The sequence below is a fragment of the Bradyrhizobium sp. SBR1B genome, from assembly GCF_014198205.1.
In the GTDB taxonomy this organism is placed as follows: domain Bacteria; phylum Pseudomonadota; class Alphaproteobacteria; order Rhizobiales; family Xanthobacteraceae; genus Bradyrhizobium.
Genome location: NZ_JACIHC010000022.1, coordinates 1 through 57,671 on the forward strand (window position 1 = coordinate 1; position 57,671 = coordinate 57,671).

Genomic DNA, 57,671 nt, shown 5'->3' on the forward strand with positions numbered 1-57,671 from the left:
GCAATGCGCGCCGACAAAACCGATCTGAGCTTCGAAGCAATGATCAACCTGACCGCCGCCGTGATAAACTCAAGATGAATCCAAACAGACCCTAGGCGGCATCGCTTCGAAGTTTCTTAAATTTTGCTGGGTACCTCTTCAGGGCACAGTGACCTGGGGAAACAGTATGGGTAAGCGGGCGAAACGTGGAAAGGCAGAGGCCCTCGCAATACCCATGGCCGCGAGAGTTGCAATTGGCGCCGTGGCCGTCGCCGCATTGGGTTACGGTTTGCTGTCAGGCCCGGCGAGCGTGCAGCCGGTACGCAAGCCGTCCCCACAGGAAGCCAAGGCATCGTCAAGTCCGGTTTACGTGGCGCCCCCGGTTCATGCATCCGCGCCGGCGGTAGCTCCGGCTCCGATTCCGGCCCCCGCGCCTTTGGTCGAACCACCAAAAGCCGACGCTGATGGTCCCGGAGCATTGGTCCGGCAGGTGGTTGACTACGCCAGCCGCCAGACGCCGGGCACCGTGATCATCGATACCAAGAACACATTCCTCTATTTGGTTCTGAACGACACCCAGGCGTTGCGCTACGGCATCGGTGTCGGCCGCGAGGGGTTCACATGGTCCGGTGAGCAGACTGTGGCCCGCAAGGCGGAATGGCCGGATTGGCATCCGCCTGCGGAGATGGTCTCGCGTCAGCCTTATCTGCCGCGGTTCATGGCAGGTGGCCCCGGCAATCCGCTGGGCGCGCGGGCGATGTATCTCGGCGAGACGGAATATAGGATTCACGGCACCAACAAGCCCGATACGATCGGCAAGCGGGTGTCGTCCGGCTGTATCCGCCTGACCAATGAGGACGTCATGGACCTCTATGAGCGGGTGAAGGTCGGCGCGAAAGTGATCGTGCTTCCGGCAAGCGTTGCCCGCAGACCATCCCAGGGCACGCCGGCCGACGCCGCGTTCCGGTTGCCGGACCCTGCATCGCCATCGAAGCGGCCCTTGGCAGCCAACGCGCAGATGCTGCCATCCGGAGCGACGATCGCCGAGGCCCGGTAACTCCAAGGATCTAGCTCCAAGGATCTAGCTCCAAAGGTCTGGGCTCCAAGGGTGAGCAGAGCGCCGCGCAGCATCGTCCGGCACGCGCTGCTGGACCCGCGGTGTCAGCTGCCGCCTTCTGCCAGTTGCCCCGCTCCAATGACGTGCTTTCCTGGTTCGCCGGCAACAGCCGCCTCGATGAGCTGCCGGGCCACGTTGGTCACCGGGCTTACACGCGCAACCCGCGGCAACAGGGGGGACGCGAAGTTTAGGACGTTCCGCACTGCTCGCTGTACCGGCCTGCTTTCGGCACGCTCGCCATCCAGGAAGCCTGGCCGCAGGATCGTCAGGGACGGGAAAGCGAGCGCCCCGATCGCCTCTTCCACCTCGCCCTTCGTCCGCGTGTAGAGAAACAGGGATCGTGGGTCGGCGCCCAAGGACGATACCAGCGCGAATCGGCCGACTCCAGCGTCGCGCAGCCGCCGCGCGATCAGCAGCACAAGTTCGTAATCGACCGCTCGAAAAGCTGCTGCCGACCCTGCCGCCGCCCGCGTCGTTCCGAGCGTGCAGATTGCGCCGTCGGCTCGCCATTCCTCACCGCCGGCACCAGCAATCAGATCATCGAGCCGAGGATTCGCGACCCGCTCCTCGGGCCGCAGCGCACGCCGCGTCGGCGCGATGATGCGCGTGATGCGTGGGTCCGCAAGAGCAAGCGTCATCGCGCGGCCGCCAACCAGCCCGGTCGCGCCTACGATGAGCAATGTGGTCATGACTATCCCGTTTCGGCTTTGCAGGCCAAGTGTACAGGAACCGGTCGCCACGGCAAATTCGATGCCTGCGTCGCGACAATCTCCAAGTCCGGCACATATCGAAGTTGTGAGCCACGGGGAATTCCTTGCCGTTTTGTCCCGCCAACCGGACTTACACGTAAATGCTCTCCTGCCGTGTGTCCCCATCGCTAGGGACAGACGCCGGCCGCGGAGTTCGCTAGTCTGGCCTCTAGGATACGACATCCGGAGAGGCCGCTTTGAGCACCGCGCCGCGCATCGACATCGACCCGGCCGCATTCTGGGCCGATCCCTATCCGATGCTCGCGAAGATGCGGAAAGAAGCTCCCATCGCGTTCGTGCCGCAGCTCGGCTCGACGCTGCTGACCAGCCGCGACGACATCTCGATCTCCGAGAAGCAGATCGACGTGTTCTCCTCACACCAGCCCGCGGGCCTGATGAACCGGCTGATGGGCCACAACATGATGCGCAAGGACGGCGAAGCGCATCAGGTCGAGCGCCGCGCGATGTTCCCGACGGTGTCGCCGAAGACGGTGAAGGCGCATTGGACCGCGCTGTTCCAGGCGCATGCCGACCGCATCCTCGATGCGATCGAGCCGGGGCGGATCGACTTCATGCGCGATTTCGCGCTGCCGTTCTCCGGCGAATGCCTGAAGTCGATCACTGGCCTCACCAATATCGGCTTTGGCGACATGGACGCGTGGTCGCAGGGCATGATCGAGGGCATCGCCAACTATGCCGGCGACCCTGAGGTCGAGGCGCGCTGCCACGCGGCGACGTCGGGCATCGATGCCGCGATCGACGACATCCTGCCGGCGATGCGCAAGCATCCCGACCAGAGCATTTTGGGCGTGCTGCTCGCCTCCGGCATGCCGATGGAGAGCGTGCGCGCGAACGTCAAGCTCGCGATCTCGGGCGGCCAGAACGAGCCGCGCAAGGCGATCGCTGGCACGGTGTGGGCGCTGCTGACCCATCCCGAGCAGCTCGATCTGGTGCGCAGGGGCGAGGTGACCTGGCTCGAGGCGTTCGAGGAATATGCCCGCTGGATCTCGCCCATCGGCATGTCGCCGCGCCGCATCGCCAAGCCGTGGAGCATCCGCGACGTCGCCTTCGAGACGGACGAGCGCGTGTTCCTGATGTTCGGCTCCGCCAATCGCGACGAGACGCATTTTGAGCGCGCGGATCAGTTCGACGTGCGGCGCGATACGACCAAGAGCGTCGCCTTCGGCGCCGGCCCGCATTTCTGCGCCGGCGCGTGGGCCTCCCGCGCCATGATCGCCGACGTCGCGCTGCCGACCGTGTTCGCGCGGGCGAGGCAGCTCGAGATCGCCGACGACGAGCCGGTGCGGATCGGCGGCTGGGCGTTTCGCGGGCTGCAGAATTTGCCGGTGCGGTGGCATTAGCTTGCAGCGCGAAGCCTCGCCGCAAGGACGGTGTCATCGCTCGGCCTTGTGCGCAATTGCGCACTGGAGCGGGCGATCCAGTACGCCGCGGCAGTCATGTGAAGTATTGACGTCTCTGGAATACTGGATTCCCCGCCTACGCGGGGAATGACAGCGGAGGTGGTGGCGGGAGCTTCACGCCACGACAGCTCCTACTCCGCGATCATGCCATCATGCTCCTGTTTTGCCCGACGGAGCAATCGGTATCGCCTGCCGCGCAAGTCGCCTGCCACGTAAGTCATTGATCCCGCTATTGCCGGCTACTGTGCATGGGGTTGTTTTCGGACTTTTTGAGTCTCGGGGGTGGCGCGCGCGCTTCTCACATTCGCGTGCAGAAAAAATCCCTCTGCATCATCGCGGCCGCTTGAAAGATTAATCATGCGCGCTGCCGCGCGCGCAGTGCGCGCATCGCTATTTTTCCGGCCGTCTCGACACCTCCGACAACCCGCACCATCATTCCCGAACTGGAATGAATGACGGCCGCGCTCGGCCGGGAGTGTGGAATGCAGCGTCGTGACTTTCTCAAGCTCTCCATCGGAACTGCGGCGGCCGCTGCGTTCGCCTCGCCTGTAATCGCGCAAGGCGCGGTGAAGGAAATTCGTATCGGCTATCAGAAGAACGGCGTGCTGGTCATCGCGCGCCAGCAGGCCGCGCTGGAAAAACATTTCGTGCCCCTGGGCATCGAGGTGAAATGGGTCGAGTTCTCCTCGGGCCCGCCGATGATGGAAGCGATGAATGTCGGCAGTGTCGATTACGGCGCAGTTGGCGATTCCCCGCCGGTGTTCGCGCAGGCAGCTGGTGCCGCGATCGTCTATGCCGCGGGCCAGCCCATCACCAACGGCCAGGGCATTCTGGTGCCGAAGGATTCGCCGATCCGCGCCATCACTGAGCTGAAAGGCAGGCGCATCGGCTTCACCAAGGGCTCCAGCGCGCACAACATCGTGGTGCAGACGCTGGAGAAGGCGGGCCTGACCTATGCCGACATCACACCGGTCTATCTGACGCCGCCGGACGCGGGCCCCGCCTTTGCCAATGGCAGCATCGAGGCCTGGGCGATCTGGGATCCGTATTTCGCGATCGGCGAGACCAGACAGAACGGCCGCATCCTGATCAATGCGCGCGAGGTCACCAAGACCAATTCCTTCTACATCGCCAACCGCGACTTCGCGAAGAACCACGGCGCGATCCTGCAGCAGATCGTCGACGTCACCACCGCGACCGCCAGATGGGCCGAGCAGCATCGCGACGAGGTCGCGAAGTCTCTCGCCGCGGTGACCGGCATTCCGCTGGAGATCCAGACCATCGCGGCGAACCGGTCGTCCTTCGTCGTCGGCCCCGTCACCGACGATATCGTCACGACGCAGCAGGGCGTCGCCGATCGCTTCTACAAGCTCGGCCTGATCCCGAAGCCGATCGCGATCCGCGACATCGTCTGGCGCAATCCGGCAGCCTGATCGTGCCGACCAGCCTTCCCACACACAGGGGTTTGAACATGAGGCGTATCATCCAGCGTCTGATCGCGGCCGTGGTGCTGTCGATCGGTATCGTCGCCGCCGCGGTCGGCACGTCCTATGGTCAGGACAAGGTGGTCCGCATCGGCTACCAGAAATACGGCAAGCTGGTGCTGCTCAAGAGCAGGGGCACGCTGGAGCCGAAGCTCGCCGCCGACGGCTACAAGGTGGTGTGGACCGAATTTCCCTCCGGACCGCCGCTGCTCGAAGCACTCAATGTCGGCGCGATCGATTTCGGCAACACCGGCGAAGCCCCGCCGATCTTTGCGCAGGCCGCCGGCGCGCCGATCCAGTACGTCGCCTATGAGCCGCCGGCGCCGAAGGGCGAGGCGATCCTGGTGCCGAAGGACAGCCCGCTGAAATCGGTCGCTGACCTCAAGGGCAAGAAGGTCGCGCTCAACAAGGGCTCCAACGTCCACTACCTCCTGGTCAAGGCGCTGGAGAAGGCCGGCGTGAAATATTCTGAAGTTGAGCCGGTGTTCCTGGCGCCGGCCGATGCGCGCGCCGCCTTCGAGCGCGGCGCGGTCGATGCCTGGGTGATCTGGGATCCGTTCCAGGCCGCCGCGGAAGCGGCCACAGGCGCGCGCACGCTCGCAGACGGCTCCGGCATCGTCGCCAACTACCAATTCTATTTCTCTTCGAAGAAATTCCTCGATGCCAATCCTGAGATCGTCGACGCCGTGCTCGCCGAGCTCAGCACGGTCGATGATTGGGCCAGGGGCGACATCCATGCGGTGGCGGAGCAGCTTGCTCCGGCAATCGGTCTGTCCGTGCCGGTCGTCGAGGTGGCATTGAAGCGGCAGTCCTACGGCATCAAACCGATCACGGATGCCGTCATCGCCGACCAGCAGCAGGTGGCCGACGCGTTCTTCGCGCTGGGCCTGATCCCCAAATCCATCAAGATTTCTGACGTCGCGCGGAAATCCGGTTCGTGAGCGCAAGTCATGACAAAGCAACCCAACGCCAACATCCTCTGGTTCCTGCCGACCCACGGTGACGGCCGCTATCTCGGCACAGGCATCGGCGGCCGCGAGGTCAATTTCAACTATCTGCGCCAGATCGCGCAGGCCGCCGACCAGCTCGGCTATTTCGGCGTGCTGCTGCCGACCGGGCGCTCTTGCGAGGATTCCTGGATCGTCGCCTCGTCAGTTGCGCCGTTCACCGAACGGCTGCGCTATCTCGTCGCCGTCCGGCCCGGCCTGCAATCGCCTGGTGTCGCCGCGCGCATGACGGCGACGCTCGATCGCGTCACGGGCGGCCGGCTGCTCGTCAACGTCGTCACCGGCGGCGATCCCGTCGAGAACAAGGGCGACGGCATCTTCCTCGGCCATGACGAGCGCTACGAGTTCACCCGCGAGTTCCTCAACGTCTATAGCGATCTGCTCGCCGGCAAGACCGTCAATGTCGAGGGCAAGCACATCCATGTCGAGGGCGGCAAGCTGCTGTTTCCGCCGGTGCAGTCGCCGCGCCCGCCGCTCTATTTCGGCGGCTCGTCCGATGCCGGCATCGACGTCGCCGTCGATACCGTCGACAAATATCTCACCTGGGGCGAGCCGCCGGCGCTGGTGGCCGAGAAGATCGCGAAGGTGCGGGAGGTCGCAAGCGCGCGCGGCCGCAAGCTGTCCTTCGGCATCCGCCTTCATGTCATTGTTCGCGAGACCAACGAGGAAGCCTGGCGTGCCGCGAACGAGCTGATCAAGCATGTCAGCGACGACACCATCGCGCTGGCGCAGAAGAATTTTGCCCGCATGGACTCCGTCGGCCAGCAGCGCATGGCGCAGCTTCACGGCGGCAAGCGCGACAAGCTCGAGATCGCACCGAACCTCTGGGCCGGCGTCGGCCTCGTGCGCGGCGGTGCCGGGACGGCGCTGGTCGGCGATGCCGAGACCGTCGCGGCCCGCATCAGGGAGTATCAGGACATCGGCATCGATACCTTCATCATGTCGGGCTACCCGCATCTGGAGGAGGCCTATCGCTTTGCCGAGCTGGTATTCCCGCTGCTCTCGCTCGAGCAGTCCTCCAACGTGACCAGGCTGCATTTCAACGGCGGTCCGTTCGGCGAGACGGTCGGCAGCGATTTCCGTCCGCAACATCGGGTGTCGCAGTCATGAGCGTGATCGACAGCGTTTCACTCCCGCGCAGCCTTCGTTTGCCGCGGATCGACGGCCTGATCCAGTGGATCGTGCCGCTCGCCATCATCTTGCTCTGGCAGGTCGCCAGCGTCACCGGCTTCGTGCCGACCCGGGTGCTGCCGGCCCCGAGCGACGTCCTGCTCTCCGGCTGGAAGTTGCTGCTCTCCGGCGAGCTCGTTCGCAACATCTGGGTTTCGTTCTGGCGCGCTTCGATCGGCTTTTTGATCGGCGGCAGCATCGGCTTCGCGTTCGGGCTCGCCAACGGCCTGTCGCAGCTCTCGGCAAAGCTCACCGACACCACGTTGCAGATGGTGCGCAACGTGCCGCATCTGGCGCTGATCCCGCTCGTCATCCTCTGGTTCGGCATCGACGAGAGCGCAAAACTGTTCCTGGTGGCGCTGGGCGTGTTCTTCCCGATCTACCTCAACACGCTGCACGGCATCCGCACCGTCGATCCGCAGCTGATCGAGATGGGCCGCATCTACGGCATGACCGACGGCGAACTGTTCCGTCGCGTGATCTTCCCGGGTGCGCTGCCGTCGATCTTCGTCGGCATCCGCTTCGCGCTCGGCATCATGTGGCTGACGCTGATCGTCGCCGAGACCATCGCGGCCTCGTCGGGCCTCGGCTACATGGCGATGCAGGCGCGCGAGTTCATGCTGATCGACGTCGTCGTGCTCTCGATCCTGATCTACGCCCTGCTCGGCAAGCTCGCCGACAGCGCATCCCGCGTGCTGGAGCGTTTGACGCTCTCCTGGCACCCCGCCTTCCAGAAACGTTGAGACATACTGGGAATCACATGCAGACAGCCGTTCGTACGTCCCTTCCCGAAACCGAGCTCGCCAGCCGCGTCAATTTTGCGCCTCACGCCCGCATAGTGCGCGAGGTGCAGAGCAGCGGCCTGCCGCTCAGCATCCGGGGCTTGCGCAAATCCTTCGGCAGCAACGAGGTGCTGCGCGGTATCGATTTGCACATCCCCGCCGGCCAGTTCGTCGCCATCGTGGGAAAAAGCGGTTGCGGCAAGAGCACGCTGCTGCGCTTGATCGCGGGCCTCGACAAGATCGATGCCGGCAGCATCAGCTTCGGCCAGGACACTCAACCAAAAGACATTCAGCCTGAGGACATCCGCGTGATGTTCCAGGAGCCGCGGCTGTTGCCCTGGGCCCGCGTGCTGGGCAATGTCGAGGTCGGTCTCGGCCGCGATCGCACTTCCGCCGATGCGCACGCGCGCGCCGAGAAGGCGCTGGCCGAGGTTGGTCTCGCCGACAAGCGCGACCAGTGGCCCTCGGTGCTGTCGGGCGGACAGAAGCAGCGCGTCGCGCTCGGCCGCGCGCTGGTCTCGAGTCCCCGCGTGCTGGCCTTCGACGAGCCGCTCGGCGCGCTGGATGCTCTGACCCGGATCTCGATGCAGCGCCTTTTGGAGCGCGTCTGGCGCGATCAGGGCTTTACCGCGATTTTGGTGACCCATGACGTCGCCGAAGCCGTGGCGCTGGCGGACCGGGTGCTGGTGATCGAAGAGGGCCGCATCGCTCATGATGTCGTGGTTCACGCGGGCCGGCCGCGCCAGCGCGGCTCGGCCGAGCTTGCGGGTCTGGAAGGCTCGATCCTGAGCCACCTGTTGTCGGCGGACGATCGTACCTAAATACAAGGGAACCCCGCTTTCTGGGGACCATGCCATGAATGTAGTACCCCGCGATCTCATGACTGAAATCCCCGTCTCGTCCGCCGATTTCCGCGGCGCCATGCGCCATCTCACCGGCGGCGTCAGCGTCATCACGGCTGGGCGAGGCAACGACGTCACCGGCATGACGGTGACCTCGGTCACCTCGCTGTCGGTCGAGCCGCCGACGCTGCTGGTCAGCATCAACCGCGATGCCTCCTCCTTCCCCTTGATCCGGCGGCACAGCGCCTTCGGGGTGAATATCCTCAATGCCGACCAGCTCGATGTCGCCGAACGCTTTGCCGGCAAGGGCGGGCTGAAGGGCGCCGATCGTTTCAAGGGTGCCAAATGGGTGACGGCGGTCTCGGGCGCTCCGCTGCTCGTCGGCGCGCTGTCGGCCTTCGATTGCGAGGTTGAGGAGATCGTGGAGCGGCATTCGCACGGCATCGTCATCGGCCGTGTCAGGGACATCAGGAGCTCGGCGCGGACTGCGGCGCTGGCCTATTGGCACGGCCAGTACGTGGCGGTCGACCAGGACGAGGACGCCGCCAGGCTTGCCGAAGTGAGCGTTCCCGCGCACGGCCGGCGCGGCCTTTGATCGCGCGGGCAGGCGGGCCGGAAGGCTGGCCTTTTCCCCCTCATCGCTCTAGAAGCGCCTGAGCCTCCCGCCCGGGACGGCAATGGAGCGGATCGATGAAGCGCGTCGCGACCTGGGCGTTCTATGCCATCGGCGCGCTGGCGATCGCCTATCTCGCGCTCTACGCCTACGCGATGTTCTCGGGCCAGCCCGTGATCATCCCCGGCGATCCCATCCACATCTTCCGCAAGCCGGACGCGCCGAGTTATTCGTAGGCGAACGCGCGCGGTCCCGTAGGGTAGCGTGCCCACGACTTCCATCCAGCGCAGGCAAATCGTGGGCACGGCGCACGTGCGCCTTTGCCCACCCTACGGCACCTGCCTTCACCCCCGCAAAATCGCCAGCGCCAGCGCCTGCGCGCGCGGCACGATGCTGTCGATATCGAGATATTCCTCCGGCGTGTGCGCGAGCCCGCCGACCGGGCCCAGGCCGCAGATCGTCGGCGTACCGACCGCGGCGGTGAAACCGGAATCGGCGCAGCCTCCGGAGAACTCGCCCTGCAGCGTGGTGAGGCCGACCTCTCTTGCTGCGGCCTGATAGTTTTCGAACAGCGCCCTTGAATCCGCGCTCTGCACCACCGGCACGAACTCGCCCTTGATGGTCAGCGTCGCACGCGTGCCCGGCACGTAAGATTTCGCGACGATGGTCTGGATCGCGTCCATCACCCGGGCACGATCGGCCGGATCGACATAGCGCAGGTCGATCTGGCCCTCGGCGTAAGGCGCCGTGGTGTTGACGGATTGCCCGCCCGAGACCAGGCCGACATTGAGCGTGATGCCCTTGTGGAGATCCGTGAGTGCGTGAATCTGCACGATCTTGTGCGCGAGCTCGCCGATCGCGCTGACGCCGGCGGCGAAATTGGCGCCGGAATGCGCGGCTTTGCCGGTGATGCCGAGATGCATGAAGATGCCGCCCTTGCGCCCCGTCACGACGTTGCCGGTGGGGCGGCCCGGCTCGGAATTGAACACGGCACGGGCGGAGCGGCCTTCGCGCTCGATCACGGGCCGGGAGGAGGGCGAGCCGATCTCCTCGTCCGAGGTGATCAGCAGCTTGATCGGATGCGGGTTGCCGCCGAATTTGTGGAAGGCGGTGGCGACGAAGATGTTCATCACGACGCCGGACTTCATGTCGGCGACGCCGGGCCCATAGGCGCGGCCGTCCCTGATCGTGAACGGGCGCCGCTCAGCTTCGCCCTTGCCGAACACGGTGTCGCGATGGCCCATCAACAGCACTGGCTTCTCGTTGCTGCCGGGTTTTGAGACGTCGGCATGGATGGCGTCGCCGAAGCTGGCATTGGCCTCGCGCCGGAACGGAATGCCGTGCTCGGCAAAATGCCGCTCGAACCGCGCACCGACCGCATCGACGCCTTCCTTGTCATAGGACCCGGAATCGATGTTCACGACATCGCGCAGCAGATCGATCATCGCCTGCTTCTGCGATGCCAGCCAGTCCGTGATTTGAGCTTGAGACATGGAGTTCTCCGCGTTGGTTTTCATGCAGCTTATAGGGCGTTGTGCGGACGCGACCTAGTCGGAGAATGCGGTGCCGCCATGTCCACCGCCTTCGTCCCTGCGAACGCAGGGACCCATACCGCGGAATCTATCGGTTGACGGCGGTAGGAGTACCGAACGACGAGTCTTCGCCAAACGCCTTCCTGGGGTTATGGGTCCCTGCGTTCGCAGGGACGACAGCGGGAGCGCGGTGGGTTCGGTGCACAAACAAAATGCCCGGGACCAGCCCGGGCATTCGCGATTATCTCAACCAGAGTGGGCGCCGCCCTACGCCCCTATCATCGGCATCCGCGGATACTCGCCCGGCGTTCCCGCCGGGGTGATCGGGATGCCGCCGTCGGAATATTCGTTGAGCTTGTTGCGCAGCGTGCGGATCGAGATGCCGAGGATGTTGGCGGCATGGGTCCGGTTGCCGAGGCAATGCTTCAGCGTTTCCAGGATCAGGTCGCGCTCGACATCCGCAACCGTGCGGCCGACCAGCGCGCGCGTCACCTGTTCGGCGGCCATCGTGGCGTGCGCCACCGCCGGCGCGGTCTTGGCGAGGTCGAGGCGGTCGCCGTCCGGGGTGATGATGGCGTCGGGGCCGATCTCGTCGCCCTGCGCCATCAGCACCGCGCGGTGCATGGTGTTCTCGAGCTCGCGGACGTTGCCCTGCCAGCGGTTGGCCGAGAGCACGCGGCGCGCCTCCGCCGAAATCGGGCGCATCGGCACGCCGTTGGCCTCGGCATATTTCTTCACGAAATGCTGGGCGAGCTCCAGAATGTCGGCGGGGCGCTCGCGCAGCGGCGGGATCTTCAAGTTTACGACGTTGAGGCGGAACAGGAGGTCCTCGCGGAACGTGCCTTCACGCACCGCTTCCGCGAGGTTGCGGTTCGAGGTCGCGATGATGCGGATGTCGACCGGCACGGGCTTGGTGCCGCCGACGCGGTCGATCACGCGCTCCTGGATGGCGCGCAAGAGCTTGGATTGCAGGCGGACGTCCATCTCGGAGATTTCGTCGAGCAGCAGCGTGCCGCCGGTTGCCTCCTCGAACTTGCCGATGCGGCGCGCGACCGCGCCGGTGAAGGCGCCCTTCTCGTGGCCGAACAGCTCGGATTCCAGCAGATGCTCGGGGATCGCGGCGCAGTTGATCGAGATGAAGGGGCGCTTGGCGCGGGCTGAGCGGGTATGGACGTAGCGGGCCAGCACTTCCTTGCCCGTTCCGGACTCGCCGGTGACCATTACCGAAGCGTCCGAGCCGGCGATCTGCTGTGCCAGCTTGATCACCTTCGCCATCGCCTCGTCGCGATAGACCAGCTCGCGGGAATCGTTGGCGACCGCGGCCAGCACCGCGGCGATCAGCTCCGGCTCCGGCGGCAGCGGGATGTATTCCTTGGCGCCGGCGTGGATCGCGGCGACCGCGGCGCGGGCGTCGTTGGTGATGCCGCAGGCGACGATCGGGGCGTGGATGTGCTCGGCCTCGAGCCGCATCACGAGGTCGCGGATGTCGAGGGCGACGTCGACCAGCAGGAGGTCGGCGCCCTTGCCGCCGCGCAGCACGCGCATGGCCTGCTCGTGGTCCTCGGCATGGGTCACGGTGGCGCCGTTGTCCATCGCGATCTTGGTGGCGGTGGTGAGCTGGCCCTTCAATGTGCCAACGATGAGAAGCCGCATGTCAGTCTCCTGTCCGTCTGGTCGCGCGCGCTATCAGCTGCGTTCGGTCTTGATGATTTCGGTCATGGTCACGCCGAGCTTGTCCTCGACCAGGACGACTTCGCCGCGGGCGACCAGCTTGTTGTTGACGTAGATGTCGATGGCCTCGCCGACGCGGCGGTCGAGCTCGAGCACGGTGCCGGGTCCGAGCTTCAACAGCTCGCTGACGTCCATCTTCGAGCGGCCGAGCACGGCCGAGACCTGCACGGGAACGTCGAACACCGCCTCGAGGTCGGCGGCGGCGCGCGCCGCATATTCGTCCTCGTTGTAGCCGACGTCCGTGCCGGTGGGCGGCATCGGGCCGTTGAGATCGGGCAGCGGGACCTGTCCGTCGGTGTCGCTCATGGCTTAGCTCCCCCTGCGGGACGCGACATAGCGTCCAACCATTTCGTCGATCTTGGCCGCGATGGCGCCGCGCTCCAGCACGACGCCGCCATCGGCCCATTCGATCCGGCAGTCGCCGGTCGCAATCTCCGGCTCGGCCAGGATCACCAGCCGTCCTTCGAAGCCGCTTTGCTTGGCGAGCCGCTCGATCTTATCGCGTGCGCTGTCGTAGAGCGCGTCGTTGATGCGGACCACCAGATGCGGCGTCGCGACCAGATGCGAGAAGCAGTCCTTGACCAGTGCGACGATCTCGCCGAGCGGCTCGGCGGCGACCAGGTCGGCGCACAGCTTGCGCGCGACCGCCACCGCGACGTCGACCGCCTCGGTTTCCATCTTGGATTCGATGTTGCCGATGCCGGATGCGATGCCGCGGATGCCGATATTGATCTCTTCCATGGCAAGCGCGACGCGGCGGTCGCTCTCGGCCTTGGCCTCCTGCTGGCCGGCGGCAAAGCCGTCCTGATAGGCGCGCGCCTCGGCTTCCGCTACCTTCTGGGCGATCTCCGCGGCGGTCGCGGCCTTCTCGCGCGTCGTCCGCTCGGGCGCCGCGAAGTCGGTATCGAACAGGAATTTTGCCGGAGCGGCCATCAATACACCAGCTCGTCGTCGGCGCGGTTCTTGGTCAGCATGATCTCGCCCTTGGCAGCGAGGTCCTTGGCGAGGTTGACCAGCAGCGCCTGGGCCTCGTCGACGTCGCGCAGCCGGACCGGGCCCATTGCCGCCATGTCGTCCTGGAGCATCTTGGCCGCGCGCGATGACATGTTGCCGAAGAAGAAGTTGCGGACGTCCTCGTTGGCGCTCTTGAGTGCGACGCCGAGCTTGTCCTTGTCGACGTTGCGCATCAGCGTCTGGGCCGAACCGGAATCCAGCTTCACGAGGTCGTCGAAGGTGAACATCAGCGCCTTGATGCGCTCGGCCGATTCGCGGTTGTCCTCTTCCAGCGAGGTGATGAAGCGGGTCTCGGTCTGCCGGTCGAAATTGTTGAAGATTTCCGCCATCACCTCGTGGGCGTCGCGGCGGCGGGTCTGCGACAGGTTGGACATGAATTCGGTGCGCAGGGTCTTCTCCACGCTCTCGATCACCTCCTTCTGCACCGCTTCCATCTTCAGCATGCGATTGACGACGTCGAGCGCAAGCTCCTCGGGGAAGATGCCGAGCACGCGGGCGGCGTGCTCCGGCTTCAGCTTCGACAGCACCACCGCGATGGTCTGCGGATATTCGTTCTTGAGATAGTTGGCGAGCACCTCTTCCTGCACGTTGGAGAGCTTCTCCCACATGTTGCGCCCCGCGGGGCCGCGGATCTCGTCCATGATGCCGTTGACGCGCTCCGGCGGCAGGTATTGCTGCAGCAGCCGTTCGGTGGCGTCGAAATTGCCCATCAGCGCGCCCGATGCCGACATGCGCGAGACGAATTCCAGCAACATGTCCTCGACCGTGTCAACCTCGACGGTGCCGAGCGTCGACATCTCCAGCGAAAGCTGGCGCACTTCGTCGTCGTCGAGCATCGACCAGATCTTGCCGCCATACTGCTCGCCCAGCGCGAGCATCAGGATCGCGGCGCGCTTGGGTCCCGTCACCGCCTCGGTCTGGGCGCCGGCGCGGTTGCCGGCACGCTGGCCGAGCGTGGAGATCACGCTGGTGATGTCGTTCGAGTTGGCGTTTTGCAGACTGGCGGCCATGTCAGATCACTTCTTGATTCACTTGCTAGGACTACTTGGCTAGGACTACTTGGCTGGGATTACTTGACTGGGATCACTTGGCTGGTTCGGTCAGCCACTGGCGGATGATGGCGACGGTTTCGTTGGGGTTGCGCTCGGCGAGCTCGCCGACGCGATGAACGGACTGGGCGTGGACCTGGCCCTGGATGGTGGCGACGTCGATCGCGCTGGCGGTACCGCTCGGCAGCAGTGCCTGGCCGGCCGGCGCGCTCTCTTCCGAGGCCGCCGGGCCGGCAAGAACGCCGGAGATGGCGGCGGCGACTTCGTCGGAGGCCAGGATGCGCTTGACCAGCGGGCGGATCACCAGGAACAGCACGATCAGGCCGAGCAGCATCATCACGCCGAGCTCGACGAAGTACATGACGTCGTCCTTGGTGAACTGGAGCATGCCGAGGAAGCCGCCGGGCTCGCCGATCGGGGCAGTGGAGGGCGCATCCGCAAAGCGCAGATTGACGACCTCGACCTGGTCGCCGCGCTTTTGGTCGAAGCCGATCGCCGAGCGCACCAGCGTGGCGATGCGGTCGAGCTGCTCCTTGGTACGGTCCTGGTAAGCCAGCTCGCCCTTGTCGTTCTTGGAATAGATGCCGTCGACCAGCACCGCGACCGAGATGCGGTTGACCCGGCCGGCCTCGGTCACTTCGGTCTTGGTGGTGCGGGAGATCTCGTAATTGTTGGTCTCTTCGGACTTCTTGCTCTGGTCCTTGGCCGCGACGCCGTTGTTCTGCTGGTTGCCGGGCAGCTCGTTGTTGACGGTGACCTGGCCGTTGTTGTCGGCGGTCATGCTCTGCTCTTCGCGGGTCTGGCTCGAGCGCAGCACGCGGCCCTCGGGGTCGAACTTGTCCGAGGTCTGGGTGATCTTGTTGAAGTCGAAATCGGCGGAGAGCTGGACGCGGGCGCGGCCCGAGCCGACCACAGAGGAGACGATGTCCTCGACCTGCTTGCGCATCCGCTTCTCGAAGGAGATGCGGCGCTCGTCGCCGACCGCCTGCTCAGGATCGGTGGCGGCGCCGTCGGCAAGCAGCTGGCCGGCCTCGTCGACGATCGAGACGCGCTGCGGCTTCAGCCCGTTGACGGCGGAAGCGACGAGGTGGCGGATGGCGCGGATCTGCTGGGCTTCCAGCGAGCCGCGGACGCGGACCACGATCGAGGCCGACGGCTCCGGCGCCTCGCGCGCAAACAGCGGGCGCTCGGGTAGCACCAGATGGACGCGGGCGGCCTGGATGCGGTCGATGGCGCGGATGGTGCGGGCGAGCTCGCCTTCCAGCGCGCGGAGGTGATTGATGTTCTGGACGAAGGAGGTGGTGCCGAGCGCGTCCGACTTGTCGAACACCTCGTAGCCGACGCCGCCGCCCTTGGGCAGGCCGCCCTCGGCGAGCTTCATCCGCAGGCGGGTGACCTTGTCCTTGGGCACCATGATGATGCTGCCCTCGTTGCGGATCTCGAACTGGATGCCCTGGCGCTCCAGGTCCTTGATAATGCCGGAGGAATCCTCGACGCTGAGGTCGGTGAACAGCGTCGTCATCTGCGGCGTGGTGACGCGCATGATGACGAACGCGAAAAAGCCGATGAGCGCGGCGGTGACCGCGATCATCGCCCCGAACCGGGCGGCGCCGATACTCTTCAAAAAGTCCGCAAGACCTTGCAAGCAACCGCCCCAACAGATTCGGCCGCTTTCACCGGAAAGGCCGACTGGGCAATTATTGCCTAGGTGATGGTTTCGATATGGTTAACGAAGGTTAAGAGGTCGGACAAAAGTCGCGCAAAGGGCGGATATGAAAAAAATCGGCCTCGCAGGGCGAGGCCGATTTTCGTCAAAAGCCGCAGATTTCCGGATCGCCTACTGGCGATATTGCTGGATGCGGGTGGTGCGAAGACCCGCCAGACCATGCTGGTCGATGGAAAACTGCCAGGAGAGGAATTCGTCGACCGTCAGGGTATAACGGCTACAGGCCTCCTCGAGCGAGAGAAGTCCACCACGGACGGCGGCGACGACTTCGGCCTTGCGGCGGATGACCCAGCGTTTGGTGCCGGGTGCAGGCAGATCCGCGATCGTCAACGGACTGCCGTCCGGCCCGATGACGTATTTTACCCTCGGGCGATGGGGTTCTGTCATGGCGTACTCACAAACTCTCAACCACTGAACTCACGCCCGTAACCCTACGCCCGGCGGCTTAAAAATCCGCTAAGCCTAAGGCTTCAATACAATTCTCGTTGAAAATGGCTGGAACGGCGCCGTGTCGGCCGGCGGAACGGTGGAATCCGGGCCGGTCGAGGGGGTCTTCGTAAATACTTTACTAACGAATGGAGCCGGGGCGCGTCGCCGCAAGGCCCTCAATGTCGTCCCTGCCAAAGCAGGGACCCATACCGCGTGATTCATCGATGAGACGCGGGCAGCAGTACCAAGAATGACTTCCTAACCCCTGGTCTTCGCCAAACTTCTCCCTGGGGCCATGGATCCCCGCGTTCGCGGGGATGACGTTTGGCGCGCGGCGCGCACCTTAATTGCTGCTGGTGGCGATGATGCTCTTCACCTGGCTCAGGGTGTAGCTGGCGCCGTCGATGGTGAGCAGGGGCGGCGACTGGGTCAGGTCGACCGACGACACGACGCCTTGCACCTGGGCGGCGATGCCGACAGTGTTGTTGGCGACGTCCTTGCCCGTCGCCGTGATCGTGTACTTGCCGTCGGGCCATTGCGTGCCGTCATTGCCCATGCCGTTCCAGGTGAAGGGAATGTCGGTGCCGGCGGCGGCGGTATATTTGCCGGTGAACACGGTCTGGCCGCTGGCATTGGCGACGGTGATGTCGACGGTGGAGTCGGTCGGCACGTTGAGATGCCAGGTGGCTGTCGACTTGGTCATGCTCGCGGTCGAGCCGTCGACCAGGGCGGTCTTGCCGACGAAGCCCAGCGCCTGGGTCGCCTGCGTGGTCTGCTGCAGGGTGACGAGCTGCGACAGCGCATCGTTGGTCTTGAGCTGCTGCTCGACGCCGGCGAACTGCACCAGCTGCTGGGTGAACTGGTTGGTGTCGAGCGGATCCAGCGGGTTCTGGTTCTGCAGCTGCGTCGTCAGCAGCGTCAGGAAGGTCTGGAAATTGCCGGCGAGCGTCGATCCCGTGGTCGAGCTCAGCGAGTTCGACGAGGAGGATTTCGGCAGGTCGGTCGTCCCGGAGACGACAGCAGGAGCGGTAGCGCCAGTCGTAGTGGTCATGTCGGATACTCCTTTACACTCTGATGTCGACGCCGCTGCTCGGCCCGTACATGCGGCCATAGCCCCGCCCGACGGGTGCGGCGGCAACAGTGTCGTCCTCGCTGATGATCAGCCGGCGGGCATTGCCGCCATTGTCGTTGTTCTGGCCGGAGTTCTGGCCCGATGAATTCTGGTCGCGCAGGCTGAAGGACAGCCCGTTGCTGCCGGACTTGAGGCCGGCATCGTCGAGCGCGCGCTGCAATTGCGGCGCGTCCTGGCGCAGCATCTGCAGCGTCTCCGGCTTCTCCACCGTGAGATGCGAGGTGACATTGCCGTTGCGGTCGACATTGATGCGGACGTCGATGCGGCCGAGCTCGGCCGGGTCGAGGCTGATGTCGAAGCGGGACTTGCCGGAGCGGATGGCGGCCGCGATCTCGATCGGCACGCCGTTGATCGGCACCGCCGTCGCGCTGGCCGCGGTCGCGGTCAGCGTCGCGGTCGAAGCGGACGCGGTCGAGGTCGTGTTGGTCAGCGGCGCCTGCATCGCGGAGGCGGCCTGCGCGCTGGTGTCGGCGGTGTTGAAGGCGGCGTGCGCATTGGCATGGGCCTGGGCGGCGGGTGCAGCCGGAATCGCGTCGGGCGTCCGGTCCGCTGCGCCGGGCTTCGCTTCGGTCGCTGCGCCATCTGCCTGCGGCTTGGCGCTTTGCGCATGCGCGTCGGCATTGGCGGTCGCGGTGCCCGGCGCTTGCGTCGGGGCGGGGTTCGCCGCGCCGGCGTCCTGGCCGATATTGGAGACGTCGGACTGTCCTTGCGCGGTGGCGACGGCGGCCTGGAACGAGGTCTTCGGCGTGCCCTGGTTGACGGGGATCAGCCCGCCGGTCGCCTTGGCGTCGGTCGTGGCCGCGTCGGTTGCTCCGGTCGCGGCATCGGCCAGCGTCGCGGTGGTGTCGGCATCGACCTTGGCGCCGGCGGTCTTGGCGCTCTTGTCGGCGGGCGTGGCGGTGTCGGTCTTGGCGCCCGCGATCTGCGCCGCGGTCGAAGCGCTGGCGGCGATGCCGGCGGCGGCGATTGTCAGCGGCGAGGCGGTGGCGGCCTGGTTCGCCGCCGCGTTGGGATCGGCCGGGACGACCGGCGCGGCAACCACGATCGCGTTCGGATCGGGCACGGCCTGCGCCGCGTCGGCCGGTGCCGTTGTCGCGGCATCGATTGCGGCGGTGAGCGTGTCGGTGCCCTCGGTCTGGTCGTCCTTGGTTTTCTCGGATGCATCAGCCGATTTGACGTCTGACGCCTCGGACTTGTCCTTGACCGTGCCGGCGTCCTTGGCCGCATCGGTGGTCGTGTCGTTCGCCTTGTCGTTCGTCTTGTCGTTCCTGGTGGGCGCGGAGGTGTCGGTGTCGTCGCTCGCCCTGCTCTGCGAGGATTGATCGGTGGAGGAGGTGTCGCGCGGGCCCTTGTCCGCGGAGGACGAATCGTTCCGCCGCGGCGCGCTATCCTGGGCCTGCGAGGCCGCATTGGTGTTGATCGCCTGGGTGTTGCTGTCGACCAGCGACCCGAAGGAGTCGTTCGCGGACGGCTCCCTGGTGCTCTGCGACCGCGCAGGCTTTTGCTGCGCGCTCGACACTTGCACGCTGGCCACGACATCTGACGTACGACTGACCACAGGCGACCCCTTGGAAACATCTTCGGCGTCAGGGGAGCAAGGAGCGGGCCAGTGCCCTTCCAAGTATATTTATGTAGCAAAATCAATGTCTTGAAGATTTAGGCCCGTCGCCGCAGGGCCCGCTGCGACCCCGCCATTTCTGCCTCCCCGGCAAGAATTGCCCTAAGCTGGCCGCCCCCGTGATTGCTTCACCGGAATGCCGCCTATATTAAAGAGGTTACTCTCAGCCGCTTTCGACCGGGCAGTCGTGCCTTGCGGGAACTATAGTTCCCGGGGATCGCCGACGTCCCGCGAGAAGCATGAAATCGCGGATCGCCGCACGCCGTCACAACCCTTAAGGCCCATGCTCAACAGTCTGGATCTCGAAGGCCGTCCTGAGGACACCAGGGTCGTTGTCGCCATGTCGGGCGGCGTCGATTCCTCGACGACGGCTGCGCTTCTGAAGGCGGAAGGCTACGACGTCGTCGGCATCACGCTGCAGCTCTACGACCATGGCGCGGCGACCCACCGCAAGGGCGCCTGCTGCGCCGGCCAGGATATCCACGACGCCCGCGACGTCGCGGCAAAACTCGGCATTCCCCATTACGTGCTCGACTACGAGGATCGCTTCCGCGAGTCCGTCATCGACAATTTCGCCGACAGCTACGCGCTCGGCGAGACGCCGGTGCCGTGCATCGAGTGCAACCGCAGCGTCAAATTCCGCGACCTCCTGAAGACCGCGCGCGAGCTCGGCGCGCAGGCGCTCGCCACCGGCCATTACGTCGCCTCGCGCCGCCGCGAAGACGGCTCGCGCGCGCTGGTCTGCGCGGCCGACGCCGACCGCGACCAGAGCTATTTCCTGTTTGCGACCACGCAAGAACAGCTCGACTTCCTGCGCTTCCCGCTCGGCGACATGACCAAGCCCGAGACGCGCGAGCTCGCGCGCCGCTTTGGCCTGTCCGTCGCCGACAAGCACGACAGCCAGGACATCTGCTTCGTTCCGACGGGCCGCTACACCGACATCATCACGCGGCTGCGCCCCAACGCGATGGACCCCGGCGATATCGTCGATCTCGATGGACGCGTGCTCGGCCGGCACAACGGCATCGCCAATTTCACCGTCGGCCAGCGCCGCGGCCTCGGCATCGCCGCCCACGCGCCGCTGTTCGTGGTGCGGCTGGAGGCCGCCACCCGCCGCGTCGTCGTCGGCCCGCGCGATGCGCTGAAGATGCACCGCATCGCACTTCGCGACGTCAACTGGATCGGCGGCGGCGACATCGACCGCGCCATCGGCGCCGGCCTCGAATTGTTCGTGCGCGTGCGCTCGACCCGCAGCCCCCAGCCGGCATGGCTGCGCGGCAGCGATGGTCATTACGAGGTCGAGCTCGTCGCCGGCGAGGAGGGCGTCTCGCCCGGCCAGGCCTGCGTGTTCTACGACGCGCCCTCAGGGCAGGCGCGCGTGCTCGGCGGCGGCTTTATTCAGAGCGCCGCCGCGAAGGTCGCAAGCAACGCAGCGAGGCCGCTCGCTGAAGCGGTGCGCGGCTAAAAAAATACCGGGGCAGGGGCATGGCAGCAGACATCTCGCGGGCCGGGGTCGAGAAGGCCTATGGCCGCTGGGCGCCGGTCTATGATCTCGTGTTCGGCAAGGTGTTCGACGCCGGACGGCAGTCGACCATCGCAGAGGCGGACCGCATCGGCGGCCGCATCCTCGACGTCGGCGTCGGCACCGGGCTTTCGCTCTCCGACTATTCGCGCACCACGAAAATCTGCGGCGTCGACATCTCCGAGCCGATGCTGCGCAAGGCGCAGGCGCGCGTGCGTGCGCTTCGGCTCTCCAATGTCGAAGTGCTCTCGGTGATGGATGCGAAAAACCTCGCCTTCCCCGAAAACTTCTTCGACGCGGTGGTGGCGCAATATGTCATCACCGCCGTGCCCGATCCCGAAGGCACGCTCGACGAGTTCGTGCGCGTGCTCAAGCCCGGCGGCGAGCTGATCCTGGTCAACCACATCGGCGCCGAGACCGGCCCGCGCAAGCTGTTCGAGCTCGCCTTCGCCCCCGTCGCCCGCCGCCTCGGCTGGCGCCCGGAATTCCCGTGGGCCCGCCTCGAGGGCTGGGCCGCCAGGCACGGCGGCGTCACGCTGGCCGAGCGGAGGCCGATGCCGCCGATGGGGCACTTTTCGCTGATCCGCTACCACAAAGCCTGATCGCGGTTTGCCCGGCGTCCTGCCAAGCCGGCAGTGCGCTTCCTTCCCCGCAAGCGGGAGAGGTGCACCGAGAACGCGGCGAATAGCCCGATCACATCGCATTCCCACCGGGAACAGGCCGCGCTTCCTGCGCGTTTCCCTCCCATGCGCACGACATCAAACATCATCCTGGCCAGCCTGCTGATCGCCGCCTCCGGCAGCGCGATCGCGCAGGCGCCGCCCGCCCCGGCGACGCCGCCGCAAGCGACCGCGCCGCCATCCCCGCAACATGCGGCCAATTGCGCCCCGCAGGACCGCCCGAACCGCCAGGCCGATGGCACCACCACCGGCCAGTCCCGGGAACCGCTCGGCGACAGATTGGCAAAGTCCGACGGCGTGCTGTGCCCGCCCGCGGGCGTCGACCCCGAGATGCACGCCCCGGCCCCCGAAACCGGCGGCAACACCCCGGTGATCCCGCCCCCGGGCAGCCCCGGCGGCGACCCCAACGTGCGGCCGAAATAAGCGATTTCACGCCTTCGCGCCCTTCACCTCTCCCCGCCTGCGGGGAGAGGCCGGAGCGCGTCGGAGATGCGATCCGGGTGAGGGGGATTTTCCACGAGTCCGGTCTTCAAATGGGCAAATCCGGCGCCCAAATCGGCCGTTTCTCGCCATCTTGTCCCGCCGAAGCCTTGGCGAAGGCAGAAGCTTTTAGCGAAGGCGGATTGACTTACGCCCGCCCCCTTCTTTATATGCCGCGCGTTCGCGAGATCGGCCATAGCAGCCGTTCGCGGGCCCTGTGGCGGGGTAGCTCAGCTGGTTAGAGCACGGGAATCATAATCCTGGGGTCGGGGGTTCGAGTCCCTCTCCCGCTACCACCTTTCCCCACACTCCTCTAACTTGGTTGGGAAAGGCATTTTCGAGTACGGCGTTTAGCCGGCCTGCTATCTCGACGGCTACCCCACCCGGGCGTTCCGGATCACGGAACACAGTGACGGTCTCGACTAAGTCTCTGATGGCTTCTGCAGCCTCTCCATCCCCCGCATTAATACTTTTACCTAGTCCTTCTTCAAGCCGACCTAGTTGCTCCTCATAGCGTTTGAGGATGGCCGGATGCAGCGCAATTTCGTTCGGGGCAGGCGGCTCTCTTTGCAACTCCTCAGATATCCTCTTTCGTTCGGCATCTAAGGCAGTCGATCGCGGCCCTAGAACGGATGGATCGCCATGTCCCTTCGCAATCGCATCCACAAGTCGTTCAATTTCCCGAATTATTTGCCCTAGCTGCTGCTCTAGTCGGTGCCGCTTTGCCTGTGATTTAGCTAGGAGGCGCTTCCGCTCCTCAAGATAAGTTCGTACGTATTCCGAAAAGACCTTTGGCGCACGCAGTTCGGCCCTGAGCCCGCTGAGGACTGCACTTTCGACCGCGCCTAAATAAAAAGTCTTGGCGTCAGAACATGTCCCGCTCTCCTTCGCCGCGGAGCAGCGAATACGAACGCGCCCCGACTTGTCGCGTCCATTGGTTGCCATACCCGAACCGCATGAGCCGCAACGGAGCAGTCCGGACAGCATCCGACGAGGCCGACGCTGGTGGCTGGGATGGATGTGGCGGCGCTCTTCCTTGCGTTGCTGAGCGGCCGTGAATAGCTCTGGACTCACAATTGCAAGATGCGGCACTTCGGTCATCTGCCAGTCACTTTTCGGGTTAGGACGTGACAGGCGCTTTCCTGAGTCTGGGTCCTTCACCATCCTGACCTTGTTCCAGACAAGGCGCCCCATATAAAGTTCGTTCAGCAGAATGCCGGCGCTCCTCTCATGATTGCCATTGATTGTCGAGGCATTCCAAGCTCGACCCCGCGGGGGTGATATCCTCTCTTTGTTGAGATCATGCGCGATTTCCCGAGGCGTACAGCCGTCCACGTACTCCTGAAAAATGCGCCGGATCACTTGTGCCTCGGTCTCGACAACTGCTCGCTCGCCGCTTCTTCCAGGGATCGGAGCGTACCCGTATGTCAGACCCCCGCCCGCCAAACCTTGCTTGACCCGCCCTGCTTGGCCGCGACGCACTTTGTGCGCATTGTCCTCACGATAGAGTTGTCCGACCAAGCCGCGAAGGCCAACCAGCACGGTGTTAACGACCCCCTCGTGGACAGCCCGGATTTCGATCCCGAGAAACGACAGCCGTTTATGAATGCCCGCGAGGTCTTCCATGTCGCGCGAGAGGCGATCGAGCGCCTCGACTATCACCACGTCGAAGGACCTCTCCCGCGCCTGCTCCAACATTCGCAGGAGGCCTTCGCGGCCCATAACAGACCCGCCTGAACGAGCCCGATCTTCGTGGGTACTGACAACGGTTAAGCCTTCCCGCTCGGCATAGCCTTGACAAAGCGAAAGCTGATCCTCAATCGATCGCTCGTTCTGGAGATCGGTGGAGAATCGAGCATAGATCGTCGCTCTTTTCCCTATCGTTTCGATCGAAGAACTGTCTTTCATGATCTTCCCTCGCGGCCAAACGGGCAAGTACTCGCGCGAGGCGTAAGATCGCCTTGTCTGGATTCGCCTGCAAGGGAAATTTGCAGTCAGCTTCCCGCACGATCGAACCCCTAGGCCATCGCACCGCTCAACGACCTGCAAGCACCTGAGAATGCGCCACTCGACAGGAGGTGGGAGAGATTAATCATTTCGACCATCCTGCTCGGATGATCACCGAGTGCAACGGCGGCTATGAGCTGGCCGCAGAATCGGATGCTTAAGCGAAGAAAAGGAAAGACGAGAGCGGCTTTGCTTTCGCCGAATTAATGCTGCTGAAAAGGCCACGTCGCTATCTTGCGAATTCCAGCTGGTCTAGGCTCAGTCACGTGGCATTGTTCCAGCTATCGATGTCGCCGCCAGTTCGCTCGGATTGGAGCCTGTCATTGACGCAGGCGAAGAGGTGGCTGATGGCTCAATGTACGTAGGCGGGCCCAATCCAGGCGCTTGGAAATGCTCCTGGCGCCGCCTTGGATCGACGGCCGACTGCGGCTAAACCCTGAGCATGGATTTTGTGTGAAAACCCGGGACCGGGAGGATAGTTCAGTCTTGGACATAGAAGCCGTGGTGCTTCTCTTTGAAGACCCTCGAGGACTCCCGCGTGCATGGCATCCGACGCTTCTTGCCTTGCCTGACCCAATCTCGCCGTAGCTGAGAGCCGAACTCTAGTGAGGACTATGTTGTTCCCTGCAGTACAGCTCCCAAACGGCATCTTGGCTTAGGGGCCGCCGGCACACGGCAGACCACGCGCTCATCAAGACGTTGGGAGCTAACCTTCAGGTTGACATGAGCGACCGCGGAACTCGTTGGCGGTCGCATGATAGAGAGCCTACCGATCCTATCTGGTAGGTGCCTTGCAGGGCTTTTCTATTCTACATCGGATGCCCGTTATTCCTGCGCCGCCGCTTAGTGGCTGGCACCAATAGGTATGCATACAGCTTTCGGGTTCGACAGGACAAGGGATGATACCTGGCATAGATGTGGTGAAAGCGAGCTTTGGTGAATTTAGAAAGGCTTGGTTCGATTACGACAATAATCGAGCTGTCATTCTCTTCCCAATTCCCTCCGGTATAGAACAGACATTCAGACATACCCTCATAGGCACTTGGCGCAACCGCAACAAGCATCTTGCTCGCTACGATTTTTTGCCGAATTTTGTCTCAGATGAAGGACGCAGATACTACAGCGAATTCTGCGAGACGCCTTCGGGTTCTGACATTTTGGTATTCCTGAGGGACGGCCGGTGGTTACATGTACGCTCCATTGATCCGGAAGTCGCCAATCAGATCCGTGCCTACTGTGAACAAGCCAGAAGCTCATCATTATCCCGTCACGATAAGGGGTAAAGTTTGGTGCGGGGGCAGTAGTCGTCGCCACAACCAATCGTCTCACCTCAATTCTCCGTCAACCAGTTCAACCGACCAAATCTGGCAGGTGCGTTGCGGGATTTCTCGAGGATAAAAGGCAGAGCGCCCCGGGCAGTCGCCCAAGGGTGCGGGGAGGCAGCGTTGCAGTACCGCGACGCTGGCGGAGCGAAGTTGGTGGCGCACGTGATAGGGACAGCGCTTTCCAAGGGCCTCTTCGACGAGCGCCGAGTCACCTGGTCATTGACTTCGCTGGCAGCGCGGAGCCGGTCAATGCAGAGTCGCTTTGAACAGCGGGTCGCCGGCCCGCGCTACCTCCCTCTAATTTTTGACCCTACGGACATCGCGATCTGAAGAATAACGACACATTCCTTGGCCGGCATCTCATGCGCTGCGGCGTTGCCCAGCGACACGGAAAGCGGCTGAGATCGCCTCTTTCAGCAGTATCTCGAGCAGCAACTCGACTTGCTCCCTCTTAGATCCGATAGGTCACAGCTTCCATGACATCAACTAAGCTGCAGAGGAAGCAGACTTATTGCTGATGCCGTCAACGCCTGCCGATTACGTCCCTTTGGGGTCCAGGACGTGGGCGGATCTTTACTGCAAATCAGAGATCGCAGATGAGTCGAGATTTTTGGCGAGAGCGAAGAGGTAAACGCGTAAAGCCACTAGCCCACCGAAGCATTGTGCGTACGCAAGGTTCCGTCCGATTGACGTGGTCACAGAAATCTTGGCGAGCGGTGATGTCGACGAAGGCAGCCCGCTTCTCTTTCCGGCCAATTTTCGCAGCCGAGCGGATAACCTCAAGAATTGATCTCCTCACAGCATCACATGCGAAGTCTCCAAACCCACAGCGAGAGATCCTGCGAGAATTCGGGGCGGTCGCAAAATATGCGCCAAAGGCCGCTTGCATCGCCCCAGCTGTCATCGCAGCGCTTACGTAACTTCATTTTTGGGAACGCAAGCTGTTTGGCCGACCGCAGAAATCGCGACTACCGTAGCGTGCTGCCGCTATGCGAGGTCAGAAGCTCACGATCGACGAAAAAGGCCTCGTTTCGCGGGCGCTCGGCGCTCAGACGATGGTTTATGAACCGACCGCGCAGCCCCTGGGCGCAGAGACCTAGAGGCCTCTGAAAACTTTGATTGCGTTCGTCGGTAGGCCGCCCCTTCGGAGCGAAGTCACTACCGAATTCGCGTTATAACGCAATCTCCGCTCCCCTGAAAACAAGTTCGCAGGTTTCTCCCATGGCTGAGGGCCGAATCATCGTTTTCCGGGAAGACCGCAACAATCGGAGCCGGCACTTCGGCTATATCATCGACGCTGTGCTTGGCAGGAGTTGCGACCGTGAGCTAACCGTCTACTTTGATGAGCGCGATCTCGTCGGCTGCGGCACGAGCGAGATAGACGCGCCGCATACGAGGGTTAGCTTTGATTATGGCATACGACGTATGGGGCGAAACCCTCGCGCCCGGAATGTCCAGCTGCTGCAAACGCCTGAAACGCTTGGCCGGCATCAAGCCGAACGATCGCGGCTACTACGGCTTTCTGCATGCGGATGGCGAGGCACAGGATCATTATTTCACAGACCGAACTGTGATCAATTGCGACGTTCCGCTTTTAGTCGGCGCGCGAGTGAGGTTCTGGTATGACGACAACGGCGCTAATGGGCGTGCATACCGCGTTGAACCGGTAGAAGAAGAATAAAAATACTGGCCGAACATCCTGATCGCTACTGCTGAGCACCCCGATCCCCAATCCCTTGACGTCGGGCGGCGCTCCTATGAAATTCTTCCTTTCATTTATTCGATGCCGCGCGCCTGCATAAGCGCCTTGGGATCGAAGCGCTGGTTGCAATTCTAAATGCCGAGGTCTCAAATCGGCAATCGTTTAAACTAGAGCCAATCGGTCGGGGACCCGCGCCATTGGTGCCCATCAAGTACGTTGACGATATTCCGTAGCGTTTCACGGACAAACGACGCGCGAACTGGTCATCGCATGTGCGCGGCGAGGGATCCAGGGAGCGCAAGATCGCTGGCATGGTGAACGCTAGGCGATCGATGCAATCAACAACTGAGCGACGAGCGCCTGGAGTCTTCGTTGGTATCCGAACTTGGTCGGCTTCACGATGGCAGGACATTCCCAGGTCGTTCCAGCCATTATGACGAAATGCGGCGGCTGCGTGTTACCTTAGGTTGTGCTCGCTCCTTCTTAGGGCAGCTGAAGACATCATGTGATCGTTCTGGAGGTTAAGCGGCGCTAACTCGCTCGGTCGTCAAGTCTGGTCACAATTTATTCGTTTAGTGTGTAAGACCACCAATGCTGGTAGGTCACCCAAGGCCCCTCTCACGCTAAAGTCTCACGGTACCCTGAGGCGACGAGCCTCACGGGAAAGCGGGGTGGGCTAGTCTTATGATCCCCCGAGGCTACCTACAGATCTAGTGGAACGTGATAGTACCTTCCTTTTCTAATTGGGGTGCCTAGTCATGTCGCCCCTAGCTGTCCTGCGAAGCGGATGCGGCAGAGTTGGCGCGTTTATCCATCCTCCCCCGGTGCAATAGACGCCGAGTCGCATCCGCGCAGCCTCTCCAAGCGTCGATTGTGTCAAGCGTTAGCGCCTGCAGGCTGATGGCCGTGATGGAGCCTGACAACTTCATTTTGAGGGATCGGAGCCATGCATCGATTTGAGAAACCATCGTGGAAGGTGGCCCGGCAAGCGGCGCGAGGCATTTGCGCTTGAAACCAACTGATGCGCAATCCGATTGGGCAATCCTGCTCCGTCGAAGAACCGCACCTGAAGTCATGACGCCATTAATCTCAAATTAGCAGTGGACTGGGCGAACGCCAAACCGGCGCGTAGGCCCCCTGCCGCTGTCGTCAAGCACGCCGAATCTATTGTTTGAGGCGTAAGCGAAGCGGCCGAGGTGGGCCACATTTCGTTTGTGAAGTTGAAGTCCAAGTCTGTCAGCTTTCGGTAAGCCAGCTTCGATAAAGAGCGGACGGGTTTAACGAGGGCGTGGCAGGGACGGCACATGAGCTGAAGGACCACCATGTGCCGAGTTACGCTTCCGGTAAGCTCATTGCAGTGCGGATGCGGCAGGGACAGTGCCTCAAGATGCCCCCAGGCCTCAGGCGCCGAGCCGCGTTCGCACTGCTCCAAACTCAAGGATTGGGTCTCGTTCCGCCAATTTCGCTCGTTTATTAAGCCATGCGCACTCCATCTGTTTCTTGCCCCTGCGTGAGGCAGAGTCTGGAGGTTAGCTGAGTGGCAGGGACAAAGCGCTTCCCCGCGTGGAGGAAAGCCTCCGAATCAGCTTCTCATAAATTCAGCTGGCAGTGCGGGCGGGGTAGGGACAGCGTCTGCTCCAGAGCAACCAAGCGGCGCCGAGTCGCGCCCGCACTGCCTCCGATCAATCATCACCATCTCTCTGGAAGAGAACGATAATGCCTGACTAGATTCTGTTGCTGTTATCCTGGTGCAATTATGTCCGCCAATTGGGGAACGATGACCGATAGCGACGCCAGTTCTTCAACGTGGTAGCTCCTGTCGCGGCTTTCGAGCTCTCGGATAATCTTACTAACGCACTTCTTCTATCGCGCTGCGTCTGGATACTCCGCCAACATTTCGCGTCGGTCGTGAGCGTTGGCCTTTTATTCTCTTTTGCCGCGCACGCGTCTGCACGTGCTGTGTCTCCAAGTTGTTCAAGGCAGAGACCCACCCTAGGAAGCCGCTGACGAGGATGAAACCAACCGATTTTGGTAGGTGCCCTTCGGTACTTCTCCAAGGTACTACTTTGTAGCCCTGAGAATTTGAGCCTCATGGGAGCAAAGGTGGCCAGCCCGTTCTTCCTGAATGGGTTGGCCACCAGCCCTTGCGACATCAGCCCGCAGGGCAGCTATAGGCCAAGAAATGCATATGTTGGAGCGGCATATCGCCTCCCTGCGGGCGCAAGCGCTTGCGGTCCTTGCAGCCAATCAGGCCCGGGCCGCCGATCAGTCTCTGGGAATATCAGACCGCAAGGTCGCCACACTTAACATCGACGAAGTTCAGGCGATGCTCGCGATACTCGATTGCATGAAGTCGAACTTGCGGCCGAAGGAAGCACGACAGATTGCCGCCCGTATACGCACGATTCTAGAAGGGGCGCACGGAAAAGCGCCGGTTCGGGTAGCATGTCTGTGACACCAGGTGTGGGCTTTCAACAACTCGTGCCTGCAAACACAAGAAAGACTTCTGGTCTTGATGGCGCAACCAAAAGGATTTTCATCCTTCTGCGGGCCCTTTCCGAGGCTCGATTTCTTTTGCTCCTGCTGAGGTTGACAATTTTCTCTCACAGTCCTTAGGAAGGTACGCGGTGCGGGAGGCTCAACGATCTTCAAATGAGAAGACAGTTCGTTGCGAGCCATGAGAGGAAGGCAACTTTCATTGTCGCGGCTCGATCAACCTCGATCCACATCCCAATTTCAGCGGCCTATTTCACTAGGGAGATTCGTTAAGGTCCGGAATAAGAGCTCCGGGGGAGCGGATATTCGCCGATGTCACTCCCCCCACGCAGCTCTCAACGGCACCGATGCGCTGATCCGTTAAGCCAGCGACCAACTCATTGCGTGCTGTTTGTCCTTGGACGAACACCAGATAGTTGAGTTGGGGCCGAAGAGACTAACCTCCGTTTGCAGCAACCAGACTGCTGATGGTCTGACATACTCGAAGAGTACGAACGCTGTGGATCCCCATTGTGACGTCGAACGCCCTCGCGCATGATCATGTCCTCTTCACCAGCCCGGACGAGACAATCGCAATGCGGCCCGGCATACGCCTCAAAGGGCTCTTCCTGGACCCGCGCAGACTTTGAACTAATTGACGAGTCAATTCGAGGCTTTGCAGCCTCGCACCGCAAAACAGACTGAGGTCCAAATGAATCACGTTTCAGAGCAGCCGATCGACCGAATTACAATTCCATTTCTGCAGCGGTGGAAACAAGACGGCCGGCGTATCGTCATGACAACTGCCTACGATGCGGTTGGGGCGCGTATCGCGGACCGTTCTGTAGATATCATTCTTGTCGGCGACAGTGTCGGTAATGTTTGCCTTGGCTTCGAAAACACGCTCCCAGTGAGCGTTGCGATGATGAACCATCATCTCGAAGCCGTAGTACGCAGTAAGCCTCGTGCTCTGCTAGTCGCCGATATGCCTTTTCTCAGCTTCCACGTCAGCGTCGAGGAAACCATACGCAACGCTGGCGGATTTCTGCAGCGAGGCGCCGCTGCGGTGAAACTCGAGGGCGGTGGCAAGAGAATCGACATGGTTCGTGCCCTTGTAGATTGCGAGATTCCTGTGATGGGTCACCTTGGTCTTATGCCCCAGAGCGTCAATGTCATGGGCGGCTTCAAAGTGCAGGGTCGGAAAGCGGACGAAGCGCTGCGGCTGCTCGACGATGCTCACTGTCTTCAGGAAGCCGGCTGTTTCGCTTTGGTGTTGGAGGGCATCCCGGCTGAGCTTGCCGCTCGAGCGACGGATTCCTTGACAATACCAACGATCGGAATCGGTGCTGGTCCTTACTGTTCCGGGCAGGTGCTCGTGTTTCACGACGTGCTGGGCCTGACTGAAGGTCATCGTCCGAAATTCGTCCGCGCCTATGTGGAAGGCTTTCAGGAGTTGCAAGATGCGCTTTCTCGCTGGGCCGCGGATGTCCGCGGTGGTGCATTCCCCGGACCGCAAGAGTCCTATCGAGTTCCGGAAGGGATTGGCGAGGCCATTGCCAACTGGGTGCCGTCCAATTCAATTTAATGTAGAGCTCGAAATGCACACAATCACCACGGTCGCTGAACTTCGCCGTACTCTTGAAAAATCTCGCAGTGCCGATCAACGGGTCGGCTTCGTGCCGACGATGGGCTATTTGCACGATGGTCACTTGGCGCTCATCGCGGCGAGCCAGGCACAATGCGATGTGACCGTCGTAAGCATCTTCGTCAACCCGACTCAGTTCGGACCAAATGAAGATCTCAGCAGCTATCCGCGCGACTTCTTGCGTGATGAAGAACTGTGCCGCGGTCGGTGTGTCGCGATCCTCTTCGCGCCCGGCGCGCATGAAGTTTATCCGATCGATTTCCAAACCTTCGTTGAGCCGGGCGATCTCGCGAAACCACTGTGTGGATCCTTCAGGCCTGGACACTTTCGCGGCGTCGCGACTGTCGTATCCAAGTTGTTCAACATGGTGCAGCCGGATGTTGCGTTTTTTGGGCAGAAGGATTTTCAGCAATGCGCCGTCGTGCGTCGTATGGCAATTGATCTCAATCTCCCGATCAAAATTGTCACCGTACCGACCGTTCGCGAGCAGGATGGCCTCGCGATGAGCAGCCGCAACCGCTATCTCAGCGAAGAAGAGCGTCAGCGGGCCCTTGCGATCAGTCGTGGACTATCCGCAGCGCTGGACGAATTTTGCTCGGGAGAGCGCCACGTTGAAAAGCTGATTGCAGTCGCGAAGAAGCATTTAGAGGCAGTCGACAGGCTACAGTATCTTGAACTTATTGATGGTGACACTCTCAAAGCTGCGGACAGTCCACTGCACCGTTCCGCGGCGCTTTGTGCGGCCGCTTACGTCGGCTCAACACGGCTGATCGACAACGTAATATTGGCGTTGCCAGCTCAGTAGCGCAATGCGTAGCCACACTGCTTCCTGGATATTGAGCTGAGATAAAAGCTCGTCTGTTCGGAGAGGCATCGGGCAGGCACCAATGGGAGAGCTACGAGCCGGCTCTGTTCGGCGGGCTAGCGAAGCGGTAGCGCGTGCGCAGAATCAGCGGCCCTTCGACAAACCTTTGTATAGTGCTTCACAGCCGTTGCTATATCACCTACTTACCTTTGTAGAGTTGAGCATCGGTTAGATCGTTGTACTTTCGATGTCGAATCTAGATCAGCCGATCTGATGGGCGGAGCGAAGTCTGAGCTGGTGCCTTGTAAAGAAGTCGGCGCGTTTCAATCAGCTGTTGAGACGAACATCTGAGTCGGCCCCGTTTGGCCGATAGCAACAAAAAGGGCAGGAGCTTCATAGTTGTCGAGATCGCGATCCTGCCAGATCAGCGGAACAGCATTCAATTCAGCGACGAAAATGTGTTGCGAAATGAGACGTCTTCGCTCGCGTGCGTCTGAGCTGTTTATAGCAGCCAGTAACGTGTCGCTCGTGCTGGCCCCTCTGGTTCAGTCGCCGTCTCGATGATCATCGTCGTGGTGAAATTTGCGGGCGAATTTGCATTACAGGGTTAAAGGACAAGTTTCATGGCGTTTACCGAGCTTTTCATCAAGCGCCCGGTACTGTCTATCGTCATCAGTCTCTTGATCTTGCTGACCGGCCTGCGTGCTGCCACCCTACTGCCGATCCGGCAATATCCCAAGCTATCCAATACGGTCATCAGTATCACGACTTCCTATCCTGGTGCCTCCGCGGATATGATCCAGGGGTTCATCACCACACCCCTCGAGCAAGCAGTCGCGTCCGCTGAGGGCGTTGACTACATCACGTCGTCATCGGTGCTTGGTACCTCGACCATTCAAGTGCACGTCAAGCTTAATTTTGACTCCAATGAAGCGCTCACGGAGGTGCTCTCCAAGGTTAACTCAGTCAAATACCTGATCCCGAAGGAATCCAACGATCCGGTTGTCACGAGGTCGACCGGTCAGATCACGCCTGTCATGTTTATCGCATTCTCCAGCGAGGAACTTGCCGCGAGCGCGATCTCCGACTACCTCTCGCGCGTGGTGCAACCGGTTATCTCAACCGTCGACGGCGTGGCAGCAGCAGAGATGCTAGGTGGCCAGAGTTTTGCGATGCGAGTGTGGCTCGATCCTGCGCGAATGGCCGGGCACGACGTGTCACCGGCTGAGGTTTCAGCTGCAATCGCCGCTAACAACTTCCAGGCTGCGGCCGGCCAGATCAAAGGCTTTTTCACTATCTCCGATGTTACGGCCAATACTGATTTGCGGAGTGTCGATGAGTTTAAGCGGATGATCGTCAAAGCAAAAGACGGTGGACTTGTGCGCATCGAGGACATTGCGTCAGTCGAACTTGCCGCGCAGACGACAGACACTAGCGTCACGATGAACGGCGAGCACGCAGTCTTTATAGGTGTTCAGGCAAGCCCGCAGGGCAATCCGCTAAACATAGTGAAGGGCGTTCGAGCATTGCTTCCGGAACTCGAGCGCAGCCTTCCGCCATCTGTGAGGATGAAAGTGGCCTACGACTCTACCGCATTTATTCAATCGTCTATCGACGAGGTGGGGAAGACACTCATCGAGGCAGCCGTCGTCGTGTTGATTGTGATCTTTCTCTTCCTGGCATCGGTGAGGTCGGTCATCATTCCGCTGGTCACTATTCCGTTGTCGCTCATTGGCGTTTGCACCATGATGTTAGCATTGGGGTTTTCATTTAATCTGCTGACTCTCCTTGCGATGGTTCTCGCGATCGGTCTTGTTGTGGACGACGCGATCGTGGTGGTCGAGAACATTCATCGTCATTTGGAAGAAGGTGCGACGCCCCTAGCGGCGGCGACAAGCGGCGCGCGCGAGATTGTCCGTCCCGTTATCTCCATGACGATTACCTTGGCTGCGGTATTTGCCCCAATTGGCTTTCTCGGCGGCCTGACAGGCGCGCTATTTCGGGAGTTCGCGTTTACGCTGGCGGGAGCGGTTATTGTGTCTGGTGTAATCGCTTTGACGCTATCGCCCATGATGTGCTCGCTATTCCTAAAGCGCGCCGATGGGGGACGATTTGCGATGCTTGTGAACCGCGGCTTCGGTGCCGTAACACGATGGTATGGCCGCAAGCTCGACCGCTCGCTTGACTATCGCCCAGTTGCTGGTCTGTTTGCGCTGACCATGTTGGGCCTTGTTGGCTTTCTCTATATGAATATTTCCAAGGAACTCGCGCCGGAGGAGGATGAAGGCATCGTATTCGCGCTGATGAAAGCGCCGAAATACGCCAATATCGACTACCTCGACTATTACGGCACCAAGCTTGGAAATATGTTCAAGAAGTTTCCAGAGACCGACCTCAGCTTCGTACTCAATGGTACTAGCGGAACGCAGAGCGGCATGGCCGGCATGTTGCTTAAGCCGTGGGATGAACGCAATCGATCATCGAGTGTACTAAAGTCACTTGTCCAGACAGAACTATCCAAGATCGAGGGCGTTAACGCTTTTGCCTTTAGCTTGCCCCCCCTTCCTGGTGGTTCAGATGGCTTACCAGTGCAGATGGTCCTAAATTCGACGCTGGGCTTTCAATCCATTTACGAGCAGATGGCGAAGCTAAAGGATGCCGCGCAGAAGAGCGGTCTTTTCGTGGTGAGCGACTCCGATCTCGAGTTCAACCAGCCGGTGGTACGAATCAAGGTTGATCGATCCAAAGCTAATGAGCTTGGCATTACCATGCAGACGATCGGTAACGCGCTCGCCACCCTACTTGGGGGAAACTACATCAACCGCTTCAACTTGCAGGGCCGATCCTACCAGGTGATCCCGCTGGTGCCGCGGGAGGAGCGCTTAGCTCCGCAAGCAATCGGTAGCTATTATGTGAAGACTGCGACCGGATCGATGCTTCCGCTGTCCACCGTAGTTTCGACGGAGACCGCGACCGATCCTAGCGCGCTCACCCACTATAACCAGCTCAATAGCGCGACGTTTCAGGCCGTGCCAATGCCCGGCGTGACGATGGAGAAGGCTGTGGATTTCCTAGAAGCGGAGGCGAAGAAACTTCCCGCGGGATTCAGTCACGACTATCTGGCCGACGCCCGCCAGTATGTGCACGAGGGCAACCAAATCGCGATTACGTTTGCATTTGCACTGATCATCATATTTTTGGTGCTTTCAGCACAGTTCGAAAGTCTGCGCGATCCGCTCGTCATTTTGATCAGCGTGCCAATGGCAATCGTCGGCGCCTTGCTTCCGCTATTCTTCGGCTGGGCGACTATGAACATCTACACGCAGGTTGGACTGTTGACACTGGTCGGGCTGATTTCCAAGCACGGCATTCTGATGGTTGAGTTCGCCAATGAGCTTCAACTCAGGGAGAGGCTTGACCGTCGCTCGGCCATCGAGATGGCGGCGCGCGTCCGATTGCGGCCGATCTTGATGACCACCGCGGCAATGGTGGCTGGATTCATACCCTTGTTGACGGCAACGGGAGCTGGAGCGGCGAGCCGCTTCTCGATCGGGCTCGTCCTCGCCGCTGGCATGTCTGTTGGCACGCTGATTACGCTGTTCGTGCTCCCAGCGCTCTACGTCGCGATCGCTTCCAACCATCGTGGCGCTGCGAGCTCAAATCGTGCGAACCTTGCCGAGCTCGACTTTACAAGCACTTCAGATGCGGAGATGGCCAAGCAATGACCATCACAGCGTTTCTCTGCGAGGTGCAATAGGATCACTTCACGTTTCAAACGTATTGAGATCTTCGCGTAATTGCGTAAAGGATATAATATCCCTTGCTGGGCACTCGACGTGGTGATCCGCGGCCGGCCGCTAGTTTGGAGGTGGGTCGGAGAGTCTCTGCTGCTGAACCTCGAAAGCCAGTTTCGCTGGGGCAAAAGAAAACCAAGGCTCGCTTGTTAGAAGAGGGGGACTATCAATTCGAGCAAAGCGCATCCCGAGATAACAGGTTACTTTGCTATGATCTAATTCGGGTTGCAGACTGCTTTATCGAGATCAAGCCGATCACTCTGCTGCCGTCGATCGCTCTCAGTTCGAAAAGCTTGGTATGCTAGCTCAATTCCGTCCTTGAGGGAGGTGGTGGCACGCCAGCCGAGCCTCGACAGCCGACCAACATCGAGCAGCTTGCGCGGCATTCCGTCGGGGCGCGACGTATCGAAGCTGATCTCACCGCGAAAGCCGACGGCGGCCGCAATCATGAGTGCCAGCTCGGCGATGCTGCTGTCGTTGCCGGTGCCGATATTGACTGGTTCCGACGAGGAGTAGGTCTTCATCAAATAAACGCAGGCGTCGGCGAGATCGTCGACGTAAAGAAATTCGCGGCGTGGCGTGCCGGTTCCCCACACGACGACATTGTTGGCGCCCGATATCTTGGCCTCGTGGAACCGGCGGATCAGACCGGCAAAGACGTGGCTATATTCAGGGTGATAATTATCACCGGGGCCGTACAGATTGGTCGGCATCACGCTGATAAAATCGGCGCCATATTGGCTGCGATAAGCCTCGGCCATCTTGATGCCAGCGATCTTGGCGATGGCATAGGGCTCGTTGGTCGGCTCCAACGGGCCGGTCAACAGGTAACTTTCCCGCAGGGGCTGCGGCGCCAGCCGCGGATAGATGCAGGAGGAGCCGAAGAACATCAGCTTCTGGGATCTGTTGGCATGAGCCGCCTGGATCACGTTGCTCGATATTGCCAGATTGTCGCGGAGGAACTCGGCGCGAAAGGTGTTGTTCGCGACGATGCCGCCAACTTTGGCGGCCGCCAGGAACACGACCTGCGGCCGCTTCGCAGCGAACCAAAGATTCACTGCGGATTGGTCGCGCAGATCAACCTGGCTGCGCGACACCGTCAATAAATCGACCTGCTCGCATGCAAGTCGGCGCATCAGCGCTGCGCCGACCATGCCGCGATGGCCAGCGACGAACACCGTCTTGCCTTTCAGCTCAAACACCGCGCTGTCCCATTTACTGCGTCCTTTCTGGCTTGGATGAGATCGCTAACGACCATTTCCTTTACCAATTGTGAGAACGGCGTCTTCGGTGCCCAGCCGAGTTTCGCGCTCGCCTTGCTGGGGTCACCGATCAGCAGATCGACTTCGGTCGGACGGAAATAGGTCGGATCGACCTGCACCAGGGTCTTGCCTGTCGCTTTGTCGACTCCGATTTCCTCGATGCCCTTGCCGCGCCATTCGATGCAGCGACCGACCTCAGCAAACGCCAACTCGACAAACTCTCGGACCGATCGGGTCTGGCCGGTCGCGAGCACGAAGTCATCGGGCTCGTCGACCTGCAGGATCCTATGCATGCCCTCGACATAGTCGCGGGCATGACCCCAGTCGCGCTTAGCGTCGAGATTTCCGAGATAGAGCTTGGTCTCGATGCCGACCTCGATGCGGGCGACCCCTCGCGTGATCTTGCGTGTCACGAACGTCTCGCCGCGGATTGGACTCTCATGGTTGAATAGGATGCCGTTGGAGGCGAACATGCCATAGGCTTCACGGTAGTTTACCGTAATCCAATAGCCATAGAGTTTGGAGACGGCATAGGGAGAGCGCGGATAGAATGGCGTGGTTTCCTTCTGTGGCACCTCTTGCACAAGGCCGTAAAGCTCTGAGGTTGAAGCTTGATAGAAGCGCGTCTCCTTTTCCATGCCGAGGATACGGATGGCTTCCAAGAGGCGCAGCACACCAACTGCGTCCGCATTGGCGGTGTATTCCGGGCTCTCAAAACTGACCTGGACGTGGCTTTGGGCGGCCAGGTTATAGATCTCCGTCGGCCTGATCTGCTGGATGAGCCGGATCAGATTGGACGAATCCGTCATGTCCCCATAGTGCATTAGGAACGGCACGTCGTCGGCATGCGGATCTGTGTAGAGATGATCGACGCGCGCCGTGTTGAAGGAGGACGACCGGCGCTTGACCCCATGCACCGTGTAGCCGAGACAGAGCAAATGCTCGGCGAGATATGCGCCATCCTGCCCTGTAACGCCTGTGACCAACGCAACGCGCCGCTTTGAATTGTGAGCCGTCATGGTCTCCCTTAGTTTTGGGAGGAAAGAGTCTCGCGCTGAAAATCATTGCGAAGCCGCTTCCTGGAAGATCTAGATCCACACGCGGCCCCTCGATTGAAGCGCGATCGTAAGCCCGAGTCATACACACCATGCGGTAATCCACACCATATACATTGATTTATAGGCCAACCTGCTTACTTGGCAGGGTGGCTGGCAAAGAGGATAGGCCTATTACCCTCGTTGACTGTCGCATCGCTGTTTATGGCGTTAGCCATGCTGGCCTTTGCCAAGGCCTTGGTCATGGAGACGGAAGTCAAGGGAACGCGTCGACGATGATCCTGAGCAGGCGAGATGAAGTGTAAGCGCCATCACGTCCGACCTAGCGCGCTTGCCTCACTGCGATTTCCCACGAGACAGGTGTCATCCATCTCTGACCCTGATCTATCTTTGCGTGCATGTGAGCATTCGCGTGGTCTTATCAGGGCTTAGAGGAGTCACGAGGTGAGGCTTCCGATAGCAGACCCTTCTCGCGCCTCCCCTAATCGCTAAATTGTGCTGCGAGCAATGGACAGCGACGCAAGACAAATTCGAAGACGGGCAAACGTTGGTATAGACCTTTGAACATTTCGATATATCGAAAGGTTACGTTAGTACAATTGAGCTTCGACGCCAATTCTATAACCATGACCAAGACAGGTGCCTTGAAACTCAACGACTGAGCTGTCGCCCGATCGATTACGCGAGGCAGCCGAGTATCGTAGCTCACGTCGATTGGAAACTTAAAATGCGGGGTGAAAGAGAGCATCAGCCTAAGTGGATCAGTCAAGTAGATCTGTCGTGCCGGAAGATGATTGGCGTTGCGAACGGTTCGAATGTCCTCATTTCCTGGAGCAAGACTATTTGCACGAGGTCTTCCGGCGACTTTTTGCGACTACCCGTGCCTCCGAGTAAAGGCTGTTTGTGCGGTGCCGCAGGCGCACCTGCACCATCCTTCCGCCGAGCCGGTGCGCTTTCGACGTTAGATTCCTTAACTTGGGACTCCATAGATTGATATGTGTGGAATTGTTGGCATTTTGGGGCGTGGTCCAGTCGTTGGAAATCTGGTCGCCTCGCTCAAGCGACTGGAATATCGTGGGTACGACTCAGCGGGTATTGCAACTCTCGAAGCTCTGCGTATTGAGCGCCGCCGCGCTCAAGGTAAGCTGAGAAACCTCGAAGATCGGCTCCGCGATCGTCCGCCGGCAGGTCAAAGCGGCATTGGTCACACCCGCTGGGCGACTCATGGAAAGCCGACGGAGAACAACGCTCACCCGCATGCGACTGAAAATGTCGCGGTCGTCCACAACGGCATCATCGAGAATTTCCGAGAGCTGCGCGCTGAGTTGGAGCGGAATGGCGCCGACTTTGATTCAGAGACGGACACCGAGGTGGTGCCGCACCTCGTTGAGTCTTATCTAAAGAACGGCTACTCGCCGCAAGATGCTGTGCAGGCATCGCTGCCGCGGCTACGCGGTGCCTTCGCATTGGCGTTCCTTTTCAAGGGGCACGACGATCTTTTGATCGGTGCGTGCAAAGGCTCGCCCCTTGCGATTGGACATGGAAACGGCGAAGTGTATCTAGGATCGGACGCGATCGCGCTTGCGCCTTTGACCGACACCATTACTTATCTTGAAGATGGTGACTGTGCCAAGCTTACGCGCACGACGTGCGTGATCTACGGCGCAGGCCGCTCTATCGTCCAGCGGGCAACATCGAAATCTGTCGTATCGTCTCTCCTTTCGGACAAGGCGAATTATAGCCACTTCATGGCCAAGGAGATTCACGAGCAGCCGGCAGTAGTCGGCAAGACATTGAACCATTATCTGGACATAGCAGCCACGCGCGTCGCCATGCCGCTGACGATGCCGTTCGACTTCAGTTCCATTCAACGGATTTCAATTATTGCGTGCGGTACGGCAAGTTACGCCGGCCACATCGCCAAATATTGGTTCGAGCGGCTGGGGCGTTTAGCTGTCGAGATCGATGTCGCGTCCGAGTTCCGCTACCGGGAAGCGCCTCTGCGCCGAGGTGATCTCGCGATCGTCATCTCCCAGTCGGGCGAGACCGCCGACACACTGGCTGCGTTGCGATACGCTAAGGAACACGGCTTACACACGATATCTGTAGTTAATGTCGCGACGTCGACGATTGCGCGCGAGAGCGAGACCGTTCTGCCGACATTGGCAGGACCAGAAATCGGCGTCGCGTCTACCAAGGCATTCATATGTCAGCTGATGGTATTGGCGGTGCTCGCCATCAAAGCAGGTATAGAGCGCGGCAAGCTGTCTGAAATCGAAGAATCGAACCTCGTGCGAGAGCTCATTGAAGTGCCGCGTTTGATTGCCGCGGCCCTGTTGGTCGAGCCACAGATTGAGAAGCTCGCTCATCATATGGCCGGGGCGAGGGCTGCGATCTATATAGGTCGGGGCACATCGGCCCCTCTGGCGTTTGAGGGCGCGCTTAAGCTGAAGGAAATTTCCTATATCCATTCAGAAGGCTATGCTGCTGGGGAGCTCAAGCACGGACCGATCGCGCTGATCGATGAGGCTGTTCCTGTAGTCGTAATCGCGCCTTACGACCGCGTCTTCGACAAGACGGTTTCGAATATGCAGGAAGTGGCGGCCCGGGGAGGAAACATTATCCTGGTCACCGATGCGAAGGGGGCTTCCGAAGCGACGGTGGACACGCTCGCGACGATTGTGCTGCCACCAATGGTCGCAAACTTTACGCCGATGGTGTATGCTATTCCGGTCCAGCTCTTGGCTTATCATGCCGCGGTTGCAAGGGGCGCGGACGTCGATCAGCCGCGAAATCTCGCGAAATCGGTCACTGTGGAGTGAGGCTGCAGAGCTTTTTGTTCAGGCGATGAGGTCTCGGCTGCGACCCGTTCAGCTTGCGTTTCGTTGCTTCCGTTTGTGGGAATGCAACCAGTTTTCAAATCTAGAAATCCCTCGTACCTGCCGTGTGGCCGCCCACATCGACCGGTGCGACTATTAGCCCGAAGGGATATGACAGGATCAAGTGTCACGTTAGGCGCGGGGCACTTTTTCGTTGCTGTCGCGCTCGACAGGTATCCCGGTGCTGAGGTCTAGTTGCATCAAAGTCAAATTCCGGGTCGGGTGCAGCGCTTTCGTTACGCGTCGACCTAGAACAAGTCAGGTCTCCACGCACCCCGTGTCCTCGTTGCTGCCAGCCGATATAAATTTAGAGCAAGTTGCGGTTCCGATTGCGAGACAATGCTTGTCCGTGGGATCTTCATTCTGGCGCGTTAGATCGGACTTGAACTAAACGAGCGGGTTGCAATCAGATACCGCCTCGAGCGCCATATGCCTTCAGTGCGGTGTTGAGACATTTGAGTAACTCTTGTCCGGCAAATGGTTTGGCGAGAAATCCAATCGCTCCGGCGTCCAGAGCTGAGGCACGCACGCGCTCGTCGGGGAAAGCTGTAATGAAGATGAACGGTGCGTCGTACCCACGCGTCCGGACCTCTGCCAGCAGTTCCAACCCGCTCATCGTCGACATCTGCACATCGGTAATGATACAGGACGTCTCGATCAACTGCGGCGATCGCAGGAAGGCCTCGGCCGACGCAAATATCTCCACGACATAGCCACGCGATTTCAAAAGGTTTTCTGTCGCCGCGCGGACTGAGGCGTCGTCGTCAACGACGGAAATCAATGGCGTGGACAAGATGAGCCCTCCCAACGCAGTACAGCGGCTGTCAAAGCGTCAGCCACTTTCGAAGCAAAGTGGGCTCAAGTGATGAAATTGTAAAATCATACTTGGGTTTGTTCAGGACGATTGGCGCCAATTCCCAGAGTCTCGCTCATCCTGATCAAGTCAGCTAGCGAGCGGGCACGCATCTTTTTCATTACGTGTCCTCGGTAGATCTTGACGGTGATCTCGGCGAGCCCAAGTTCGGCGGCTACCTGTTTGTTCATCAGGCCGGCTGCGACGAGTTTCATCACTGCCTGCTCTCGTGGGCTGAGGGTCTCAAATAATGACTGCAGATTCGCGACGGTTCGCTGCGCTTCCCGCCTCTTGTGGTCGCGCTCGGTCGCCGCGACCACCGCATCAAGCAGCTCCTGGTCGCGGAAGGGCTTGCTGAGAAAATCGATCGCACCTCCCTTCATGGCTCTGACCGTCATGGGAATGTCGCCATGGCCGGTAATGAAAATGATTGGGATGTGTATGTTTAATCTGGCCAGCTCCGTCTGGTAGTCAAGGCCGCTCAAGCCTGGCAGCCGGACATCAAGAACTAGACAGCTTGTGACGTCTGGAATTGTGCTTTGTAGCATTTCGCGCGCCGATCCGAATGCCACGACGTCCAACCCAACCGATTGAAAAAGGTTCGTCAGCGAACGACGCATGGAGATGTCATCCTCGACGACAAAGACGATCGCCTTTGTCGAAGCCTCGGCATTGCCGACTTCTCCTGGCGAGTTAAACCGTCCTGTCACGATATGGCCTCCTTATGCTGCGGCAGGGCAAACTGGAAAGTCGCGCCCGGTCCATTTTTCTGAACAACTGAAATCCGCCCTCCGTGAGCTTCCACGATCGACCGGCAAATGGAAAGGCCCATTCCTAAGCCGCTCGGCTTAGTGGTGAAGAAGGGATCCAGGACGCGGTCGGCGTCGTTCTCAGCGATTCCGACGCCGCAATCGCTTACCGCAAGCTGCACGTAACCCAGATCGTCCGTAGATGACTGAATAAGAAGCTCTCGCGGCCGGTCCGTAACTGCTTCCATGGCCTCGATTCCGTTCATCACGAGATTGATAACCACCTGTTGGAGCTGAACTCTATCACCGAGGACCGTGGGCAGCGCGGACATCAACTCGCTTCGCAGCGTCACTCGGTGGCTCGTCAGCTCTCGTGCTACCAGTGCAACGACATCCCTCACCACCTGATTGATGTCGAGCGGCACCATCTCGATTTCGCCCTTCTTCGCGAGCGCACGTATGCTACGGATCACCTCGCTTGCCCGAATTGCATCTTCGATGATCCACTCAACTGAAGAGCGTGCGGCCGCAAGATTGGGAGCTTCGCGAGCCATCCAGCTGAGGCAGGCATCGGCGTTGCTGAGAATAGCGGCGAGTGGCTGGTTTATCTCGTGGGCGATAGAAGTTGTCAGTTCTCCCAAAGTCGTTATACGCGTCACATGTGTAAGCTCCGCCTGTGCCTTGCGCAGCTCTTGTTCGGCCTGGCCGGCGCGAATAATAGCGGTGATGTCAGTGCTCACCCCGCGGTATCCGAGAAAATTACCGTTTCCGTCGAAGAATGGCTTGCCACTCGTGCGGACGTAGATAGGAGATCCAGTTCGATTCACGGTGCGATAGACGAGATCCCGAAAGGGCAGATACGCCTGCAACGTCTCCCGATGCTGACGCCACTTCTCGGATTCCTCTTCGGTGTCGCACGCAATGTCCCAGCGAAGCAGGCCAATCAATCCTGTCGAAAGAATCCCCGCATCGCTGGTGTGCTCGGACAAGCGAGTGACACGATGATCTGGCCCGGTTTCCCAGAGCCAATCGGAAGCTGTCTCGGCGTAGTCGCGAAAACGCTGTTCGCTTTCGCGTAGCGCGACAAGCGCGTTTTCCAGGCGTTCCCTTGCTGCGTGCTGCTCGGTGACATCCATATGTGTTCCGATCAGCTCGCTTATATTGCTATCGCTGCCGAGGACAACGTGTGCAACGGAATGTATACGCCTTATCCGGCCATCTGGCAGAACAACACGAAAATCGTATTCGAACCGTTCTTGCTCGTGTTCAATCGCCTGGCGCTGCACCTCCTGTAGCCGCGGCAAGTCTTCCGGATGGATGCGCGACCGAATAGTCTCTATCGAAACCGGCTCTTGCGGCTCAAAGCCAAACAGGCGATCGACCTCAGCGGAACGATAAATAAAATCGAGAGATTGGACGTCCCAGGACCAGCTGCCTGTGTGCGTGAGATGCTGGGCCTCGGCCAGATAGGCCTCGCTCCGGCGCAACTGCTGTTCTGCTGTCCTCGCCGCCGTAACATCGGTGGCTGCGCCAACAAACTCAATCTCACCAGAGGCAGTTCGCGTGGCTCGTGCCTGCGCATGAATGTGCTTTACCGAGCCGTCCGGTAGCAGAAGCCGGTATTCGTGCTCGAAATCGCTCGGGTCTCGCATTGCGCGATCGATAGTTTCTTTAACCGAAGCCCTATCATCTGGATGAGTTCGCTCAACGACGAACTGAGGCCCAGGTGGCACTGTCTGAGGATCTGATTGGAAAATCCGAAATGTTTCCTTTGACCAGAAGGCATCGCCCGTAGCGGGGTTCCAGCTGAAGCTGCCTGTGTGACTCAACTCCTGCGCCTGGGCCAAATGTGCTTCGCTCCGCTGCAGGGCAAGTTCGGTCCGCCTTCGCTCCGTGATATCTTCACAGGCGATAAGGACAACGGGCTGCTCAGCCGCCCAAAGCATGGCTTTGGCGTTTTCACGTACCCATAACACCGAGCGGTCGTTCCTGACTTTCTGGACGTCCCACGTGTGCGTTTGTCCCACATCCTCAAGGCATGTCCGAATGCACTCGCGAAAGAATTCGTGATCCTCCTCGAGAAATACGTCCAGCACAGATCGACCGATCAGCTCAGCACGAGCATAGCCTAGTTGTGTCGCGCCGAACGTATTGACGTTGAGGACAGTGCCGGCTTCATCGACCATGAAGTACATGGCCGGATTGTGCTCGAAGATGGCGCGCCACCGTTTTTCTCGATCCTCCAAATCTGTGGCACTCCGGTGAAGCTTGGCAGCAGTCATACGTGCAGCCTCTCTTTCCTGGCGGAGTTTTACGATCAGGTACGTTCCCACAATTGAAACAATAAAGAATGCCATAACCACAGCAACATCGCGGGGCTCATCGATTCTCAGGCTGAGCGCCGGCGGGGTAAAGTAGTAAGCGAGAGCAGCGATCGCGACGATGCAAAGCGCCGATGACGCGGTGAAGCTGCCCATCAACGAAAATAGTAAGATTACCAACAAATAGGCGAACGCCGTGGCAGCGAAATGCGCATGGAAGTACAAGCAAGTCAGTGTAACCGCGGCTAGCGTTATGCTGCCCAAAGTCAACTGAGGGGCTGAACTTTTGAAACTGCTGATCCTATGCATTTTGAGACCGTCCGGCCTATCATCCGGCGGGAAAGCTATAGCATTTTTGTTAAAAATGGGGCAATCGCCGAACATCGCGCCGGCAAGAGAGCGCGTTCGGCTTTGATCACCTCTTGCGGAGCTCAGCACGCGCTGCGAAAAAACGCATTATAAACATACGTATATTTGTCTTAAACCTTTCGATAGGTGCCGTTGAGGCGGTCGCAGCCGACGCTCAAATGTCTGCTTTGCGCGGTTGTCCAAAGCTTGAGGCCAGTTGCTCAATGGTATGGCGATGCTCCAGCTTTCGGCCCGGAGCACTACCGAATCGGTCTTTTCACTGGCACGGCGCATTCTGCGAAGAAGCGCAAGCCGGGGTTGCGCGAGTCCTGCCTATCCGATCCGGCCATCACTCGATGCAAAAGTCTCGTCTCCAACTGGTGTCGCTCGAACCGAGCGCCGACTCTGTCGCCGAACCAAGTCGCCTTGTATGACTTGCTCCGAGTACCATCTTCAAGCTGACCACCGCCCATGATTTGGTGGCGGAGCGCAAGTAACGACGGATGATAGGTTGCAGGATCCCTGCGACGTCCTTAGAAGCACAAGACAAGACCACGCGTATGAGTATTGGTACGCGGATCAATACCGAGTCCGTCACGCCGGCCACGTTGTTCTGCTGCCGGTCCTGAGCTCGGCGAACCCTGTGCAAGCGTTACACCGCCGGTGGCCGTGGCCCGGGAACAGAAGCTCAGAAAAGAGCCCGTACCTCTTTGCTCGCCTGCCTCCCAGGAGCAACTGCCTGTTGCGAAGCTAAGCAAGGGCTGTACGCCGGGAGTGTACGAGACAGAAGTCGTGCCCGGCGGCGCGTTTAAGATCCGGATCTAGCTCATTGTGCTCGTGGTGGGCTCGTTGTGGAAGGGAGAGGCTGGTTGAGCCTAGCCTGCAACATCACTTGATCGAGCTCGCCTTCCCACCAGGATACGAAAACGCATGCGATGCCGTTGCCGATGATGTTGGTAAGCGCGCGCACCTCGCTCATGAACTTGTCGATCGAAAACACGATTGCCATGCCCGGTACGAGAGCTGGGTTGACCGCCGATAATGTCGCAGCGAGAGTGATGAAGCCAGCGCCGGTGACGCCGCTGGCTCCCTTGGACGTTAGCATTGCCACGAGTAGGATCGTAAGCTGCTGGCCAAAGCTGAGATCGACGCCGAGTGCCTGGGCAATGAACAATGTTGCAAGTGTCATATAGATGTTAGTGCCGTCAAGGTTAAAGGAGTAGCCAGTGGGCACCACTAGCCCGACCACCGGCTTGGAGCAGCCCAGCTGCTCGAGCTTCTCCATCAATTGCGGCAGCGCGCTCTCGGAGGACGAAGTGCCGAGCACGATCAGGATCTCATCTTTTAAGTAGACAACGAACTTGAATATCGAAAAGCCGACGAGGCGGGCGATGAGACCAAGCACCACGACCACAAATAGCGCGGCCGTCACGTAAAACAGCGCGATCAGACCAATCAGATTGCCGAGTGCTGCGGGCCCGAACTTGCCGACCGTAAAAGCCATCGCGCCGAAAGCTCCGATTGGGGCCGCTTTCATTATGATGGCGATCACTCCGAATGCCGCATGCGCGACGTCGTCAATCATGCCGCGCAGACGCTCACCCCGCTTTCCCAGCGACATCAGCGAGAAGCCGAAAAGGACCGCGAAAAGGAGAACTTGCAGGATATCGCCGCGAGCGAAGGCGCCGACCACGCTATCGGGAATGATGTTGAGAATAAAGTCGACGGTCTTCGAGGCTTCCGCCTGCTTGACGTAATTGGCAACCGCCGCAGCATCCGGCTTGACCGCAAGGGCATGTCCGATCCGAACCAGATTGCCCATAACGAGGCCCAACAATAAGGCAAAGCTGGAGACGATCTCGAAATAGAACAAGGCCTTGATCCCAACCGACCCGACTTTCTTTGCATCCTGAATATGCGCAATACCAGATGCGACGGTGCAGAATACAATCGGCGCGATCACCATTTTGATGAGCTTGATGAATCCGTCACCGAGCGCCTTAACCCAGTCGTTGGTGGCGACAGACGGCCATAGGCAGCCGAGCATGGCGCCGACTAAAATAGCGATTAGGACTTGGACGTAGAGTATTTTGTACCAAACGCGCGAGGCGCGTACAGGCGCCGCTGCTGCCATGGTAGTCATGACGCTTCCTTCCCATACTCGAATGTCAGCCGCCGCCATTGAGGGGCGACAGCGTCATCGAGACTCATCTTTTGGCCATGTCCGATTGAAGACGTTCCGGGAGCCGGCGCGTCCTTCTAAAGGCAGGCGTTTAGTTTCGTTCCATTCTCGGTAAGCAAGATATGCACCAGATGTCCGAAAAGCCGCAGATTAATCAGCCTGGGAAAACTCTTCCGCACTCTGCAGCATTGGTTGATTGCTAAGAGCGCCAAGGTCGCCGCGGAATTGCAGGGTAGCGCGCCTCAACCGGAGTTGCTTGTGGGCTGGTGGGCGCGGAGTGCTGAGATCGATGCATCAATACGTGGCATCGGTAAAATTGATAATTTGGATTGCATGCATTTGCCGTATGCAAGGCCGGCTTAGGAACTAGTTTGTGCGAAAGAATCTTGGGCGGAGCTGCGTTGTCGCTACCGGCAAAGCCCGTTCGTGCGAGAGAGCAAGCTTAGCGCCGACGATTCCGCGTCGGCCTGGTCTCTTAGAAGCGGCATTCGTCGCGCCGCCCCGCGCCGTTTGCCACCTCGCAGAAGCAGCTCTATGGCAATTACTTAGCTGCGCCCTTTGTTTTGCTGCCTAAGGGCCGGCACCCATCTTAGTGACATTCTTCCCGCGGCAAACTCTAAAGCTTAGTTACGGGGCTGACGCTGTCTTCTCAGGAACAAAAGATGACAGAACCCTGACAGAGCGTTAGGTCCGCTCCAAAGTGACGTTGGCGCCAGCTCGAATTTCTCTTCGATCGAGGATCGTGCGCCTTGGCTCGCAAGCGGCACATGAATTGCTGATCACAAAGAAGAAGCGATCGCTGTAAAATAGATCGACGCGGATCTGCCAGCGAGGTTGCTGGGTGAAGTTCGCGATGCTGCTTTTTGACCGAACATTCGACGTGCGCGGGTTTGCCGGCCGCGATTACCTGCGGCGCAGCCAAATCGCAGCAGGTTGGAGCCTCGAAGGCGCAGCTTGATATCTTTCAAACGCTTCATCTTTTTGTTGGCCGACTTTTTGCTTAATGTCAGAAATCGTTAAGACCGACGACTGCTCAGTTGAGTTGTTTCATGGGTGATACAACGGAAACGTTCTACAGCGTGATCAGAGGTCAGGGGGTCTCGCGTCGCAGTTTCCACAAACTCTGTTGTTTGACGGCAGCGAGCTTTGGACTTAGTCCGCTCACCGCAAACAGTATTGCCCACGCTCTGGAGACCAAACCACGTGTGCCCGTTATCTGGTTGCACGGGCTCGAATGTACCTGTTGCTCGGAAAGTTTCATCCGCTCAGCGCATCCCCTGATCAAAGACGCGCTGCTGTCGATGATTTCGCTCGACTACGACGACACGATCATGACGGCGGCGGGACACCAGGCAGAGGCCATCCTGAACGAAACCCGCACAAAGTACAAAGGCAAGTATGTGCTCGCCATTGAAGGCAATCCGCCGTTGAAGGAAGGCGGCATGTTCTGCATTGACGGCGGCAGGCCGTTCGTTGAAAAGCTGAGGTCGATGGCGGAAGAGGCCATGGCGATTATTGCTTGGGGCACGTGTGCATCCTGGGGATGTGTGCAAGCGGCCAAGCCTAATCCGACTGGCGCGACCCCAATTGATAAGGTGATCACCAACAAGCCCATTATAAAGGTGCCCGGGTGCCCTCCTATCGCAGAGGTCATGAGTGGCCTCGTGACCTTCATGATCACTTTCGGAAAGCTTCCGGAGCTCGATCGCCAAGGGCGTCCGGTCATGTTTTACTCCGAGCGCATCCACGACAAGTGCTATCGGCGGTCCCATTTCGACGCTGGCCAATTCGTCGAAGAGTGGGATGATACGTACGCCCGAAAGGGCTATTGCCTATACAAGATGGGCTGTAAAGGGCCGACCACGTATAATGCCTGTTCAGCCATTCGGTGGAACGGTGGCGTTTCATTTTCCATTCAGTCCGGCCACGGTTGCCTCGGCTGCTCCGAAGACGGCTTCTGGGATAGAGGATCTTTTTACGACCGACTCACAACCATTAAGCAGTTCGGCATCGAAGAGAACGCCGATCAGATCGGCATGGCCGCTGCAGGGGTGGTTGGGTTAGGCGTCGCTGCCCATGCTGCCCTCACCGCAGTAAAGAAGTTGACTGATAAATCGGATCGCTCGTCAGATAAGATCAGGCCGACTTGAGGGGACGAGCGTGGCTGTGCAGACGCCGAATGGGTTTGATCTCGATCGTTCTGGCAGGCGAATTGTCATCGACCCGCTAACGCGGATCGAAGGCCACCTGCGCGTCGAAGCTAATCTCGATTCCGACAATGTGATTCGCAATGCGGTTTCAAGCGGGACGATGTGGCGTGGAATTGAAGTCATACTGCGCGGACGCGATCCGCGCGACGCCTGGGCGTTCACCGAGCGGATTTGTGGGGTCTGCACCGGCACCCATGCGCTCGCATCCGTGCGTGCGGTTGAAAATGCACTTGGAATTACAATTCCCGAGAATGCCAATTCAATTCGCAATATCATGCAGCTGTGCCTGCTGGTGCATGATCATCTCGTACACTTCTATCACTTGCATGCGTTGGATTGGGTCGACGTGGTCTCCGCGCTCAAAGCTGATCCCAAATCGACCTCCGAACTGGCGCAGTCTATCTCGCCCTGGCCGCTGTCATCCCCGGGCTATTTCCAGGATCTACAGACCCGGCTCAATAAATTCTTCGGATCAGGGCAACTCGGGCCGTTCAAGAATGGCTATTGGGGGCATTCGGCCTACAAGCTACCACCGGAAGCCAACCTGATGACGGTAGCTCATTATATGGAAGCGCTCGACTTCCAGAAGGAGATCGTCAAAATCCAGGCCGTTTACGGCGGCAAAAACCCCCATCCGAACTGGTTGGTTGGCGGCGTGCCCTGCGCGATCAACATCGACGCAATCGGTGCGGTGGGGGCGATCAATATGGAGCGACTGAACGTCGTCTCCTCGATCATCGACCGCTCGATCGAGTTTGTCGAGCAGGTCTACCTGCCAGACATTGCCTCTATCTGCTCATACTACAAGGACTGGCTCCACGGCGGCGGTCTTTCGAGTAAAAGCGTGATGTCCTATGGCGACATCCCCGAAAAGGCCAATGATTGTTCCGCCGAGAGTCTTAAGCTGCCGCGCGGAGTCATTGTTGATGGCAATCTCGAGGAGATATTGCCGATCGACCATGGTGATCCCGAACAGATCCAGGAATTCGTCGCGCATTCGTGGTATAAGTACCCCGACGATTGCGGTGGACTGCATCCCTGGGATGGTATCACCGAGCCGAACTTTGAGCTTGGGCCAAAACTCAAAGGTAGCAAGACAGACATTCAGGAGCTCGACGAAGGCGGCAAGTATTCCTGGATCAAGGCCCCACGCTGGCGCGGCCGCGCCGTGGAGGTCGGCCCGTTGGCGCGATACATCGTTGGTTATGCGCAGGGCAGGGCCGAATTTAAGGAGCCCGCTGAGAGACTGCTCAAAGGGCTCAATCTTCCCGTGACGGCGCTGTTCTCGACGCTTGGCCGTACTGCTTTGCGGGCACTTGAATGCCAGTGGGCGGCACATCAGATGCGCTATTTCCAGGATAAGCTCGTAAGCCACATCAAGGCAGGCAACACGGCAACCGCCAATGTCAGCAGATGGAGCCCCGACAGCTGGCCTAAGGAGGTGAAGGGCTACGGGTTCACTGAGGCGCCTCGTGGTGCACTTGGCCACTGGATCAAGATAAAAAATGCCAAGATCGACAACTATCAATGCGTCGTTCCGACCACGTGGAACGGATCTCCTCGCGATCCCAAGGGCAATATTGGCGCCTTTGAAGCTTCCCTGATTGGTACCCCGATCGCCGATCCGCACCAGCCCCTGGAGATCTTGCGCACCATCCATTCCTTTGATCCGTGCTTGGCTTGCTCGACCCACGTGATGAGTCCTGAAGGTCAAGAAATGGTTTCAGTCAAAGTGCGTTAGACCATGATGGACAGGGCTCGGAGGCTCCTCGCCGGAATCGATAAGGCACGGACTGATCACTGCATCGGCGGCGTCTCCTATGATTATGCGGCAGTGCGAGTATGGCATTGGGTTAATGCGGCAGCCGTTCTGGTGCTGAGTTTATCCGGCTACCTTATTGGAATTGGCACACCAGTGATGCCGGAGGAGGCAAGCAGCCTGTTCGGCAATATCCGCTTTTCCCATTTCTCGGCTGCGTATCTCCTCAGCGTCGGCTTTCTTTGGCGTGTCTACTGGGCGTTGAAGGGAAATGTGCATGCCATTCAGATCTTTTACGTGCCGCTCTGGCGTAGGTGCTTTTGGCGGGAAGTGTACCACGAGGTTCGCTGGTACGCATTCCTTACCGGGCCGCCTGAGAGGGCCGTTGGGCACAATCGCCTTGCCCAGCTCGCAATGTTCTTGATGTTTACGCCGACGACTACGTTTCTGATCGTCTCTGGCTTTGCACTGTATGGGCAAGGTGCCGGTACAGACAGTTGGCAGTTTAAGGTGTTCGGCTGGGTATTTTCAATCTGGCCGAACAGCCAGGACGTCCACACCTGGCATCATCTCGGCCTCTGGGTCATTGTCGTGTTCGCGCTAGTCCACGTCTATGCCGTGATCCGGGACGATATCATATCGCGCCGCAGCTTCTCTTCTATGGTTTCGTCTGAGCGCGAGGTTCGCCATTGACTGGAAGGCGGATGCATAATCGGAAAGACAAACAGCGGATCCTGGTGCTCGGCATCGGCAATATCTTGTGGGGCGATGAGGGCTTCGGCGTACGGGTTGTCGAGGAATTTCATCGCCGATACGCAGTAGATGAAAATGTCACCGTCCTGGATGGCGGCACCCAGGGGCTCTACCTCGTCGGCTTTCTTGAGCATACCGATTGCCTGATCGTGTTCGATGCCATCGACTACGGATTACCACCCGGGCAATTGGAGCTTTTACAGGATGACGAGGTGCCAAGATTTACTGGCGCCAAGAAAATAAGCCTGCATCAGACCGGCTTTCAGGAGGTCTTGAGCGCGGCCGATTTGCTTGGACACCGGCCGCGTGAGCTTGCTCTCATTGGTTGTCAGCCGTTGGATTTGGAGAATTGGGGCGGTCCGCTGACCCAGCCCGTGCGCGCTCAGATTGCGCCCGCGATTGAAATGGCTTGTAAGCTGCTAGCGCAGTGGGACTCGCCGGCAAAGCCCCGGAGCGAGCCCCTGCCTGCATCAAAACGGCTGTTGGGGAACAATATTGACCATGCGAACTATGAAATCAGAGACGCAGCCGATTTAGAGCCCTGCGACTGAGCATGTGCCTTGGCTTGCCAATGACGATTGTCGAGACCGACGGTCTCACGGCGCTGTGCGAGTATGGCAATGAACTGCGGCACGTCTCGGTCATGCTGCTTACCAATGTAACACTTGGCGCCAAAGTCCTCGTCCATATCGATAGCGCGGTCCGGCTCTTGGACGACAAAGAAGCCAGTCTAATCTCTGAAGCTCTTAACGGGCTTGATGCCAGCCTCAACGGTCAGGACTACGATCGCTTCTTTACGGACTTAATTGATCGCGAGCCTGAATTGCCGGAGCACCTGCGCTAGCAAGTTTTCTCGCCTGAGTTCTCGCAAGCTCAGTCCAATTCATATGAACGTTGGCCTGGGCAATGTCAGCTTGCACGCAGCTCGTTCAAGCGCGAATCGACGACGGAAGTAATTGGCATGCGCCTTGCTGGCGCTTGCCCGCAGACCAATACATCAGAAGGCGCGTAATGAAGTTGCAGCCGGCGCAGCATGGACCAGCGCGACCCGCTCTGTCCGAGGTGGAGGGCGTCCCCGGCGGTGCGCGCCCGGTCGCGCTCGCTCCAGAAAGAGTAAGCGTCATGCCGTGGTCGGCGGCCGATATGCGCGAAATTATCCCACTCACATTTTTGTTTCCTGAGGTTTATCGTCCAGGCACACAAGGCGCAGCGCCGTCGCGACGCGCTAGTTGCACGCTAGGCGGCCGGCGCAGCGCGCGTCGATTGTCGACGCCGAGCGTATGCCGAAGGCACGACAAACTCTGTCTGACCAGCCAGAGACAGGACTATTTGTTCATGATCGACCGCATCGTCGTACCAGTCATTCGGGTACACGCCGGCAGCGATGACAATGCACCTCGAAACAGGCACATCGCGTCGTGAAAACAGCAGTTTCCGTTGCATCCGGCAGCGCCGACCTGGCAGCGCGCCACCTTGTCAGTGATTGTCAAGGAATCGATGTAGTCCATGGCGGCTCGACCAGGGCGCTCGCCAAGCCAACCTGGTGCGATAGTAACGAGCATGTCAGGAACTATTCGAATGCCGCTTTGCTGTTGTCAAACGTCGCGGCTGCAGCTGGCGATCAGAGAAACGGCGCTCGGACACAATTGTACGGGCTCGCAAATCTCAGCGGTGCCGAGCGCAAGCTGATCGGCGAGCTGCTGGGAAAAGGTGAGGTGACCGGCGTTGTCGGGCTGCCAGATGGCTCTTTGGCGGAGATTCGTGAATCCGTGCTGGCGGGAATTTGGCGCGTGCGCATTGGGACCGAACCATCCCACGAATATGTTGAGGTCGGCGCGATCCCGCGGCTTGTCCGGCGTGCCGCAGCTGACCTAACGTCCCCCAATCTTGTGATTGGGACGCCGCCGGATGGAGCGATGAACGTTCAACCGGTGCTAGCCGAAATACGGGAGCGGGCTAGCGTTTGGCGATTCGGCATGTATGCGCACGTCATCAATCTGACATTGATGCCAATGAGCAGGATCGACTTGGCATTCCTGCAGCAAAGATTGGGCGAGGGACCGGTTCAACTCGTGTTTCATGGCTATGGCACCTGCCGAGTGCGGGCAACCGGGATTAGAAATGTGTGGTCCGTGCAGTTCTTCAATTCTACCGGCAACATCATCCTTGACACGCTGGAGATCGGCGGTGTGCCGATTGTTGCGTTGGCCGCCGAGGACGACTTCCAGGACTCTGCTGAACGCATGCAAGAGATCATAAAGGCATACCTCACATGAAGAGCTTTGGTCTCGTGCATCAGGTCGGGTTCCGCAGCCAGCGCGTGCGCATGAACTATAGCTTGCGCGCTATGATGGGGCAGCGTTGCGCATGAGCCTCGTCGATCGTAACAAGATCCATATCCGCGTATTCCTGACTGCGAACGTCATCGCTTCGATTCAGATCCTACCGCGGGTCCGGCCGCCGCTGGCGCGGGTCTTCGCCGGAAGGGAGCCGTCGGCAGTAATCGACGTACTGCCGCGGCTTTTCGCGTTGTGTGTCGCCGCGCAGCAAACCGCGCTTGTGTCCGCGATCGAGACGGCGCGGGATGAAGTGACCCCCCTCGCAATACAGCAGCACCGTATTACGCTGCTTGTTATCGAGCGCCTCGTGGATTTGGTACGGGGCCTCTTTGTCGGACATCTTACGCTAAACGTCGCTGTTGCGACGGCGATCCGCTCTCTGATATCCGATCTATCGGCGCTTGGCGGCTCTACACAGCCAGCCTGCGGCTGCTCTCAACGCGAAGCAACGGCGCGGGTTGTCACTGCGTTAGCGACACTTGGCGTACGGGAGGGGGGCGCGCTCCGGCCCGGTAGCCCGCTAGCGCTCAGCTTTGCGACGCTTAATGAAGAGGGCCTGAAAACAACTCCGACGGGATACGCGTTCCTTTCTGTCGTTGACGACCCCAAGATCACGAACCGGATGCTCGAGGACGATCCGACGTTTTGCTGCTGTCCCGATCTAGAAGGAGAGGTACCCGAGACAGGGCCATGGGCGCGCCAAATGACTCGAGATCGGCTCCCGATGAACCCTTTCGGTGCGGCCGAGCGGCTGTCGGCCAGAATTGTTGAAATCGTCCGACTATGTGGGTGGCTTGAGGCGGGCTCTCGGGATGACGCCGCGGTGAATGGGATCATCGGAAGATATAAACTAGGGCCCGGCCGTGCAGCGGCCGCAGTCGAGTGCGCCAGGGGCCGTCTCTATCATGCGGTCGAGCTTGACGCTCACGGCAGGATATCTCGTTTCGAATTCCTTGCGCCGACAGAGTGGAATTTCCATCGGCGTGGACCACTTGTACGGAACCTGCAGGGCGCGGTGCTGACGGCGCAGCGACGCCGTAATGCGGTCCATGCGGTGATCGCATCGCTGGACCCCTGCGTCGGATTCACGCTCGATTTTCGCGATGCATGAAATGGCGATTTGTCTTGGGATCATTCAGATCGTCGAGGAGACGGTGCGCGAGCGATCATCTCCTCGGGTGCGGAGCGTCTGTTTGGAGATGGGCGCGCTGAGTGACGCCGCGCCTGAGGCGATCAGGTTCTGCTTTGCTGCCACTGCAAGGCGGACGGTTGCCGAGGGCGCGGCTCTTAATATCGTCGAGCGACCAGGCGTTGCCTGGTGCATGAGTTGTTCGAAGAGCGTCGAAATCGCGCGGCGAGGTGAGTGCTGTCCTTGCTGTGGCAGCTATCAGTTGCAGGTAATCGCAGGCGAACAGATGCGCGTGAAAGAGCTGGAGATCGAATGATGTGTACCGTTTGCGGTTGCGCGGAAGAGACGCCTTTAACAAAACGCTCCGCGGTGAATGATGCGGAAAGCTATGAACGACACGATGAGCATGCTGAGGACGATTGTGATAGCCGTTCTGCCCTTCCGATGGGCGACCAACGAGAGGCTCGTTTAAACCATGCTAGCGATGGATATAGCCGATATCATCGCTCAATCTATCATCGGGCACACGGCACAAAGTCGCTTCTGAGCGGCGGAGCCCGCTCGGCTGGTTCGGGCAGAAAGCGGCTTATTGAGGTGGAGCGCGATGTTCTGGGCAAGAATGATGAGCTTGCGGCGGTCAACCGTGCGCTCTTCGTGGCCAAAGATCTTCTGGTATTTAATGTGTTGTCGAGCCCTGGGGCAGGTAAGACGACGCTGCTCGTGCGCGCCGTGTCCGAGCTCAAGCGAGGCCGGCCCATCGCAGTCATTGAAGGCGACCAGCAGACCTCACACGATGCCGAACGTATTCAAGCCGCCGGCGTGCCGGCAGTTCAAATCAATATCGGTAAGAATTGTCATCTTGATGCTGCAATGATTAGGAAAGCTTATCGTCGCTTACCACCGTTGTCAGGCGGTATCCTCTTCATCGAGAACGTCGGCAATCTGATCTGTCCCGCTGCCTTCGATCTTGGCGAGGCCTGCAAGATCGTAGTTTTTTCGATCACGGAAGGTGAGGACAAGCCGCTCAAATATCCTGATATGTTCGCCGCTTCCTCGCTTATGGTCATTAACAAGATTGATCTGGCACCGCTGCTTGATTTCGATTTGGATAGGACCATCGAATATGCCAGACGCGTCAATCGAAGTATCGATGTGCTAGTTGTTTCGGCGAAGACTGGCGAGGGCTTTGGCGCGTTCTACGCCTGGCTTGATAGGCAGGCCGTACGTCTGAGGCGCGCCGTAGAGGACTCAAGGCGATGAGCTCCGCTGCCTGCTCTGGAGCTCGGCTGCGCGTTCGCGTGAATGGCGCAGTGCAAGGGGTTGGCTTTCGTCCTTACGTCTACGGCTTGGCGAAGCGGTACGGACTAGCGGGTTTTGTCATCAATGGCCCCGACGGCGTTATCATCGAGGTCGAGGGGCAGCGTGTGTCGGAGTTTGTGGCCACCTTGCCGCTTGAGGCGCCTCCATTGGCGCGTATAGACGACATCTGCGTTCGGGAGACTGCGCCGCTCGCGGCCAAGGAGTTCTCCATCGGTAAGAGCGAAGTTGGCAGATTATCAACGCAGATCGGCGCCGACGCCGCGGTCTGCCAGCAGTGCCTCAAGGAGCTCTTCGATCCAGAAAATCGGCATTACCTTTATCCCTTCATCAGTTGTTGCCATTGCGGTCCACGCTACACGATCGCCGAGCGTCTTCCGTACGATCGTCGCAATACTGTGATGGGGGCTTTTAGGTTATGCGCGGCGTGTGCGGCCGACTATGCCGATCCGGCGAGCCGCAGGTTTCATGTGGAGGCGATCGCGTGCCCGGCTTGCGGCCCGCGGCTCAGCCATGGGATCGATGCCATTGTCGCGGCAATCGCGAGTGGGCAGATCGTGGCGATCAAGGGGGTGGGGGGATACCAGCTTCTTTGTGATGCATATAATCAGGAATCTGTGGAGCGCTTGCGCAGGAGAAAGCACCGCCTTCAGAAGCCGTTTGCAGTTATGGTCGGTTCCATACA

Annotated in this window: 45 protein-coding genes and 1 tRNA gene (1 of these 46 running past the window's edge); 29 read left to right on the plus strand and 17 right to left on the minus strand. The window is 60.0% G+C overall.

The features are described from left to right. Nucleotides 1–166 precede the first annotated feature (166 nt). Nucleotides 167–1,036 carry a L,D-transpeptidase gene (locus GGD61_RS34665; RefSeq protein WP_092260446.1) on the plus strand — a complete coding sequence of 290 codons (870 nt, stop codon included), beginning with the start codon at nucleotides 167–169 and terminating at the stop codon, nucleotides 1,034–1,036. Between the two features lie 104 nt (nucleotides 1,037–1,140). On the opposite strand, the gene GGD61_RS34670 is transcribed toward GGD61_RS34665, so the two are convergent. Continuing rightward, nucleotides 1,141–1,785, minus strand: a complete 645-nt coding sequence (locus GGD61_RS34670) for an NAD-dependent dehydratase (RefSeq protein ID WP_210311303.1) — start codon at nucleotides 1,783–1,785, stop codon at nucleotides 1,141–1,143. Nucleotides 1,786–2,042: 257 nt separating this feature from the next. Between GGD61_RS34670 and GGD61_RS34675 the strand changes: the two genes are divergently transcribed. The 8 genes from GGD61_RS34675 to GGD61_RS34710 all read left to right on the plus strand — a co-directional run bounded on the left by GGD61_RS34675 (nucleotide 2,043) and on the right by GGD61_RS34710 (nucleotide 9,400). After that, entirely contained in the window at nucleotides 2,043–3,206 is a 1,164-nt protein-coding gene (locus GGD61_RS34675; RefSeq protein ID WP_183231969.1) for a cytochrome P450, read from the plus strand. A gap of 542 nt (nucleotides 3,207–3,748) precedes the next feature. Beyond that, a complete protein-coding gene (locus tag GGD61_RS34680; RefSeq protein ID WP_183231970.1) occupies nucleotides 3,749–4,699 on the plus strand; it encodes a sulfonate ABC transporter substrate-binding protein in 951 nt (316 codons plus the stop codon). Nucleotides 4,700–4,737: 38 nt separating this feature from the next. Next, entirely contained in the window at nucleotides 4,738–5,691 is a 954-nt protein-coding gene (locus GGD61_RS34685) for a sulfonate ABC transporter substrate-binding protein (protein ID WP_092260452.1), read from the plus strand. 9 nt (nucleotides 5,692–5,700) lie between these two features. Further along, entirely contained in the window at nucleotides 5,701–6,867 is a 1,167-nt protein-coding gene (gene ssuD / locus GGD61_RS34690; protein WP_183231971.1) for an FMNH2-dependent alkanesulfonate monooxygenase, read from the plus strand. Further along, complete coding sequence (locus GGD61_RS34695) at nucleotides 6,864–7,670, plus strand: ABC transporter permease subunit (protein ID WP_183231972.1); 807 nt, start codon at nucleotides 6,864–6,866, stop codon at nucleotides 7,668–7,670. Before ssuD ends, GGD61_RS34695 begins: the two co-directional genes overlap by 4 nt. Nucleotides 7,671–7,687: 17 nt before the next feature. Then, nucleotides 7,688–8,530, plus strand: a complete 843-nt coding sequence (locus GGD61_RS34700; RefSeq protein WP_183231973.1) for an ATP-binding cassette domain-containing protein — start codon at nucleotides 7,688–7,690, stop codon at nucleotides 8,528–8,530. A 34-nt stretch (nucleotides 8,531–8,564) separates the two neighbouring features. Further along, nucleotides 8,565–9,146: a flavin reductase family protein gene (locus GGD61_RS34705; RefSeq protein ID WP_183231974.1), complete on the plus strand. Its 582-nt coding sequence runs from the start codon at nucleotides 8,565–8,567 to the stop codon at nucleotides 9,144–9,146. Nucleotides 9,147–9,241: 95 nt separating this feature from the next. Beyond that, complete coding sequence (locus GGD61_RS34710) at nucleotides 9,242–9,400, plus strand: hypothetical protein (protein WP_018318398.1); 159 nt, start codon at nucleotides 9,242–9,244, stop codon at nucleotides 9,398–9,400. Nucleotides 9,401–9,508: 108 nt separating this feature from the next. Here the strand turns inward: GGD61_RS34710 and GGD61_RS34715 are convergent, their stop codons facing one another. The 9 genes from GGD61_RS34715 to GGD61_RS34755 form a co-directional block, all read right to left on the minus strand. Beyond that, complete coding sequence (locus GGD61_RS34715) at nucleotides 9,509–10,657, minus strand: M20 family metallopeptidase (RefSeq protein WP_183231975.1); 1,149 nt, start codon at nucleotides 10,655–10,657, stop codon at nucleotides 9,509–9,511. 306 nt (nucleotides 10,658–10,963) lie between these two features. Then, on the minus strand, nucleotides 10,964–12,349 hold the full coding sequence (locus GGD61_RS34720) for a sigma-54-dependent Fis family transcriptional regulator (protein WP_018318400.1): 1,386 nt from the start codon (nucleotides 12,347–12,349) through the stop codon (nucleotides 10,964–10,966). 33 nt (nucleotides 12,350–12,382) lie between these two features. Further along, a complete protein-coding gene (fliN, locus tag GGD61_RS34725; RefSeq protein ID WP_018318401.1) occupies nucleotides 12,383–12,733 on the minus strand; it encodes a flagellar motor switch protein FliN in 351 nt (116 codons plus the stop codon). Between the two features lie 3 nt (nucleotides 12,734–12,736). Further along, nucleotides 12,737–13,360 carry a FliH/SctL family protein gene (locus GGD61_RS34730; protein WP_092260462.1) on the minus strand — a complete coding sequence of 208 codons (624 nt, stop codon included), beginning with the start codon at nucleotides 13,358–13,360 and terminating at the stop codon, nucleotides 12,737–12,739. Beyond that, a complete protein-coding gene (fliG, locus tag GGD61_RS34735) occupies nucleotides 13,360–14,451 on the minus strand; it encodes a flagellar motor switch protein FliG (protein ID WP_018318403.1) in 1,092 nt (363 codons plus the stop codon). The genes GGD61_RS34730 and fliG overlap by 1 nt, the downstream gene beginning before the upstream one ends. A 73-nt stretch (nucleotides 14,452–14,524) precedes the next feature. After that, the gene (gene fliF / locus GGD61_RS34740; RefSeq protein ID WP_092260464.1) at nucleotides 14,525–16,135 is read right to left on the minus strand and encodes a flagellar basal-body MS-ring/collar protein FliF; all 1,611 of its coding nucleotides are present in this window, start codon (nucleotides 16,133–16,135) and stop codon (nucleotides 14,525–14,527) included. A gap of 192 nt (nucleotides 16,136–16,327) precedes the next feature. Continuing rightward, entirely contained in the window at nucleotides 16,328–16,603 is a 276-nt protein-coding gene (locus tag GGD61_RS34745; protein WP_002714638.1) for a DUF1153 domain-containing protein, read from the minus strand. A gap of 385 nt (nucleotides 16,604–16,988) precedes the next feature. Then, nucleotides 16,989–17,696 (minus strand): flagellar hook assembly protein FlgD, encoded by a 708-nt coding sequence (locus tag GGD61_RS34750; protein ID WP_092260466.1) that lies wholly within the window; start codon nucleotides 17,694–17,696, stop codon nucleotides 16,989–16,991. Nucleotides 17,697–17,709: 13 nt separating this feature from the next. After that, nucleotides 17,710–19,335 (minus strand): flagellar hook-length control protein FliK, encoded by a 1,626-nt coding sequence (locus GGD61_RS34755; RefSeq protein ID WP_183231976.1) that lies wholly within the window; start codon nucleotides 19,333–19,335, stop codon nucleotides 17,710–17,712. Between the two features lie 343 nt (nucleotides 19,336–19,678). Here GGD61_RS34755 and mnmA point away from each other — a divergent pair, with 343 nt between their 5' ends. The 4 genes from mnmA to GGD61_RS34775 all read left to right on the plus strand — a co-directional run bounded on the left by mnmA (nucleotide 19,679) and on the right by GGD61_RS34775 (nucleotide 22,373). Continuing rightward, complete coding sequence (gene mnmA, locus GGD61_RS34760; protein ID WP_092260470.1) at nucleotides 19,679–20,860, plus strand: tRNA 2-thiouridine(34) synthase MnmA; 1,182 nt, start codon at nucleotides 19,679–19,681, stop codon at nucleotides 20,858–20,860. A 20-nt stretch (nucleotides 20,861–20,880) separates the two neighbouring features. After that, nucleotides 20,881–21,519, plus strand: a complete 639-nt coding sequence (locus tag GGD61_RS34765; RefSeq protein WP_018318408.1) for a class I SAM-dependent methyltransferase — start codon at nucleotides 20,881–20,883, stop codon at nucleotides 21,517–21,519. Between the two features lie 144 nt (nucleotides 21,520–21,663). Continuing rightward, nucleotides 21,664–22,020, plus strand: a complete 357-nt coding sequence (locus GGD61_RS34770) for a hypothetical protein (protein WP_092260472.1) — start codon at nucleotides 21,664–21,666, stop codon at nucleotides 22,018–22,020. 276 nt (nucleotides 22,021–22,296) lie between these two features. Then, nucleotides 22,297–22,373, plus strand: a tRNA-Met gene (locus tag GGD61_RS34775). Here the strand turns inward: GGD61_RS34775 and GGD61_RS34780 are convergent. After that, a complete protein-coding gene (locus GGD61_RS34780) occupies nucleotides 22,330–23,985 on the minus strand; it encodes a recombinase family protein (RefSeq protein ID WP_183232044.1) in 1,656 nt (551 codons plus the stop codon). The genes GGD61_RS34775 and GGD61_RS34780 overlap by 44 nt on opposite strands. Before the next feature lie 2,835 nt (nucleotides 23,986–26,820). Between GGD61_RS34780 and GGD61_RS34785 the strand changes: the two genes are divergently transcribed. From GGD61_RS34785 to GGD61_RS34805, 5 genes are all read left to right on the plus strand, one after another. Further along, nucleotides 26,821–27,090: a hypothetical protein gene (locus GGD61_RS34785; protein ID WP_183231977.1), complete on the plus strand. Its 270-nt coding sequence runs from the start codon at nucleotides 26,821–26,823 to the stop codon at nucleotides 27,088–27,090. 2,209 nt (nucleotides 27,091–29,299) lie between these two features. Then, nucleotides 29,300–29,566, plus strand: coding sequence for a hypothetical protein (locus GGD61_RS34790; protein ID WP_246786120.1), 267 nt, complete (start codon nucleotides 29,300–29,302; stop codon nucleotides 29,564–29,566). Between the two features lie 732 nt (nucleotides 29,567–30,298). Continuing rightward, nucleotides 30,299–31,171 carry a 3-methyl-2-oxobutanoate hydroxymethyltransferase gene (panB, locus tag GGD61_RS34795; protein WP_183231979.1) on the plus strand — a complete coding sequence of 291 codons (873 nt, stop codon included), beginning with the start codon at nucleotides 30,299–30,301 and terminating at the stop codon, nucleotides 31,169–31,171. Between the two features lie 13 nt (nucleotides 31,172–31,184). Further along, nucleotides 31,185–32,036, plus strand: a complete 852-nt coding sequence (panC, locus tag GGD61_RS34800; protein WP_183231980.1) for a pantoate--beta-alanine ligase — start codon at nucleotides 31,185–31,187, stop codon at nucleotides 32,034–32,036. A gap of 623 nt (nucleotides 32,037–32,659) precedes the next feature. Then, nucleotides 32,660–35,761, plus strand: coding sequence for an efflux RND transporter permease subunit (locus GGD61_RS34805; protein WP_183231981.1), 3,102 nt, complete (start codon nucleotides 32,660–32,662; stop codon nucleotides 35,759–35,761). Between the two features lie 284 nt (nucleotides 35,762–36,045). On the opposite strand, the gene GGD61_RS34810 is transcribed toward GGD61_RS34805, so the two are convergent. Continuing rightward, on the minus strand, nucleotides 36,046–37,032 hold the full coding sequence (locus tag GGD61_RS34810) for a GDP-L-fucose synthase (protein ID WP_312012778.1): 987 nt from the start codon (nucleotides 37,030–37,032) through the stop codon (nucleotides 36,046–36,048). Next, nucleotides 37,020–38,111, minus strand: a complete 1,092-nt coding sequence (gene gmd, locus GGD61_RS34815; RefSeq protein WP_183231982.1) for a GDP-mannose 4,6-dehydratase — start codon at nucleotides 38,109–38,111, stop codon at nucleotides 37,020–37,022. The genes GGD61_RS34810 and gmd overlap by 13 nt, the downstream gene beginning before the upstream one ends. Nucleotides 38,112–39,142: 1,031 nt before the next feature. Between gmd and glmS the strand changes: the two genes are divergently transcribed. Beyond that, on the plus strand, nucleotides 39,143–40,969 hold the full coding sequence (gene glmS / locus GGD61_RS34820) for a glutamine--fructose-6-phosphate transaminase (isomerizing) (RefSeq protein WP_183231983.1): 1,827 nt from the start codon (nucleotides 39,143–39,145) through the stop codon (nucleotides 40,967–40,969). Nucleotides 40,970–41,432: 463 nt separating this feature from the next. On the opposite strand, the gene GGD61_RS34825 is transcribed toward glmS, so the two are convergent. The 4 genes from GGD61_RS34825 to dctA all read right to left on the minus strand — a co-directional run bounded on the left by GGD61_RS34825 (nucleotide 41,433) and on the right by dctA (nucleotide 47,440). Continuing rightward, on the minus strand, nucleotides 41,433–41,819 hold the full coding sequence (locus tag GGD61_RS34825; protein WP_183231984.1) for a response regulator transcription factor: 387 nt from the start codon (nucleotides 41,817–41,819) through the stop codon (nucleotides 41,433–41,435). Between the two features lie 86 nt (nucleotides 41,820–41,905). Beyond that, nucleotides 41,906–42,589, minus strand: coding sequence for a response regulator transcription factor (locus GGD61_RS34830; protein WP_183231985.1), 684 nt, complete (start codon nucleotides 42,587–42,589; stop codon nucleotides 41,906–41,908). Continuing rightward, the gene (locus GGD61_RS34835) at nucleotides 42,586–45,258 is read right to left on the minus strand and encodes a PAS domain S-box protein (protein ID WP_183231986.1); all 2,673 of its coding nucleotides are present in this window, start codon (nucleotides 45,256–45,258) and stop codon (nucleotides 42,586–42,588) included. Before GGD61_RS34835 ends, GGD61_RS34830 begins: the two co-directional genes overlap by 4 nt. An 865-nt stretch (nucleotides 45,259–46,123) precedes the next feature. Then, nucleotides 46,124–47,440, minus strand: coding sequence for a C4-dicarboxylate transporter DctA (gene dctA, locus GGD61_RS34840; RefSeq protein WP_183231987.1), 1,317 nt, complete (start codon nucleotides 47,438–47,440; stop codon nucleotides 46,124–46,126). Nucleotides 47,441–48,528: 1,088 nt separating this feature from the next. On the opposite strand from dctA, the gene GGD61_RS34845 reads away from it, so the two are divergent. From GGD61_RS34845 to hypF, 10 genes are all read left to right on the plus strand, one after another. After that, on the plus strand, nucleotides 48,529–49,629 hold the full coding sequence (locus GGD61_RS34845; protein WP_183231988.1) for a hydrogenase small subunit: 1,101 nt from the start codon (nucleotides 48,529–48,531) through the stop codon (nucleotides 49,627–49,629). Between the two features lie 10 nt (nucleotides 49,630–49,639). After that, on the plus strand, nucleotides 49,640–51,430 hold the full coding sequence (locus tag GGD61_RS34850; protein ID WP_183231989.1) for a nickel-dependent hydrogenase large subunit: 1,791 nt from the start codon (nucleotides 49,640–49,642) through the stop codon (nucleotides 51,428–51,430). Between the two features lie 3 nt (nucleotides 51,431–51,433). After that, nucleotides 51,434–52,141: a Ni/Fe-hydrogenase, b-type cytochrome subunit gene (cybH, locus tag GGD61_RS34855; RefSeq protein WP_183231990.1), complete on the plus strand. Its 708-nt coding sequence runs from the start codon at nucleotides 51,434–51,436 to the stop codon at nucleotides 52,139–52,141. Between the two features lie 11 nt (nucleotides 52,142–52,152). After that, the gene (locus GGD61_RS34860; protein WP_183231991.1) at nucleotides 52,153–52,752 is read left to right on the plus strand and encodes a HyaD/HybD family hydrogenase maturation endopeptidase; all 600 of its coding nucleotides are present in this window, start codon (nucleotides 52,153–52,155) and stop codon (nucleotides 52,750–52,752) included. A gap of 2 nt (nucleotides 52,753–52,754) precedes the next feature. Further along, complete coding sequence (locus tag GGD61_RS34865; protein WP_183231992.1) at nucleotides 52,755–53,045, plus strand: HypC/HybG/HupF family hydrogenase formation chaperone; 291 nt, start codon at nucleotides 52,755–52,757, stop codon at nucleotides 53,043–53,045. Between the two features lie 574 nt (nucleotides 53,046–53,619). Next, entirely contained in the window at nucleotides 53,620–54,477 is an 858-nt protein-coding gene (locus GGD61_RS34870; RefSeq protein ID WP_183231993.1) for a hydrogenase expression/formation protein, read from the plus strand. Between the two features lie 91 nt (nucleotides 54,478–54,568). Beyond that, on the plus strand, nucleotides 54,569–55,651 hold the full coding sequence (locus GGD61_RS34875; RefSeq protein WP_183231994.1) for a hypothetical protein: 1,083 nt from the start codon (nucleotides 54,569–54,571) through the stop codon (nucleotides 55,649–55,651). Continuing rightward, on the plus strand, nucleotides 55,644–55,985 hold the full coding sequence (hypA, locus tag GGD61_RS34880; protein ID WP_183231995.1) for a hydrogenase maturation nickel metallochaperone HypA: 342 nt from the start codon (nucleotides 55,644–55,646) through the stop codon (nucleotides 55,983–55,985). The genes GGD61_RS34875 and hypA overlap by 8 nt, the downstream gene beginning before the upstream one ends. Continuing rightward, complete coding sequence (gene hypB / locus GGD61_RS34885) at nucleotides 55,985–56,929, plus strand: hydrogenase nickel incorporation protein HypB (RefSeq protein ID WP_183232046.1); 945 nt, start codon at nucleotides 55,985–55,987, stop codon at nucleotides 56,927–56,929. Before hypA ends, hypB begins: the two co-directional genes overlap by 1 nt. After that, a protein-coding gene (gene hypF / locus GGD61_RS34890; RefSeq protein ID WP_183231996.1) for a carbamoyltransferase HypF crosses the window boundary here: on the plus strand, nucleotides 56,926–57,671 show its 5' end (the start). It continues 1,504 nt past the right edge of the window; only the first 746 of its 2,250 coding nucleotides appear in the window; it begins with the start codon at nucleotides 56,926–56,928; its stop codon lies off the right edge, out of view. The genes hypB and hypF overlap by 4 nt, the downstream gene beginning before the upstream one ends.

What these genes read in the sequence shown, in the direction of transcription:
- GGD61_RS34665 (WP_092260446.1), top strand. Translation starts at nt 167, where the DNA reads ATGGGTAAGCGGGCGAAACGTGGAAAGGCAGAGGCCCTCGCAATACCC.
- GGD61_RS34670 (WP_210311303.1), bottom strand. Translation starts at nt 1,785, where the DNA reads ATGACCACATTGCTCATCGTAGGCGCGACCGGGCTGGTTGGCGGCCGC.
- GGD61_RS34680 (WP_183231970.1), top strand. Translation starts at nt 3,749, where the DNA reads ATGCAGCGTCGTGACTTTCTCAAGCTCTCCATCGGAACTGCGGCGGCC.
- GGD61_RS34685 (WP_092260452.1), top strand. Translation starts at nt 4,738, where the DNA reads ATGAGGCGTATCATCCAGCGTCTGATCGCGGCCGTGGTGCTGTCGATC.
- ssuD (WP_183231971.1), top strand. Translation starts at nt 5,701, where the DNA reads ATGACAAAGCAACCCAACGCCAACATCCTCTGGTTCCTGCCGACCCAC.
- GGD61_RS34695 (WP_183231972.1), top strand. Translation starts at nt 6,864, where the DNA reads ATGAGCGTGATCGACAGCGTTTCACTCCCGCGCAGCCTTCGTTTGCCG.
- GGD61_RS34700 (WP_183231973.1), top strand. Translation starts at nt 7,688, where the DNA reads ATGCAGACAGCCGTTCGTACGTCCCTTCCCGAAACCGAGCTCGCCAGC.
- GGD61_RS34705 (WP_183231974.1), top strand. Translation starts at nt 8,565, where the DNA reads ATGAATGTAGTACCCCGCGATCTCATGACTGAAATCCCCGTCTCGTCC.
- GGD61_RS34710 (WP_018318398.1), top strand. Translation starts at nt 9,242, where the DNA reads ATGAAGCGCGTCGCGACCTGGGCGTTCTATGCCATCGGCGCGCTGGCG.
- GGD61_RS34715 (WP_183231975.1), bottom strand. Translation starts at nt 10,657, where the DNA reads ATGTCTCAAGCTCAAATCACGGACTGGCTGGCATCGCAGAAGCAGGCG.
- GGD61_RS34720 (WP_018318400.1), bottom strand. Translation starts at nt 12,349, where the DNA reads ATGCGGCTTCTCATCGTTGGCACATTGAAGGGCCAGCTCACCACCGCC.
- fliN (WP_018318401.1), bottom strand. Translation starts at nt 12,733, where the DNA reads ATGAGCGACACCGACGGACAGGTCCCGCTGCCCGATCTCAACGGCCCG.
- GGD61_RS34730 (WP_092260462.1), bottom strand. Translation starts at nt 13,360, where the DNA reads ATGGCCGCTCCGGCAAAATTCCTGTTCGATACCGACTTCGCGGCGCCC.
- fliG (WP_018318403.1), bottom strand. Translation starts at nt 14,451, where the DNA reads ATGGCCGCCAGTCTGCAAAACGCCAACTCGAACGACATCACCAGCGTG.
- GGD61_RS34745 (WP_002714638.1), bottom strand. Translation starts at nt 16,603, where the DNA reads ATGACAGAACCCCATCGCCCGAGGGTAAAATACGTCATCGGGCCGGAC.
- GGD61_RS34750 (WP_092260466.1), bottom strand. Translation starts at nt 17,696, where the DNA reads ATGACCACTACGACTGGCGCTACCGCTCCTGCTGTCGTCTCCGGGACG.
- mnmA (WP_092260470.1), top strand. Translation starts at nt 19,679, where the DNA reads ATGCTCAACAGTCTGGATCTCGAAGGCCGTCCTGAGGACACCAGGGTC.
- GGD61_RS34765 (WP_018318408.1), top strand. Translation starts at nt 20,881, where the DNA reads ATGGCAGCAGACATCTCGCGGGCCGGGGTCGAGAAGGCCTATGGCCGC.
- GGD61_RS34770 (WP_092260472.1), top strand. Translation starts at nt 21,664, where the DNA reads ATGCGCACGACATCAAACATCATCCTGGCCAGCCTGCTGATCGCCGCC.
- GGD61_RS34780 (WP_183232044.1), bottom strand. Translation starts at nt 23,985, where the DNA reads ATGAAAGACAGTTCTTCGATCGAAACGATAGGGAAAAGAGCGACGATC.
- GGD61_RS34785 (WP_183231977.1), top strand. Translation starts at nt 26,821, where the DNA reads ATGGCATACGACGTATGGGGCGAAACCCTCGCGCCCGGAATGTCCAGC.
- GGD61_RS34790 (WP_246786120.1), top strand. Translation starts at nt 29,300, where the DNA reads ATGTTGGAGCGGCATATCGCCTCCCTGCGGGCGCAAGCGCTTGCGGTC.
- panB (WP_183231979.1), top strand. Translation starts at nt 30,299, where the DNA reads ATGAATCACGTTTCAGAGCAGCCGATCGACCGAATTACAATTCCATTT.
- panC (WP_183231980.1), top strand. Translation starts at nt 31,185, where the DNA reads ATGCACACAATCACCACGGTCGCTGAACTTCGCCGTACTCTTGAAAAA.
- GGD61_RS34805 (WP_183231981.1), top strand. Translation starts at nt 32,660, where the DNA reads ATGGCGTTTACCGAGCTTTTCATCAAGCGCCCGGTACTGTCTATCGTC.
- gmd (WP_183231982.1), bottom strand. Translation starts at nt 38,111, where the DNA reads ATGACGGCTCACAATTCAAAGCGGCGCGTTGCGTTGGTCACAGGCGTT.
- glmS (WP_183231983.1), top strand. Translation starts at nt 39,143, where the DNA reads ATGTGTGGAATTGTTGGCATTTTGGGGCGTGGTCCAGTCGTTGGAAAT.
- GGD61_RS34835 (WP_183231986.1), bottom strand. Translation starts at nt 45,258, where the DNA reads ATGCATAGGATCAGCAGTTTCAAAAGTTCAGCCCCTCAGTTGACTTTG.
- dctA (WP_183231987.1), bottom strand. Translation starts at nt 47,440, where the DNA reads ATGACTACCATGGCAGCAGCGGCGCCTGTACGCGCCTCGCGCGTTTGG.
- GGD61_RS34845 (WP_183231988.1), top strand. Translation starts at nt 48,529, where the DNA reads ATGGGTGATACAACGGAAACGTTCTACAGCGTGATCAGAGGTCAGGGG.
- cybH (WP_183231990.1), top strand. Translation starts at nt 51,434, where the DNA reads ATGATGGACAGGGCTCGGAGGCTCCTCGCCGGAATCGATAAGGCACGG.
- GGD61_RS34860 (WP_183231991.1), top strand. Translation starts at nt 52,153, where the DNA reads ATGCATAATCGGAAAGACAAACAGCGGATCCTGGTGCTCGGCATCGGC.
- GGD61_RS34865 (WP_183231992.1), top strand. Translation starts at nt 52,755, where the DNA reads ATGTGCCTTGGCTTGCCAATGACGATTGTCGAGACCGACGGTCTCACG.
- GGD61_RS34875 (WP_183231994.1), top strand. Translation starts at nt 54,569, where the DNA reads ATGAGCCTCGTCGATCGTAACAAGATCCATATCCGCGTATTCCTGACT.
- hypA (WP_183231995.1), top strand. Translation starts at nt 55,644, where the DNA reads ATGCATGAAATGGCGATTTGTCTTGGGATCATTCAGATCGTCGAGGAG.
- hypB (WP_183232046.1), top strand. Translation starts at nt 55,985, where the DNA reads ATGTGTACCGTTTGCGGTTGCGCGGAAGAGACGCCTTTAACAAAACGC.